This is a genomic window from Maritalea sp. (genome assembly GCF_047634455.1).
In the GTDB taxonomy this organism is placed as follows: Bacteria; Pseudomonadota; Alphaproteobacteria; order Rhizobiales; family Devosiaceae; genus Maritalea.
Genome location: NZ_JBLIAI010000024.1, coordinates 1 through 40,640, shown reverse-complemented (window position 1 = coordinate 40,640; position 40,640 = coordinate 1). Strand labels below are relative to the sequence as shown.

Sequence of the window (40,640 nt, the reverse complement as noted above, 5' to 3'; positions counted from 1 at the left end):
AACAATCCCATATTTGCATGCCTCACCGTAAACTGATAAATCGACTTGATGAGACATTTCTAACTTGCTAATGTGAGACATTACTAAATTGCGCTTACACAAAAATTTCGCATAATTTATCTTATGGAACTCTTTGATATTGCGTACCTTGTAAAAACTGTCTGACGTCAGAGCCAAGGGGTTAGTTGGCAAAACTAAATACGACATTTGTTCTCGACTACATCGATGTCGTTTTCAACTGTGAAAACTCTTGCTCGCCATTGCCGCTTTTTGATGAAGCGCCACCAAGCCCAGCGACACAGATTGCGGCTCGTTTGTTGCCAGCCAATAAACAATCTGATGAGTTGTTGCCATTAAGCCATGCAGCGATGAAACCCGCATTAAACGCATCACCGGCGCCAGTTGTGTCAACCACTTCGCCCGCAATTGCAGGCGAATGAATTTGATTGCCATTTTGGATTAAAGACGCACCATCTGCACTTTTTTTGACCACCACAAGGCAGCTTTCACCAAATGTCGCGCTGACATCTGAAGCCACAATCGCATCGGCCCGCATAATAAACTGCAGTTCGGCAAGATTTGGCAAAAACACATCCACTCGTGAAATTAGTTTTATGGCGTCACGATGATGCATAGCGCCCTCATCCCATGAGCAATCCAGGGAAATTGTGAGGTGTGCTTGGTTCGCCCAATCCAAAAGCTGCGGGCATTCGATCAGCGTTGCTAGCTCAGCGATATGCAGGTGGCGGTATTCGCCACTTGAAATTTCATTTTGGCAGGCGGCAGGGACCGCAAAACCACCCCTTCTTGTCAAAAATGCTCTATCACCATCATGCGCCATGGCAATGGTGGTTTGAAGTCCCCATTCGGGCGATGCAATGACACAAGGGCCAACATCAATGTTTGCAGCAATAATATCATCGTGAATTAGCGCATCAAAAGGGGCAGCTGGCAAAACAGCACAAAGCGCCGTGTGTTTTCCACAGCCCACAAGATGTGCCGCCGTTATGAAAGCGCCGCCACCCGCATGAACACCAAATTTATCGGCGTAAACTTCTTCACCCAGCACAGGCATGTGCGCAAAATCGGAAAACACGAAATCGCAATACACCCGCCCCACGGCTAGAACCTTGCCAGACTTAGCAGCACTCACAGAATTGAATTCTGAGTTTGAGTGTCAAAGAAATGAATTTCATCGGCTGCGGCATTCAAACGCACGAAATCGCCTCTTTGCGGGTGCTGACGGCCGGGGGCACTGGCTATGACTTCATTATCGCCGACCTGGACATAAAGTAGAGTTTCGGTTCCCAATGGTTCAACAAGCAATACCGTACCCTCCATCAAACATGGAGCCCCGTCCGCGACCGGCACCAATGCACTTGGCCGAATACCAACCGTGATGCTGTCAACTTGGGTAACCCTTGGTATTTCTATGGTTAGATTGTCAGCAATTTGCACGCCTTTATCGGTGCGCTGACCTGGCAACATGTTCATGGAAGGCGCGCCAATAAACTGGGCGACAAACATATTTTTTGGACTTTGAAAAACTTGCGAAGGCGTTCCAACCTGTTGGATATAACCATCTTTCATGATCACAATTCGATCCGCCAACGTCATGGCCTCGACTTGGTCGTGGGTCACAAAGATGATGGTTGTCCCGACACGTTGGTGCAGTTTTTTGATTTCCAAACGCATTTGCGTGCGCAGCTGAGCATCCAAATTAGAAAGAGGTTCATCGAATAGAAATACTGCAGGGTCGCGAACCATTGCCCGGCCGATCGCAACCCTTTGGCGTTGGCCGCCCGACAATTGTGAGGGCTTACGGTCAAGCAGATCCGTCATGCTCAACAAGGCGGCAACGTCTTCGATCTTCTTTGCTTTTTCGTCCTTAGGCAACTTTGCCGTGTGCAGACCAAAACCGATATTTTTGCGCACACTCATGTGCGGATAAATGGCGTAATTTTGGAACACCATCGCAATATTGCGCTCTTTGGGTTCCAGATTATTGACCACCTTATCGTTAATCAAAACTTCGCCTTCACTGACCTCTTCAAGCCCGGCCAGCATGCGCAACGTCGTTGATTTACCGCACCCAGAAGGCCCAACAAAAACAATGAACTCGCCGTCACTCACGTCGAGGTCTATGCCATGAAGGACTTCAGTTTTACCGTATCTTTTCGTCAGTTTTTTGAGTGAAACAGTTGCCACCTCAATCTCCCCTTTTAGAAGCTAGCTGGCTGAACGATTTTTCACGTTCGTCAGCTGCCACCTGTTGTTTTTTAAGGTTAGCTGCGAGGTTTTCCTTGAACAGCTTTATCTGCTTTTCATATCCGTTTAGCGAAGCGCGCAACGCATTTGGGCCCGGTCCGCCAAATCGATCTCGAACTTTTACAAAGTTTTCAGCACTGACCGCGCGTTGATAGGCCCCTAGATCTAAACTGGATTTTTGACCCACAAGTTCGCTAAAGTGCGCCAAGAAATCCTTGTGCCCTTGCGCCAAACCAACGTTCTTTGCGATCACTGACTTTGCAGTTTGCGCCGCCACTTCGTGCGCTTGGCGAAAGGACAACCCGTCGATGCGCACCAGCGTATCAGCCAGCTCGGTAATCGTGATGCAGGACGCATCTGTGTTTTGGCGCACTTTATCTGCATTGATTGAAAGGGCTGGAATGAATGCCCCAAGAAGCTGCAAAACGCGGCCCCCGCTCTCAAAAGCGGCATATCCGGCCTGTTGAACCTCCCCTTCACTATCGTTCATGTCGGTGAAGGGGGTGTTGTGCATATTGTTGACCATCGTGTCACAGCGACCAACAGTTAAAGACGATAGCAAGCGCAAGTGTTCTATTGGAACCGGATTGCGCTTTTGCGGCATGATCGAGCTGATCTGAACAAAGCTATTTGGCACATAGAGCTGGCCAACTTCAAACGCGCTCCAAAACTGGAAATCCTGCACCAAGCGACCCAGATGCAAAAATAACAACTTCATCGCAGAATAAAGCCCGGTCACGTAATCGACCGACGCGATACACCCGTAGGAGTTTTCCAGCGGCGCGCTAAACCCAAGCAGATCCGCCATGCGGTGACGATCAATCGGAAACCCACTAGTTGTAATGGCTGCGGCACCCATCGGGCACTTATCCAAGGATTTCCGCGCAAGTTCTAAGCGTTCAATGTCGCGCAACAGTACTTCAGTGGCCGCGCCCAAATAATGCCCAAACGTACTAGGTTGGGCTGGTTGCCCGTGGGTATAGGCAACAATTAGTGTCCCACTTTCCCGCTGCGCCGTTGTGATCATTTGATCGGCTAAGTTTTGGGCCAGTGCGAGCAAATCGTCAGTGCGCCGTTGCAGCACCAGCTTAAACACAGTGTGATCCATGTCGTTGCGGCTGCGGGCGGTGTGTAAAGCGCCGGCTATGTCCGGCCCAAGTCGAGACTTGAGTTCTGCCTCAACAAGAAAGAAATAGTCCTCAAATTCGCCTGTGTAGCTCAAACCGTCCACATCAACATTTTGGTCAATATCGACCAATGCATTTGCGATTTTTGCAGCGGTCTGTGCATCGACAATTTTTGTTTCGACGAGCATCACCAGATGGGCTTGATTGATCGCCCGGATTGGTTGCACAAAATGCGCCTTCGCCCCTTCAAAAAGCGGCGCCAAGACAGTGTCTTTGTAGGTCTCATTTGGAAATTTGGTGTTGTCCTTCATCCCTTTAGACCGGCCATAACGACACCACGAATGATGTATTTTTGGAAAATCAGAAAGACGATCAACGTTGGGATCGTCGCCAAAGCCGCACCTGTCATTATCAGTTCCCATTCCACAGATTGTTCGACACTGAACGTGGTTAGTCCAACCGGCAATGTGTACAGCTCTGGACTGTTGGTCACGATGAGCGGCCAGATGAACGCGGTCCAATTTCCAAGGAAAATGAAGATCGCCAGGGCGGCTAGAGCTGGTGTGACCATTGGCATTGCTACGCGCCACCAGATTTCAAATTCGTTCAAGCCATCTATTCGAGCAGCCTCGATGAAATCATCCGGCACTGTCTCAAAGAATTGCTTCATCAGGAATGTGCCAAAAGCCGTCATCACACCGGGGAACATGATGCCCCAATAACTATCCAACCAGCCAAAAGTTTTTGCCATCATGTACCAAGGAATAATCAACATTTCGGTTGGAATCATAAGTGTTGAAAGAATGGCGACAAAAACGATCAATCGGCCGCGGAATTCAAATTTGCAAAGCACATACCCGACAAGAGAGTCAAATATCACCGCTGAAATTGTCGTCGCGGTAGCGATGATTAGCGAGTTGAAGAACCAGCTATAAAAACGACCGTCTTCTAAAACATACACATAGTTATCCAGCGTTGGCTCGTCTGGAATAATCGACAGATTGTAGATTTCGTGCGGCCATTTCAGGGATGTGGACAGCATATAAACGATGGGCAGAACCATCAGAATGCCGCCGCCAAACAACAGGGTCCATCGCACGATCTGCCCCACATCGATGTCTTTTTTGCGGGGAACAGTTCTGGCGGCATCGAGCGTGGCCGAAGAGCCTTTAATGTTTGCTGATTTTGCCATCTTACTTATCCCTCATAATATAGAGTTGGGTCAGGCTCACGATCAGCAAGACAGTGAAAAGAACAACAGTTTGCGCAGCGGCATAACCCATATCGAACGAGCTGAACGCTGTTTGATAGATCATCAAGACCAAAGGCTTGGTCGAGTTGAGCGGACCGCCAGGATTGTTTGTTGTCATGTTGAAGACTTGATCGAAAATTCGCAGAAAGCCGATCGACGACAACACAACAAGAAATACAATTGTTGGCTTAAGAAGCGGCAGTGTAATACGCCAAAGTATAGTCCAAGACCCTACCCCATCAATGCGCGCTGCTTCATAATATGTTTGCGGTATGGCCCTTAATCCAGCCATAAAAATGATAATTTGGAAACCTAGACCAGCCCAAACGGCGGGCGCCAGAATTGATGGCAAAGCCCATGTGGTTGAGTTCAAAAACTCAATTTGTGGAATACCAATCGTGGCCAATGCATTGTTGAACAAACCGATCGGCACGGGTTGATAGAACCATCTCCATAACCATGCCATCGCAACAGTTGAGGTCATAAACGGTAGAAAATACAAAGCTCTGATCGTGCCATGCATAAACCGGACCTTGTCCAGATTGTAGGCAATGACAAACGAGATCAAGAGACTAATTGGGGTGCCAAGCAACAAATAGATGAAAGTGTTTTTGAACACTTTCCAAAATACAGGATCGGCAAACAGTTTTGTATAATTGTCGATGCCCGTCCATGTGCGCGTGCCCAAGAGGTTCCACTCCTGAAAAGACAGAGTGATGGCGTTAAGGGTGGGATAAAAGCGGATCAAACAATAAAAGATCGTTGGCAGGGCTAGAAAAGTCCATGCCCAAACCACTTGTTTCTGCTTGATGGTCAGCGCACCGTAGAAATTCATAATTTTCTCCAAACGAGCAAGTGCCCCCCCAAATTGGGGGGACACCAAGATCAAAGCTTAATTATAATACTCGTCTAGGATTTTTTGCTCTTCAGCAGCAGCCGCAGCGATTGCGTCCTCTATGGATTGACCCTCAAGGAAAACACGCTGTGTTGCATCCATCAGCACCTGGCGCTGACCGGATTCATCCGCAAAAACAGTTGTTTTTGCGTAGCCCAAACCACTAATAAACGGTCCAAACACTGGGTTCATCTTGTTTGCGTCGGTAAGGCCCGCTGAAGGCTTAGCTGGCAATTCACCAACTGTATCAAGCCAAATCTGCATAGCTTCATCTGTCGTAATAAACGCAATAAACTTCTTCGCAGCTTCTGCTTTTTCGCCTGTCGCTTTTGAAGTTAGTGCGTTTACCCAATAGCTTGAATAGTTAGATTTCAAACCATCCGGACCGGCTGGAAGTTCTGCAACGCCCCATTCAAGACCGCGTGTGCTTTCCAATGCACCAATGCGGAAAGACCCATCAATGTGCATTCCAGCACGACCAGCCTTAAAAGCGGCTTGTGGCTCATCCATAAATCCAAAACTTGTGACTTGATGTACAGTTTGAAGATCTGTGTACCATTTGAGCGCAGCAGCACCGCCAGCATCAGCATAAGTTACAGTGGTGTTAGTGGCATCATATGGCTCTCCACCAAACTGGCGAACAAGTACTTCACGGAACCAGTGATGATCCTGCGCGTTCATGCCTGTTGTAATTCCAACTTGGGTTAAGTTGCCTGAGGCGTCTTTTTTGGTGAGTTTTTTCGCAATTTCAACCAACTCATCAAGTGTTTTTGGCGGTCCTTCAATGCCCGCTTCTGCAAATAGGCGTTTGTTATAGAACAAGGCGAGTGAGCGAACAGCTGTCGGCAAGGCCATATATTGGCCATCCCGTTTCATGGCCTGAACCATCGGGAAATATTCAGCTTCAATTTGTTCTGGTGGGAACATGTCTGTTGGCAGCGGCGTAATAAGCTCTGCATCAACATAATCGTTCAACCAGCCATAAAACAGTTGAACAACATCCGGGCCTTCGCCAGCTGGAATGGCTGCGGCGACCTTTGTGCGATAGTCAGCGTAAGGGAATGTGGTTTGCTTGACGGTGATATCAGGGTTCGCCGCTTCAAATTTCTCGATGAGAATGTCCATCGCTTGAATTCGCGCATCAAAAATATACTGCCAATATTCAATTTCTACAGCCTTACTGGCTCCAGATGACATGGCAACAACCGCGCCCGTGGTCAACCCGAGTAGCTTTTTCTTCCATGAAGTCATTTCGATCTCCTCCTTATCGATTTCACCTCAGCACAGAAATAGTCATAATATTCAATTATATAGTTGAATTTTTTGACAGACTCTTAGGTTGGTTTCCGGCTGATTGAGACAAAGTGTTGACCATTTGGGCAAACAAATCAATACTTAACTCAAGTTGGTTGAGTAAATAATTTTTTGATCGGAAAAAATATGCCTAATGGTATCGTGGGCGGTAATGCGGCACGCAATCGAGACCACAATCAACGCGTTGTGCTTGAATATGTGCGCACAAATGAGCCGGCAGGACGTGCTGAGATTGCCCGCAGCTGTAGTTTGAGCATTCAAGCCGTTTCCAATATTACGGCTGTTTTGGAATCCCAAGGGTTGCTCAAACCGGACGGTCACAAGACCGGCGTGCGGGGAAAACCGGCGCTGCTATATCGCTTCAATCCGGACGGTGCGTTCGCTATTGGCGTTGAATTGCGTCCAGATGCAATTGTTGTTGCATTGCTCAACCTGTCGGGTGAATTGTCATATTCTAAGAGAATAACCAGCGTCGTTGGTGATCCAGAAACAGCTGTGCCGCAGATTTTGCAGTTGGTGGAAGACGCGATGTATGAAACAAAACGCGACCGCAGTAACCTTTTGGGGGTTGGTATTGTAATGCCGGGGCCATTTGGGCAAACCGCCCTTACCAATGCGGGCGAAGCGGTATTACCGGGTTGGGACAATCTTGACCCTCAGGAGATTTTCCAAAAAGCGTTAAACTGCCCAACTTTGATTGAAAACGATGCGACCGCCGCTGCAGTATCTGAACGTGTTGCCGGTGTTGCAAAGGGGTTGGACGATTTTTGCTTTGTCTATTTTGGGGCAGGCATTGGCCTTGGCGTGGTTTCTAACGGGCATATCCAACGCGGCGCATATGGCAATGCGGGTGAAATTGGGCACATCATTACCCAGTTTCAGGGCAACCAATGTGCCTGCGGCAACAAAGGTTGCTTAGAAACCTATGCCAGTAGATTTGCAGCGATCCAATATATGCACAAGTTTGGCATCGATCTTTCAACGAGTGCCGATTTTGCAAATTTGCTGCAAGAGGCAAACCCGCACATGCTGGACTGGCTGGATCGAGCTGGGGGGCATCTATCGCAAGTTATTGGTACGCTTGAAAACTTGTATGATCCGCAAACAATTATTCTGGGGGGCGCACTGCCCGACAAAGTTATTGATGCCCTTATTGAGCGAATTGAGTTGCCGGTTGGGTCGGTTTCTAACCGTGCTGATCGCCAGATTGCGCGCTTGGTGCGTGGCTTTTCGGGCCGACAAACCGCCGCCATTGGTGGTGCAGCTATGGTCATTCATCAAACAATTACACCTTCACATTTAACCTTAGCCTAGGCGAACAACAAATGAGCATTTCTGACGGCGAGCGCTTGCAACAGGCATATGCCCACCCAAAAGCCACCCAACTTTGGAAAGCCCTTCAATCCCTAAAGTCGGTCGCCTCCTTTATGAATACTGGCGCTCACCCGGATGACGAAACATCACGCATGATCGCAGCTATTGGGTTTAGAGACGGGGTGAAACTCTCTCACGCCTGTTCGACGCGCGGCGAAGGCGGTCAAAATGCTATTGGCACTGAGACAAAGGTGAAACTGGGCATCGTGCGCACGCGCGAGATGGAACGTGCAGCTGAAGTGCTCAACATGACCCAATATTGGCTTTGCCAAACACCGAGTGACCCGCTTGGCGACTTTGGGTTTTCCAAAAGCGGGGAAGAAACGCTGAGCATTTGGGGTGAGAAACGTACGCTCGAGCGATTTGTGCACATCCTAAGACAAGAACGCCCCGACATGATTGCCGTCACCTTTTTAGATGTTCCTGGGCAACATGGTCATCACCGTGCGATGACACAAAGTGCGTTTAAAGCTGTAAAACTTGCAGCCGACCCCACATATAATCCAGAAGCAGGGCTTGATGTTTGGCAGGTGAAAAAACTCTATTTACCAGCGTGGTCAGGCGCAGGCGATGCCTATGACGATGATCTACCGCCTCCACCCAAAACCGTTACAATTGATGGCAGTGGAAGCGACCCTGTTTTGGGCATGGATTATTCTCAAATAGGCGAAGTATCACGCAGTTTCCACATGACACAAGGCATGGGCAATTGGCATGAAGCGGGCGCACAAATCAAATGGCCGCTAAATCTAGCTTGGGCGGCAGAAGGGTACGCGGTCGACGAGGCCTCAATTTTAGACAATCTACCCCGCACGCTGGCAGATTTGGCGGACTTTGCTGGCGCGCCCGAACTTGCAAACATGTTAAGCTCCGCACAAAGTCACATTGATGCAGCCCTAACCCAGTGGCCCAATTATCAAGAGATTCGCGCCTCTTGCGCGTTTGCGCTAAAAGATGTTCGCACCGCATTGGCCGCTTGTTCTCAACCTGCAAAAGCCGAGATCGAACACCGTTTGCTGGCCAAAGTCGAACAACTTAGCCAAGCGCTATTCTTGGCAGGCGATAAGAACCTTCGCCTTGAATTGTCGACCTACGAAGTGCGCCCCGGCGAGAAAATTATCTGCACGGTTCACGCGCCAGCAGGCGATATTCCAGATTTTGAGTTGATTGCACCTAAAGGGTGGACAATCACCAAAACCTCAAATCAGACGTTCAATGTTGATGTTCCCAACAACGAGGAACCATCCGACCCGCTTCCAGATGAGTGGTATCCGAACCGTTCAAATTCACAATTGTTTGTACGGATGCACCTTGAGGAAAGTGGCCAAAAGTTTAGCGTCGACATAGAAGCTGAAGAACGGCTTAACATTGTTAGTTCCCACGAAGTGATGTTGGATAAAACCGCTCTCATCCTCAACCTTCAAACCGACCAAACCATCCAGGCTCGTGTGGAACGAAAATCGCCGCCGAGCGCCTCTCTGTCGATCAGCGCGGACATCCCATTTGATGTGGAATGCACGCACGACCAGATCAGTATTTCAAAGAACAGCAATAGCGGTGCTGGCCTGTTCAAAGCAGTTGTACAACTTGATGACAAACAGACATCTTTTCAACACCGCATGTTTTACCCACATACCGGGGCAATGACCTATGCACAAACCGCTGAAGTCCGCGTGTTGGCCCTCGATTTACAATTGCCTACCGGTAAAATTGGCTATGTTTCAGGCGGCAGCGATAGATCCGCCTATTGGCTTAATCAAGCTGGTTTCAACATTTCTGAGATAAGTGATGAAACTTTGCAAAGAGGCGATTTTAGCGAATTTGACACGATTTTGGTCGGCGTGTTCGCCTTGCGCACACGCCCGGCGTTTGCAAAACAGATTAGCACTATTCACAAGTGGGTGCACGCGGGGGGAAACCTTGTCACCCTTTATCACCGCCCTTGGGACAATTGGGACTCAAAAAATACCGCACTCGCACCCATAACGATTGGCAAACCATCCTTGCGTTGGCGGGTGACAGATCAAAATGCTGAAGTCCAAACTTTATTGCCAGAGCATCCCTTGCTCAATGGCCCCAACAAGATCACGGCAGAGGACTGGAAAGGTTGGGACAAAGAGCGTGGACTTTACTTTGCGTCAACATGGGACAGCCAATACGAAACGTTAGTTTCTATGGCAGATGCGGGCGAAACCCCTTTAAAAGGATCCCTTCTTTCAGGGAGATTTGGCAAGGGTCGCCATACGCATACAAGCCTAATTTTGCATCATCAATTGGATCAGCTTGTCCCCGGGGCCTATCGCCTAATGGCCAATTTGCTGAATAGACCGCACAGCCCAAGCGGACAATAAACCGGACACTTTCAGGCAAATCTTTTATTATTTTTGATTTAAGTGTATGCTGTATATGAATTAAACAGATCGATAAAGCGGACATCGAACCGGACATAATGCAGGCAAAAAATGAGAGATGATCACGAAACCATATCACTATTTGAACCATTGCTTGTAAGCGAGGGGTCAAAAGCACGTGCCGAGTTAAACGACTTGGCACTTGATCTATCAACAAAAACCGCTTCATTCCGCGCCAGTCTGCCAGATTCAATAGCTACAGCCCTGGCCGACCTCGTGCGTTCGATGAACTGCTATTACAGCAATCTAATTGAAGGGCACAACACACACCCGATAGATATTGAACGCGCACTAAAGGATGACTACAGCACCGACCCTAAAAAGCGCGACCTTCAACTGGAAGCCAAATCCCACATCACTGTGCAAAAATGGATTGATGAGGACGGGCTAACAGAATCTGTTACGTCGGCAGACGCTATCAAAGATATTCACTTTAGGTTTTGTGAACTCTTGCCACCGGACTTGCTATTCGTCGAAAACAAGACCACAGGAGAAAAAATCCCAGTAGTTCCCGGAGCGCTTCGCGAACGCGATGTCGAGGTTGGCCGTCATGTGGCCATCAGCCCCGGTGCGATACCTAGGTTTTTGGAACGATTTGATCACGTTTATTCCCGCACCGGGCGGATAGAGTCCATCCTTGCCGCAGCCTATGCTCACCATCGCTTGTTATGGGTGCACCCATTCTTGGATGGCAACGGGCGTGTTGCTCGGTTGATGTCTTATGCAATGCTCAGGAAATCACTGGATACGCGCGGACTCTGGTCGGTCGCCAGAGGTCTAGCCCGCAACGAAAGTGTCTATAAGCAACATCTAGCGGCTTGCGACCATCCTCGACATGGGGACAGAGATGGGCGCGGCAATCTGAGTGAAAGTGCATTGGCTGAATTCGCGCGCTTCTTCTTATCGACTTGCATAGATCAGGTGCAGTTCATGGAAGATTTGATGAAGCCCGAACGCCTGCGGGATCGAATATTGATCTGGACAGAAGAAGAAATCCGCGCCGGAACACTTCCAGCAAAATCTGATATTGTGATGCGCGCCGTCCTGTTTCAAGGAGAGCTATCGCGCGCGCAAGCGGTTGATCTTCTCGGAATGAGTGATCGCGCGGCGCGGCGCGTAACATCGGCTTTACTTGATATCTGCGCACTTTCCTCCAGCAGCACCCGAGCGCCCTTAAAACTGTCATTTCCGGCGCAACTTGCCGGGCGATGGATGCCGGGCTTGTTCCCAGATCAATAGGATGCGCCTACTCGTGGGTGTTTTTGCCACTATTTCTCAACACCATTAATGGCAGCCAAATGGATTCATAGCACGTTCCAGTATTTTGTTTTGCTCTCTCATCGTCCGGATCACTTGCGGCTCGATAGCATCTTGCAATTTAACTATCATATTGGCCTGTCTCATCGCTGCCTCCAACCACGGTGGATGGGGAATTCACATTTCGCCTCGTCAACGAGTTTGAACCTCATCGCTCGACCGGGCCGCTCAAACCGGTGGCGCTTCCTTCGTTACGTCAGCGTGCGCAGAGAAAAGTGACCGCCATGGCGCACATGAATGGAATGCGATGATCATCACCATCATGATGAATTCTATCGAACCGACGAGAGAGAACTATCGTATACCCTGCCGCCTGAAGCAACCGATGTTCGGTAACTTCAAAACCGGCCGCTTTTGCCATGTCCATGACAATCGCTGAGATTTCAAGGGTCGTAGCGGATGACTTAAAAACGCTAACTGTCCATCTTTTGCAAAACGGCTTGCCAATCTTGCTGACCACCCAAAAGCCGTAAGATGGCAATGTGGTCGTCCAAAATGGCATAGATTATCAGATGACGGTCGTGCGGGTGGATATGAATGGGGGGCGCAAATTCGGTCCGCTCCCTTGCAATCAAGGACGTTGACGCGATGGTTTTAAAGCTTTGGGAACCCATCGATATAAATGTCGGCTTGTGCGAGAGACCATTGTTTTGCTGTATATTCCCAAATGCCTTCAAGATCATCGACAGCCTTTGGCGTGAGCCGATAATGTGTCGGTTTATCGGTCGGCATATTTTGCATGCATTTCACGTTTAAAGGCAGCTGAGTCAAACGGCTGGGCCACACCGCTTTGTATGCCTTCAGTTACGGCCCTTTGTAATGCTTCGATTGCCATGCGCTTTTCTTGATCTTTGCGGATCAAATCCCGCACATAGTCGCTGGCATTGCTATACACTCCGTCACGGGTCTGTTCTTCCACCCACGCTTTCATCGGGTCAGGTAGCGATACATTCATTGTTGCCATGGTTTGTTCCTTTCATCTTCAGAATACAAGTTTTTGGCAAAGTTTATCAATTTCTCGTTTCTGGATCGTTGGGGGATCATTCAGTCAATGATTGTAGCTTCAAGCGCCGAGGGTGAAAAAGAAATTCAACGGGCGCTTCAACGCCTTAATCAATTGTCCCAAGAACAGCAAATTGCTTTGGCCAAAACCACAAGTTTAGACACACCTCGTATGCCCGATCTTCGGGAAAAACTTCGCTTGCACCAAGAGCAACAGCGCGAGGTTGTCGATACAGAAAAGCAGAAAAATGCCGCACAAAAAGAGCGCTAGAATCTTGTCAAATGCTGGTACCAGCGGGACAAATTGCTGGTACCAAGGCATAATTGCACCTGTTTTGCTGGTACCAGCAGTATGTAACTCGTTGAAATCACTAGTCAAAAAAAACATGCCACCACAGTCTTCAATTTGTGCTTTTAACTCTTTGATTTTGCTAATCTTTTTCGGCTCGCATAGGGGTGCGTTCCGTGTGGACCTTAATGAGCAACAAAGTTGCGATCACTTCTCTTTTTTTCATCACGAGACGGGGCAACTTTGTTTCAAGGCTCGTTCAATTGAGAAGTGGCAAAACGTTTGCCATTCCATTTCTGGTTCGGTTCTGAGGAAAAAGAAACGCTCTCATCATCAAGGGCCGTAGTGCACTTGAGAAACAAACCGAAACCAGCATGCGATTTTTAGTTGGGCTTGTTTGGGTAATTGTATGCAGGCACCTCACCTCTCTGTCCTCACATCACTCACAAACTCAGCCTTAGCGTTCTCAACACATGTTTCTTCAACGCCTCAGGAATGCCGAGCTCGTCAGCGGTGCTTGCCCAAGTGCTGAACGCGTCCTGCACCTGCTCTAAAATCTGCACCTCTTTGCGCTGCGGCAGCCCGGCATATTCGGCTAAATGTTTAAGGTCGGCGCGGGTAAAATCCGAAGTTTTGCCATTGATGCTGAGTTGATGAAAACGGGTGAAGGTGCTGCCTTCCGCGTGACACAAATCATAGGCTGGTGACAGGTCCCACTTGCCGCTTCTGTCCATCATGAACGCAAAGTTTTTAACGTGGTCGTCCTGGTTGCAGCCAACAATATTAAACACCACCCGGCGAAATTGTTCGAGCATCGCTGACTTTGGCAAGCCGAGTTGCTTCATCAGCATGAACAGCTGCTCGTATGAATAATGGCCGCTTTGGAAATAATCATAATGGGCGAGCGCCGCGAAGGTTTGCGCATATTTCTTGTCGCCGTCGTCGGTGCGGTCAAAGCGCCGGGTCATGAAATGGTTGCGGCCATTTTCTGCAAATATACGGCTTTCCATCATCTCAATGCCGCACTTTTTCGCCATTAGATAATAGCTATGTTCCAGCAAGCCATAGCCTGAGGGGTCGGCAACGCCCCAATCGCCGTTAAACTCAACCCCATCAAATTTGATCAGCCAATGTTCAAACCCTTTAGGCAAATCCAGCTGCCCAGACCGGACCTGCTTGGTCTCAGGATGAAAGGCGATCACCGCTTTGGCGCGCGCGCCGCCAGCGGAGGTGCCGACGCTTAAAATGTCAAGCAAGGCCTCCCCGGCTCTTGATTGTGTGAACTTTGCATCCAGCGTTTCTTTGTTGGCAAAGGCCATGGAGGCAAGTTTTGTCAGGTCCTCAACCTCCAAAATTTTACCATGGTCCATGTCTGGACGTTGTGAGGGTTCAAACTCCAGTGCGCCCATGCCACGCCTGCCCGTGTAGCACAAGCGATCCACAGCGTTAAAGGTTTCGGGGTTACGCCCGGTTTGCGCCAGCCACACATCAATAAGCCGTTGACCATATTTATCTGGGAGACTGTCCGCCAGCATGCCCGGCATGCCGTGAAACGCGCGCGGATGCAGATCGGCAAATTGATATATTTGTCGGTCGCGGACCGGCATCATGATCGGCGCGGGTTCTATGCCAAACCCCACAAAATCTGGATCATACTCAAATCGAGCAAACCGCTCCCCTGTCTCCATGCCCACATAGCCGATGGTTGTGCCCCACAGTTTGACACTGGCAATTGTCATGTTTGCTGATCTCCCCATTTGATGGGTGCGGGGTTTGCTTCTGTCCTTTTCCTGCCGCGTTTCGCTGCTGAAAGGGCCTGAGCCCGCGGAGAATTGAACGTTTCGGGCAGCAAAGCATCAATTGCCGACACCATGCGCAAGCATTTCATGATCTTCAACCATGATTCCATCTGGCTATCACGGCCCGCCTCAATGCGGCGCAATGTGGCCACGCCCAACCCGGCTTCTTGTGCCAATTGAGTTTGCGACGTGCCTTGCTGTTTACGTATGCGCGCCAAGCGTTGCCCCAATTCTTTGAGGATGGTCGCTTCTGGTGTCAAATAATCTATTTTCATGATATCATATGTGAGTTACTATTTGCGAAAACCGGGAGAACATATCACATAAGATAGCATATTCTCTATGGTTCGCCCAGACAATATTCACATCCATACTAAATAGGGTCATATCTGATCGTATAAGTGGAGAATTTCCCTATAAAATATCATGTTTGATCTTAATTCTGGTGTGAAATCAATATGTCACTGGACGTGCGCAACAACACACATCCGATCAGTAATATATCCCTAGAAACGCTGCAGCAGGCGGGCTTGGCGCAAGTGCTGTGCACAACAATTGCACACATTTAGGGCAAGCGCAGACCCGTCTTCACATCAAAAAAGTGCACAAGTTCTGGAACCACGTTAAAACTCAGCGACCCGTCTATGCCCTCAACTGGTGGTTTTTCCATCTTTGCGATGAATTCAGTGCCGTTGCTGGTCATCAAGTGGACAAGTGCATATTCGCCAAGCTGTTCGACCAGCTCAATGCGACCGGAAACCAAAGCTTCACCCGGCTCACATACCACCAAATGTTCTGGCCGAATGCCAATTTGGGTGTCGACAGAAACTGATTTTGGCAAAGCGGAAGCACTTGCCACATCTTTATGCGCGAAAAAGTTCATCTTTGGGCTGCCGATAAATTGGGCGACAAACCTGTTCGCCGGTCGTTCATAAAGATCAATGGGCGCGCCAACTTGCTCGACCTTTCCGTCGCGCAGCACCACAATTTTATCCGCCAAGGTCATCGCTTCAACTTGATCGTGGGTCACATAAATCATTGTAGATTTCAGGCGGCGATGCAGGCGCGCAATTTCAAGTCTGGTTTGCACGCGCAGCGATGCGTCCAAGTTCGAAAGGGGCTCATCAAACAAAAACACTTCTGGATCGCGCACAATCGCCCGGCCAATCGCCACCCGTTGACGTTGCCCACCTGACAAGTTGCGCGGCGAACGCTCAAGATAATCGGTGATTTGCAACACTTCAGCCGCCGCCCGCACCCGACGGTCAATCTCGTCTTGTGGCGTTTTGGCTTGCTTCAGGCCAAATGCCATATTTTTATAAACCGTCATATGGGGATAAAGCGCATAGGTTTGAAAAACCATCGCGACGCCGCGCTTGGAGGGCGCAACTTCATTCACCACGCGGTCACCGATGGACACCGTGCCATCGCTGATGTCTTCAAGCCCGGCGATCATGCGCAACAAGGTGGACTTGCCGCAGCCCGAAGGGCCAACAAAAACTACGAATTCGCCGTCGCCAATGTCCAAGTCGACGCCATGCATAACTTGAATATCGCCGTAAGACTTCCGCACACCGCGAATGGTTACACTGGCCATGGTTTTTCCATTTCTGTGATTGTTTCAAATAGCACTTTTGCAAATTCAGGGAACCGTTTGGGCAGGTCCGACCATAAAGCCGTTGAGGTCGAAAAACCTTGCACATTGCCCACTTCGATTAGGGGCAAAAGCGAGGCCCAATTGGGCTCAAGATAATCAATTGTCGCCCGCCCATCCTTGAAAGCGCGGGCAAAGCAATACCAACTGGCAATCGAGCGGATCGCATAGGTAGGCATATTTCCGCTCTCTAGCCGCGCCTCAATTGTCGGGCGAATAAAAATCGGGAATTTGGCAAACCCGTCCGCGCAAATGCGCTCCACCGAGTCCGCAATCGCCTTATTGCAAAACCGCAAGGTCACATTTTTGAGATAGGAAGCTGTGTCTAGCGGCAAGTTCTCAGGCAATGCGGGCAGCACCTCAAGTTTCTCAAATCCCTCAAAATGGGCTGCAAGTTCGGGGTCTGCCATCGCCTGATCAAATGTCGCATGGCCCTTAAGCGCAGCAAAATAGGTCAAGCAGGTGTGGCCACCGTTCAAAATTCGGATTTTTGCTTCTTCATAAGGGTCAACATCATCCACCACTTCCACCCCAACGGCAGCAAAAGCGGGCATTTTGTTGGCAAAATTATCTTCAATAACCCATTGCGAGAAGGCCTCAGACTGAATGACCTCGCCAATATTCGCCCCAAAAATCGCCTGCACACTTTCTTGCGCTTCGGGCGACCTTCTCGGGGTAATACGGTCGACCATCGAATTGGGGAAGATTGCATTAGTTTGCACCCAATCCGCCAGCTCGGTTTGTTGGGCCGCCACGAGATAGTTTAAAAAGTTGCGTCGCAACATGTGGCCATTGCCGCGAAGATTATCGCAACACGCAATGGTAATCGGCTCGTCAATTTCTATCGCGCGGCGCGCGAGGGCCGCCGCAAGATAGGCATATATGGTGCTCTTTTCCTCGCCCGCCATCTCGTCGCTTATGGCCGACATCTTCAGATCTAATCGACCGTCTTTGTCTAAATAATAGCCGCTTTCGGTCACTGTTATGGTCACGAGTTTTACCGATGGTTTTGCCAACAGGCCTTCAACCATTTGGGCGTCTTTATGCCAATCAGCAAAATGCACATGCGAGCGCACTCGCCGATGCGCAGTGGTGCCATTCGGCTCCACAGTTTTTAGAATATAGCCGTCATTAGCTTGGGCAGAGGCCGCAAAACCCTTTGCCTCGGCGGCACGTAAATTCACCGCCGCAATGCCCCAGTTCAGGTCACCACTTTTTTGCATATAATCGTCAATATAGACAGCCTGATGCGCGCGATGAAATGCACCAAAGCCCAAATGGACGATGCCGATCTCGCAATTAGATTGCGCATAATTTGTCTGATATAATTCAGCAGCGGTCTTGGTGCTCACAGGGCTGCCCTTTTTTGCGGCGTCAACTCATCCCGCGCTAATTCTCGATAGGCTGAAGGGGTCATTTTTTTCATTTTCAAAAAATGCCGATTAAAATTCGCCAGGTTTTGAAACCCGGATTCATAGCAAATGGACGTGATCTGATTTTCCGTCGCATAGAGCATGCTGCACGCCTGTCCGATGCGCACGCGGTTCACAAATTCGACAAATTTATTGCCCGTCACTGCCTGAAAATTGCGCGAGAAGGCTGTGGGGCTCATGCCAGCTATTGCCGCCGCACTTTCCACCGACAATTCGTCAGCAAAGTTTTTGACGATATAATCAACCACTTTGCCGATTTGCACCTGCTTGCTGTTACCTTGGGGTTGGGTGATTGAGACAACCGACAGGGCTTTCTTTTCTTGGTGTTCGTTTGCTTGCACCAAAAACCGAAGGAAGGCCACAATCCGCTCTGCCCCTTTGGCATCGCGAATAGCTTCAAAGGCAGATTTAGCAACTTCTGGGTCAAAATTTACGAACTCAATACCAGAACGCGCCAACTCAAACATCGGCTGCATTTCCTGAAATTCGGGGAATGCATCCGAAAGTTCATCAATATTTTGCTGGTTGAACTGCACCAGCATATCTCGGGTCGCAACTTCTTGGGTCCAGACTTTGTCGGTGATCCAATTATGCGGCAAATTTGGCCCGGTCAGATAAAGCGAACCGGGGTTAAAGTCACCGATATAGTCGCCAACAAATGCTTTTCCCCGCGTCGCCACCACCAAATGAAGTTCGTATTCTTCGTGGCTGTGCCACCGGCAAAGCTCTGTCGGCCATCCATGCTCCAAATAACGAATGGAGCGCGTGGTGCGGTCAACATATTCAATTTCAGGGCGAACGATGGACATTACTTGACCGCTCCAAATGTTAGACCTTGCACAAGCTGGCGTTGGCTCACCCAACCAAACACAACAATTGGTGCGCAGGCGAGCGTTGAAACAGCGGAAAGCTTTGCCCAAAACAGCCCTTCAGGACTTGAGAACGAGGCGACCAGTGCCACCAAGGTTCCAGAATTGCCCGATGTTAGGTTGATCGACCAAAAAGCTTCGTTCCAGCACAAAACAATCGACAGCAAAGCGGTGGACGCCAAACCGCCCCACGCCAGCGGCATAACCACTTGGGTGATTTCGGCAAAAGTTGATGCGCCATCCATCCGGCTCGCCTCAAGAATTTCCTTCGGGATTTCACGAAAATAGTTGAACAGGATCATCATGATAATCGGCAGATTGATCAATGCGTAAATGATCACCAACGCAGTTTTACTGTCCAGCAAACCAAGTTTTTGGCTGATCAAATAGATCGGCATCAACACGCCAACGGCGGGCAGCATTTTGGTGGATAACATCCAAAGCAAAATATCTTTGGTGTATTTGCCCGGACTGAACGCCATCGCATAGGCAGACGGTATGGCAATCAACATGGCAAGCGCGGTGCCGCCAATCGAAGTGATGACCGAATTCATGGCATATTTGAAATAGTCCGTGCGGTCTTGAATGAGGGCGTAATTGTCCAGCGTTGGCTCAAAAAACAGGCTCGGTGGCACCGCAATGGCTTCAAGTTCGGTTTTAAAGCTGGTCAATACCATCCAAAAAATCGGGAAGAAGAACAGCGCCGCCACAATCCAAGCGGCAAATATGGCGATCCGGTCTCTAAGGATAGTCTTTTCTTTATCCGTCATCGTTCTACACCGTTAAGCTTTTGCCAATAACCCGCACCAAGAAGAAGGCAACGATATTGGCAAGAATGATTGCAAAGACACCACCAGCAGAAGCGACACCAATGTCGAACCCCTGAAGCGCTTGAGAGAAAATAAGGAACGCCAGATTTGTTGATTGTGTGCCCGGGCCGCCACCTGTGGTGACAAAAATCTCGGCAAAGATCGACAGATGAAAAATCATCTGGATCATGATCACAATCGCGATTGGGCGCGCCAAATGCGGCAGCGTTAGATTGATGAACTGCGCCCAAAAACCCGCGCCATCAAGGGTGGCGGCTTCCTTTTGCTCTTGATCTTGGCTTTGCAGCGACGTCATGAAAATCAGAATGGCAAACGGCGTCCACTGCCAGCTCACAATGATGATGATCGAGAGCAACGGCGCTTTGGACAACCAGTCAAATGGCTCAAGCCCGAAGAACTGGGCAATCACGGCGAAGAGCCCATAAATCGGGTTCATCATCATGTTTTTCCAGATCAACGCATTAACGGTTGGCATGATGAAAAACGGGGATATCAACATCACCCGCACGATCCCGCGGCCCTTAAATGGGCGATCAATCAGCAGGGCAATGGCGAGGCCCAAAACAACTGAGATCGCTAAAATCGAACCCACAAGAACCAAAGTATTCAACAAAGCGGGCCAAAAGGCGGGGTCGGTATAAAAATATTCGTAGTTCGAAAGCCCGATGAACCCACCGCGCTCGGGATATAAGAGATTGTAGCGAATGGTCGAAAAATAAAGGGTCATGCTGAGCGGCACGATCATCCATAACAACAAAAGGATGACGCTTGGTGCTTGCAGCCATCTGGATAGCGTCGAATTCATCTGCTCACTCCCATTGTTGGAAACAAAAAAATGGGGCCGCCACACCGTGACCGCCCCACACTCTAGTTGGCTCAATAATAGCCGGCTTTGCGCATTTCACGATCCGCAGCGGCCTGGGAATTAGCCAATGCTTCTTCAACCGTAATGTCGCCCGCAAGTGCCGCTGTCATTTGCTGACCAACCACAGTACCAATGGCTTGGAACTCTGGGATCGCCGCAAATTGAACACCCACATAGGGGGATGGCTCCAATGTGCTATCATTTGGATTTGCCGACAGAATGGCCTTCACTTCAGCACCCGCAAAAACTGCCGCATTGCGGAAGTCTTCGTTTTCGTAAGTGCTCATCCGCGTGCCTGTTGGCACAGATGCCCAACCATTGGTGGCGGCAACAAGTTCAATATACTCTTTAGATGTTGCCCACTCGATGAAGGATTTCGCATCTTCAGATTGGTTGGTGCCAGCCGGTATTGCCAATGCCCACGCCCACAACCAGTTCGCGCCCTTATTGGTCACTTCAACAGGCGATTGAGCGAAAGCAACTTCAGCCGCAACTTTTGACTGGCTTGGATCGGTCACAAAGGATGCCGCGATTGTGGCGTCAATCCACATGCCGCATTTGCCTTCGTTAAACAGGGCCAAAATTTCGTTGAACGAATTGGCTTCTGATCCTGGAGGGCCATATTTCGTCAAAAGATCAACATATTTGGTAACAGCATTGTTCCACGCGTCACTGTCCAAATCAGGTGTCCAATCTTCATTGAACCATTTGGCCCCAAACGAGTTGGCCATGGTGGTGAGGAACGCCATATTGTCGCCCCAGCCCGGCTTGCCGCGCAAACAAATGCCGTAAACGCCATTGTCTTTGTCGGTCATCGCTGCGGCAGCTTCTGCCACATAATCCCAGCTTGGATTATCTTCCATGGTCATGCCAGCGGCATCCAACAAGTCTTTGCGATACATGATCATGGAGCTTTCACCATAGAACGGCGCTGCATAAAGCTTGCCGTCATAGCTCAACCCATCACGCATCGCGGGCAAAAGATCGTCAACGTCGTAATCTGCGTCAAATTCGAGTGGCTCAAGCCAGCCGCGCTCGCCCCAAATTGGCGCTTCATACATGCCGATGGTCATGATGTCGAACTGACCACCTTTTGTGGAAATGTCCGTGGTCACTCGAGAGCGCAAAGTGCCCTCGTCCAATGTTACCCAGTTCACGGTGATGCCCGGATGCGTTTTCTCAAACTCAGGCGTCAGCTTTTGCATCTCAATCATGTGGCCGTTGTTCACAGTGGCAATGGTCAGCTCACCAGCAACAGCGCTCAAAGCAGTGGTCGCACCCAAGGCGAGACCTAAAGCGGTATAACGAATTGATTTCATATTTTCCTCCCAGAAATCGATGGTCGATACTCAACCAGCTCATCTAAGGTGACGAGTAAACCGCACAGCAGCCAATATTAAAAAACCTAGGATATATACTTTTCTAACGCAAAATTGCGAATTCTGGTAGGTTTTATGTGTTTATTGTATAGTTTCTGAGAAGAGAGGTGCTTATTAGGCAGAAAGGTTTGCGATAAACGTTCGATTTTCAGCTGGCTTGCAACTCAAATTGGCGAATGGGAAGTTGATCAATTCCAAGCCTAGGCAAGCCCTAACCTCAAAATTCTAAAACTGCCCAACAACATTAAAGCTGATTTTTGGGCCGCGGGCTTTGGCGTCGAAGCCAACGGTGTCGCGCACGGGGATGGCGAGGGTTACGTTGCCGATCGGTGCTAAAAAAGAGACAAGTAAACCAAATACTTGACACCCCACCCTCATTTCGCAAACTATTGCTCAAAATTTGTAAATGTTGAATTTTATGTTTTTTAGAGGATAGTTTTACGTGTTTACCAGTTGTGGCGGCTCTGTATCCGCAGTTCAGAACAAGCAGTCTTCGCTTCCCCAAATATCTCAGACTCGACCAATAGACAGTTCATTGTCTTCAAGTGAAGAACATGGAAAAGACAAATCAGGCGCAACAGCAGCAAACGAGTGCACGATGGCATACAAAATTGAACTCACCAGTAACGAACAAACAATGACCTATGCCTTTGAAGGCCCATTATCTGAGATTTCGGCGCAGCGCCCCTTTTATTTGGCGGAGGGAATCACTGATGCTGATAGAGCAAATTTTCCAGCTACTGTAATTACATTAAAAGATGGCGGGCGCCCGGATAGGCGCAAAGCTGAAGACATGCAGGCGCCGCCAACAAGCGTTTTTGGCAATCGTATCGGGCCTTGGTTCATGAACAGAGAGATCAAGCAAAAAATGGAAGAGCTGGAACCTAATACTCATGAGTTCCTGCCAGTAGATGTGGTGAGCGAGGACCGACAGGTCGAATTTGGTAGATATTATTATGTCGTTATCTCCCAAAAACTTGACGCGCTTGATTACGACCAAACCCAATTTGTCGGCGGTACCGGCTATGAAGCTGGCGTGCGCAATAAGTTTATTACCCGCACGCAAACCTCAAAATGTCCGTTTCCAATTGTGCTCAAACAGTCAGCAATCGCGGGCAAACATCTGTGGCGCGGGCCGGACCGGCAAGGCATTTATTACTATTGTTCCGACGAACTCCGGCAGTTTTTTCTCGATAACAAATTGACTGGCTGGGATTTTGAGCGAACAGCTATAAATCCTGAACTTTAAATTGCGGTGACAGTTTACCAATTTACGGAAAAGCGCCACGAGCCTCACCATGAACAAACCTCAACGCGTACCGCTGCATGAGCGCGGGATCAATATTGATGATCTGACACTTTGGCCGCGTACTTTGGCGTCAAAGCCAACTGTGTCGCGCACGGGGATGGCGAGGGTTACGTTGCCGATCGGTGCTAAAAAAGACACAAGTAAACCAAATACTTGACACCCCACCCTCATTTCGCAAACTATCCCTAATAATTTATAAATGTTGAATTTTGTGTTTCTTAGAGGATAGTTTTACGTGTTTTCCAGTAATGGTGGCTCTGTATCCGCAGCAACCTGTCATCCTAACCAAATGCATCCTTTGCGCGTAGTTTGTCTCGTGCAGCAATTGCGTTGTCTTCGCCAAAATTCGGAACAAAAATATCATGATTGTTTTTGATAAACTCAGCACCGCAATCGGATGGATATTCAAAGCGCTGCTTTGGGCAATTGGTTCTTTGGTCGCGATCATAGTTTTAGTGGTCGGTGGATTTTACATTTACTGGAATTACATCGTCTACGAAATGCCAGATTATACTCAATCCGAGATCAACGAAATTGTGCTCGAGGTTTTAGAAAAACACAACATCCCTTTGACGCGAAATCTGAGAGCCATTTGGCTTCCTACGATGCGCCTTGATCCCTACGGTCCGTATTTGAGGACAGTAGGCGGGGGTAGGTCGATACTTTCCGGACGAACGATAGAAGAATGCGGCGAACCTTGCCAAAAACTGCTCGTTGAAGGTTTTGTGGATGAGATCATTCCAATGTCAAACTACTCAATACCGACAGGGGGAAATACTACCGCTTTTGATGATGAAGCATTTTCTCAAGACCAAGAACGCTTATTCGGCAATGATTTACGTTCCATCCATAATCGAGAATGGATGGAAAAACGTAAACGCCGAACGACATTAGATTTCGACCAAGATTGGTATGAGAGCGAGATCTACTATTGCTTTGTCGAGCCGCTTCCAAAAGAACAAACACTAAAAGTCTGCACAGAATTGGGCAACTTCACATTTGCCGTCGCAAATGGTCGTTGGAACGACGCCTCTTTTGGCGAAAAACTTTATGGAAATGTAGCCGAAGTCGGCCAATACACCATTGAAGGTTATACGACCTGGTACCAACTTATTGAATATTTAGAATTACGGCAATTACGGTGACCAATTACGGTGCAATTACGGCAATTACGGTGACACAATTACGGTGACAGTTTACTAAACTTTTCAATGCAATTACGGTGACAGTTTACTAAACTTTTCAATGGCAGCGCACAAACTATCACCTGTTGACTAAAGCCGGGGCGAACTTTAGTTTCCACACCAGATTATTTGAGCATAATTTTAGAAGATATTTTATGGATAATTCACCACGCTTTCCCCACGTCCTCGCCCACATTGCCGTCACGCTGATATTTGCGATCATTATTGGCGGCGTTGGCTACTGGTTTGTTGACAATAAAACACGGCAATTAAACACAACAATCGGGCGCTTTGCAGACTCCAGTGCCGCGCTTGGTTCTGCGCTAAAAACCTTGCAAACAGAACTTCAGGCAAGCAAGGTTGAACTGGCAAATGCCCTCGGCCAGCAAAGTAAATCAACCTTGGTGATCGAGCAGCGTTTAGGCGAAATGGTGAAAGTTTTAGAGGTAGCCGAAGATAATATAGCCAATCGGTTTTCAAGGATTGATGGACAATTAGTCGATTTGCAAATTGAGCTTTCAGCCTCACCTGCTCGCATTTCACAAGCTGACCCAAACGCAGTCGAACTCGCACCTAAAACAAAACTGTTTTCGCTAACAAATACCAGTCCCGAACTTGTAGACCACGGTCGTTACCGCACCAATGAAACTGGACCCTACTGCTTCACCGGCCCGTTGTTGGAGTTGAAAAATTTGGACAGCAGCAAGCGACGAATCGATTCTTCTGTTGTGCGGATGAAGGCCCCGTTCGGGTCGGGGTTCGCAACTGCGGTTGCCCCATGGTACGATGAGCGCCGCGTGAACCATAACGGATGGTTCTTCTCCGGAAAGCAAGCCCAACGCGCGCAATTCCGCTTCGTCATTGGTGCCGAGAGCGCCAAAAAACTTGTCGATCCAGAAAACCCTTCAACGCTCAAGCCAGAGTTTTTGACCCCACAAGAGTTACAGGTAGAAGTCTATTATGCTGTTAGCGGAAGCCAAACTGAAAGCATTGTCGAAACTTTAGCCTTACCTTTGGCAAAAGAAGTAATCGAATGCATCACCATGGCTGCACGCGGTGAATACGACGACACGTTTAAATATAACTACGACTGAGGCGCATTGCTGTAGATAGCCATTTGCAGAATAGCGTGGTCGCGAGGAATTTGAATTACGAAAAAAAACCTCGGCTTTCGTAGTGTTTTCCCGCTAAATCCGAAACGATCTATTTGCTGAGCAACAAATCTAAAAATGGCTCTATTGCGACATCAAAACCCGTGAAAGATCATATCCAATGCCACGGTGATGTCGTCCCGATTTGCCGACAGGTTGGAAACAACGTTAGACAACTGGCTCACAGGGATCGCGGATAAAAACTGGGGGACGCACACATATGACTTCCCCTTTATTTCAAAGATCGGGTTGAGGCGGCGGGCAGGTTTTGGGGCAGTATTTGCGGGCAAAAGCGGCACGATGATCCGTGTGTTGAGATCATTCACCAGGTCCGACTGCACATCCAGCCACAAGGCGTTGTTTTCGCCCAAATAGACATCATATTGTGCCATTAGAACTGACGGAACTTTTCAAGCGGCAAACCGTTTTTCGCCACATACTGATTTGAACTGGCCAACGCTTCAGCATTCTCGAGTTTCCACAAACGGGCTTTTTCCGCAGCAACCGCCTTGGCAATCCCCGCTTCTGCGGCCCGTGACAGATTGACGTCAAGGTCCTTGGCTTCGGCTAACAAACTCGAAGAGATTGTGACATTTGTTGGTTTGCGATTAGCGGTCACCATTGCAGTTCCTCACATAAATATGCGCATATTATAGGCGCATATTTATGTTGCTACAACCAAATCCCTCACTTGCCCTTAATCGTCTTTTCCATCTCAGCCAACGCATTGGAAGCATTTTCGCCGTTGATGGGGCGGCAGGTGGCTTCGATCAGGTCGGGATAAAAGCCGAGATATTTGATGCGTTTGCCGTAGGCTTTGAACTTGCAGGCGTTTTCTTCGGACAGAAACGCGCCTGCCAATTCGCCCGGATCATGCGGCTCTAACCGGGTCACGGTGCGCACCACATCAAGATAAAAGCTGTCGCGCATGCGAAACTCAATAGAATCTGATTGCCCTTCACAAGGGTAGCGGCGGCAGGCAAAAACGCTGAGCACACCGGGCTCACCCTCCACCCAGTCGGGCTTGCCGAACACCAAAACATCTTCATAAGCAAAAATATTGATCACCAGTGCGTCATAGGTGAAGCGCAGCGTATTGGGGATCACACTGGTCAGCAAAAAATAGGCCAGCACAAAGGAGCCGACAGTCAGGGTCGTCACCGTTCCTGCCCGGCGTGACAGGGACGATTTTCCATCTTTGTTGGTGGCAAATTTTGCATAGGCCCACGCATATTTGGGGCCCAAGAAACCAATAACAGGGCGCACAAACCGCAAAATCGGTAAGTCGAACATGCCCCGAACGCCTGCCAAAAACTCGTTAAACATCACGCTTGCGGCTTTTACGGTTCCAGGTTTCTCTTCCGATTTTGCTTTGCGCGCAGAATTCAAACTGTGCTGCGCCCGTTCGGCTCGCTTGCGCAAATCTTCCGCTGATGGGTCGGGTTTTTTGTCGACCATTAAGCCGCTTCCCGCGATTTCATCTCAATGCCAACATCGCCATCCCCGGCCCGATAGGTAATTTCCAACGTGCCGCTGGCTTCTGGTGTTTCAAGAATGGTTCTGGCCACAATCGGGTAAATCCGCGACACGAAATAGCCCGGGATGCCCCGCGCGCCGCGTGATGGCTCATATTTGTCTTTGCATAGGGCAATGACAGCTTGTTCATCCATCACCACGTTCAGATCAGCATTTTGCGTGGCAATCCGCGCGTTGATTTTTTCCAATTCGCGGGTGGCAATCATTTCAATCACCGGCAATTCAAGTCGGTTGAAACAAACGATATTTTCGCGGCCATTAAAGCGGTTCAAAAACTCAGGCCGATAAATCGTATCCAGCTCACGCATGGTTTCTGCCACCGCTTCTTCAAACTCCAAGCTCTTATCTAAAAAATGCGGCTGTCCAATATTAGTAGTCATGAGAATAATCGCTTCGCTAAACGACACTGTTAAGCCCCGGTTGTCGGTCAAACGGCCATCATCAAGCACCTGCAACAACACGTTAAACACGTCTGGATGGGCTTTTTCGATCTCATCAAACAGAATGATCACATGCGGGTTAGCGCGCATGGAATTGGTCAATATGCCGCCCGCTTCGTACCCCTCATAACCCGGGGGCGCACCGATCAATTTGGCCACCGCGTGCTTTTCCATATATTCGGACATATCAAACCGCAACAACGCCCGCTCATCATCCATCAAAGAGGCGGTGAGCGCCTTAGCCATTTCGGTTTTCCCCACACCAGATGGGCCGGGATATAAAAACGCGGCTTGCGGCTTGTTCGGCTCTTTAAGGCCAGATTTAGCGACCCGTATGGCCCCGGCCAATTTGCTCACCGCATGTTCTTGCCCAAACACCCGTCCCGACAGGCTTTTTTCCAGATTGAGCAATTTCACCCGCTCGTCCTGGTTCAGCTTTTCGGCGGCTATGCCCGAAATGGCACTAAACTCGGCGGTGACATTTGGGGTTTCGAGCAAGAGCGAGGCGTTAATTTGCGCCGCCAGCTCTTCATATTTTTTGAGATTGTCAGTCACCGCTTTTTCAGCGTTATTTATGCGTTGGCGGATTTCGGTGATCACCCGATTTTCAAAGCCGCTACCCTGCAATTGAGCGGAAAAAGACATGGGTTGCGCAGGCGCTTTATTTTGCCCTTGTGCAAGTTCTTGGTCGCGCTGCTGGGCATTCTCCAACTCCGCCTCAAGGTCTTCCTCCAAAGACCTGATCAGCTCTTCACCATCCCGCTGGTTTTTATAGAAAATCCGCAAGCGGTCTTTATTGGCCAACCATTCAGCTTCTTGGGCGTCCAACTTTGCTTGAAGGTCCGCATGCGGGGCCGCCGCCAACTGCGCTTTGAGCGCTGTAATGGCCGGTGGTTCCGCATGGGCGCGCTGCCGGTAACTGGTCAGGGATCGATCCAACAGGTTCAAGCTGCGCTCGGGTTGTGCCCGAGACAGGCTCATATCGCTGACCCGATATTTGCTGGTCAAATCAATCGCGGTCTCAACTGCATTCTGGGAAATATTGATCCGATGGTGGGCGGACAGGTTACGTGATGCGTCGCTGACGATTTCATTCAGCGCTTCTTCGTTGGGTTCATGCAAATCAATCATCGTAAAAATTTCATGCATGTCCGAATGGCATTTTAAGACGGTTGCCAAATCCTGATCGCGGGTTTCCAATATCGCCTGAAAACGCCCTGACTTAAGCTCGCGCATAAGCGCATTGATGAAGTTTGTGCAGCCATTATTGCGCGCCGCTTCAATAAAATCGCGCGTATCTTCAATAATCAAAACGCTGTCTTTCGATCGACGCAAAATCCGCAAGAGTTTTTGAAAGGATTCATTGGTCGCTGCATGGTCGCCTGATGAAAACAGTCCGTCACTATCGAGCCAAAAAATCCGTTTGTTGATAATATCAAACGGCACATCAGGGTCGGTTTTGCGCGCCTGCAGCCCCATGCACAGCGCCGAACAGCCCACGCCGCCTGCCCCTACCAACAATACATTGTGCGCGCTTTTGCGCATCAAAATGCCCGACAGGGTGCGCAGCTCTTGGGTGCGGCCAACCAGACGAAAGCCTTGATGACGGGCGATATAATCTTCGCCCCTAATGAGAAAATCTTTTGAATCAAATGGCATCACATATCCAATTATCGTTTTGACAAATCATGCCAACGGACATCGCCCGCTGGCGGCGATTAAGATCAAGCCAAATCAAATGGATTAGGTGCTGTTGATTTTGCAGCTTCCGGGGTTGGCATGTCGCTTTCACCCGCTGCAACATCTGCGGCGACGCCGGTGGATTTTTTAATGTCTTTTTGTACGCTATTGGCGGTTTCTTCCAATTCGCCGAGCAAGCGTTTTGTTTCGCTCAAACCTTCACGGGTGATGCTGGTGGCGGTGTTGATCACATCGCCATATTGCTCAAGGTCGGCCAAGGCTTTGCTAAGTTCAGAATTCACCTCTTTGGTGCCCAAAGCCACGCGAATAACTTCTTTTTGGCCCAAGCTGCGGGTGGTCTCGTTCATCCGCTCAAGCGACATGCGCGCCATTTCCGAACTTTCGCCCAGTGCCGCAGACGACACGGCTTGCAGCACGGTGCTCAATTGGTCCGCAACCCCGGCCACCCCTGACGTGTGCAATGCCCGGGTTTTGCTGACCTGCTGCTCGTTGCCATCTTTCATCGACTTGATGCGATGGCCGGCGCTTGTCAGTTCGGCAAACACCTGGGTGGTGTCCACATTGGATTGACCAAGCGCTGAAATGTGGTTTTCCAGATCGCGCAATTGGCGTTCGCGCTCCATCTTTTGGATGTCGCCTTCGCCATCTGCGTCTGTGCTCAGCTCGTCGCGCTTGGCTTGGTTGGCCGTGCCGGCTTTGTCGGTTGCGTCATTCAAAATCGCGTAGATTTCACGCATCGTGTAATTGGCGTCGCCCAACCGCTCAATTTGGTTGTTCATGCCGTTAAAGTGGGTCAAAACGCTGGCCACTCGGGTTTCTGTGGTGTCGATAAACCCAGTTGCCGCTGCGATCAGCCCCTCTTGGCGCGATTTATGCTCTTCTGAGGAAATGTCCAAAAGTTCGCGCAACCGGGCTTTTTCTTCAGCATATTCGGCAAACTCACTATCACGTGCAGTTTCGACCGATAGGGCCTCAATCTCATTATTCAAATTTTGCATCCGAACATAGTAATCATCCAAATTGGCATTATTTTCAGCGATTTGCTGCCGCGCTGCTTCTTTGATGCCGCCAAACCCAAAAAAGGATTTCTCCTCGCGCAGCATATTGTTGGAAATTCGTGCTTCCTTGATGCTGTTTTCCAAGTCAAACAGTTCCTGGCCGAGCTCGCGCAATTTTATCATGCGCTGTTCTTCGGCTTCTTTGTCTTTGGCAATTTCGTTGAAAATATCAAAAGTGACGCCGTTCATCCGCAGCGTATAAACCGCATCAACAATGTTGGTCAGCGGCGAAATCCGGTTCTCAAAATCCATCAAGGCTGTGTTGATGTCCTCGTAAACATCCTTCAGCTCAGAAAAGGCTTCGGTGTCGGTCAGCGAAATGATTTCGCGCGCCATCCGTTTGCGTTCGTGCTGAAGGTATTCCTTCATCTTGTTGAATTCTTCAAGGCTCTGCTTGGCTTGCTCTTTGTTTTTGGCGAACGACAGCTCTTTGGCCACTGCCTTTTGCTTTTCAACGGCGCTCAACTCCGAATTCAATAGGATCTTAAAGAAAGAATTCGCCGCAATATCAGCAAATTCGCCCACATCTGTTGCAGCACTTGTGGCCTGCTTTTCGCTTTTGGCTGTCTTTTGGGTCTGAGACGCAGACACAAAATCATCAATGGATTCTAGTTTTTTCTTTTTACCCGAAGTTTCAGCCATTATTCGCTCACCCATTTTGCTTTGCGGCAATTTTTCCCAACCTTCGCTGCTCAAACGGCAAAACCTTGGCTATGTGGGAGTGCGTTCTAAATTGTGGGACTAAAGCCCTTACGCAATTGCCTTAATATTATTGTTTATAAATTTCAAACGTATAGCTACAAAGCACCGAGCAGTGCGTCAACTAAGAAGGTTGTCGGGATAGTAGTTACATATGCAACTAACCCTTTCGCTTTCTTTAAATAATTTCTCTGGAAGACAGAGAGACTGACATTTCTCCGGAGCCGACACGTTCAGAATATCGTCACGCGCAGCGCAAGTCATCCCACTTGGGATCGAAGCGGAGCGGAGAAGGGCGAAGCCCTTGACGGAGCGAGCATGTCGATAGGTTTGTGGTATAGGCACGGAAGAAGCGAACCGCTCAAGTTATGGAGCGAGTTCGCGTTTCGCTTGCAATGAAGAAGCGATGTTTTTGATGCTTTGGCTGTGCAGTAGGGAAATTTTCAGCAGGTTTTGCTGGAAATTCTAATCAAAAGGGTCAGCTATTAGGCTGTCGCTATTATATCTATGTGAGATTTGCTTTTTAGAGGACACTTGTGTCTTATCTGAATAATCAACACGAAGGTCTGTTTCAGAAGCCCCTAAGCTAAAGAACTGACGCACAAGATCGCTCGTGCGCTTTAAATCCTCATAGAACGGCTTTGTGAGCTCTGAAACCCGCATAACCAGCCCAACATACAGCCCACGCGCATTGCGCTTCGTGTGGGCGAACAAATAGCCAAACTGCACTAGGTCCGCGATATAGCGTTGAATGGTGCGCGTTGAACGGTTCATAATGTTGGCGAGGGTCCCTTTGGTGGTTTCTGTGATCCCCTCTTTGCCACAGCGTGCATGAATGATCTGCAACAAGGCTTTGGCGTTTGGGGTCAACCGCTCGTCTCTGGCGGCCGTTGTGGCCATATTGGGTGCATATTGATCTGAAGGGATCGGCGACTGCCGGCCCCACCGCACAGGCACCCGCTTTGACATCTCAAAGGCTCTAGGAGCCGCCACAGAGCTCAAAAGCCCCCTGCCCGCACCCTGTGTGCCATTTTTTGCGCCACGCCCTGCCCGCTCGGCTCTAATCTCACGCATAATAGCGTCAGCTTCGGCCTCTTCGGGGGTAATGTAGCCTTTGCGCACATATTCACGATAAGCATTGGTGCCAAAGCGGGGTTTGTTAAACCCCTGCTTGGCCAGAATAGATTGATTGAATCGGGCTTTGATACGCCGCTGCGCCTGCTCGTGCTCTGTCTCGAGCGCGCGCAACATATCATCGCCAATTAATCCCATATCCCATTTATCAACACTCAGCCCCTTATAGTTGGGGGCCAGCGTGCTGCGATTTCTCATTTGGGCGCTCATATCTACCTCTATAAAAACAGAGGTGATCCGCCAACGCACCTAAAATTTGGACAAAGAATTGCTCTGACACAAATTCAAAGCATGATTTAGCTGTTCAAAAATTGAATACAACTATCCGCACACAAAAATTCGTGTTTTCTACTTGCCAAAAATGTCGGGGAACTGATAAGACTATACCTAGTTCAACAGGGCCTAAGGAATTGGACTTCCTTTGTCTTGATCAATCCCCCCGCTGGTTATCACCTCGGGGGGTTTTATTTATCCGCTCTTGCTCTCCTCAGATAACAAAACCATTTTTAATTTTCGCACCCAACGGGTACGAGGTTTAAACCTTGTCAGCTGACAAGGTTATTCACTTTGCTGGTCAGCCAGCTTTGCCATAAAGCGCGCTTCCAACTCGGGCAGCTCCTCTGCCATAAACTTTTTAAAGGCATGCGCATGGGTTCGGGCCACGCGGATACGCATGTCCGATTTGCCAAATGAGATTTCGCCAATGCCACCAAAACCCGCAATAGTGGGTTTAGCAGGCGCAGGCTTTGCCACATCCTTGTTTGCACCCTGCCCCATTAAAGCGCTCAAACAGGCCACAAAACGATCATCAGAGGCCAGACCCCGCACCTTGTCAGCTGACAAGGTTTTGCTCAAAAGCGCCAGCTGAGCTTCATCGTCAACAAGCGCCGCCAGCTCTAACCATCTGGGCCGACCCACATTCGGCGCGCGGCCAATCAATTCAATAATCTGTTTGGGCAATATCCGGGCCACACTGCGGAACTTTGACATTTGCGCGTCATCGACACCCAAGGCGGACTTGATGTCTTTTGGTTTAATGCCCGCCATTTCCATCTCTGCACAAAATAGCGCCCGCTCAATCCAAGACAGGTCCTGGCGCTCGGCGTTTTCCATGCCTTGGGCCACCACCAAATCCCGGTCAGAAAAATCGCCAATCCGCGCTTCAACTTTTTGCCCCAACTCCGCCAAGGCCCGCCAACGCCGATGGCCAAACACGATCTGATATTTGTGCTCATTGTGCGCATCGCGGCGCACAGAGATCGGGGTGCGTTGGCCTTCTTTTTCAATCGCGCGTTTGAACCGCTCAAACTCAGCTGAATTATCGTCGGGCAAGCGATCGCGAAACGGCGACGGTTCAATGTCAGAGGGGTCCAACGTTATAATTTGCCCGCCGCGTTCCGCCTCGGCCAACAGCCGATCCCGTTCCTCGCGGATTTCGGTGAGCGAGCGTTGTGTCGCCCCGATCACCCCAGCCGCAACGCGCGTCGGCGCGTTCACCGGGGAGGCGGGTTTGTCGTCCCCACTTACCGGTTCATCACTTAGGGTAAAGCCGCCAAAGCTTGAGGCGATTGATTTTTTGCGGCTCATGTTCGACCCCAGCTTTTATGCACCTGGTCCAATATCGCTTTGTTGACATCATCCATAGATTCACGGGCCCGTTTGAGCGTGTTGCGCGGAATTTCGCCGGCTTCAACTTCATAGATTGAGCGCTTGCCCAACCCGGCCAATTCAACAGCTGTGCTTTGCAAGGCGGTGGGCATAATCACATCATCGGCAAACAAGTGTCGCAACAGCGCGACAATTTGGGTTTGCGCCTGATCGTTCGGGTCGTGCCGTGTGATCAAATAATGCATGAAATCATTGCGCATCGATGCACCCGCATTGCGGATCACTTTGGCCAGATCACCAAGCATCAACAGGAATTGGCTCATCGAGGCCACGTCCAACATCGCCGGGTGAATGGTGATCACCATCGATGTCGCCGAATAAAGCGCGCCAAGCGTCAAATAGCCAAGGGAAGGGGGGGTGTCGAGCAGTACAATATCATAATCACCTTCAACCGATTCAATCGCCAATTTCAACCGTTCAAAGAAAATCCCGCCTTCAACCTTTTGGTTGGTGCTTAAAACCCGCGGGGTTTCATATTCAAATTCCATCACCTCAATATTGCCGGGCACCAAATCCAAGCCGTTAAAATAGGTTTTGCGGATCACCTCGCTGATCGGCTTGCGCTGATCATCATAACGCAAGGCCGCAAAAATGGTTTCGTTCTCGCCCACATCCATTTCCGGCTGAAAACCAAACATCGCTGAAAGCGAAGCCTGTGGGTCCAAATCAATCGCCAACACCCGATAGCCTTGCAACGCCAAATAATGGGCCAGATGAACCGTTGTGGTGGTTTTGGCGCTACCGCCCTTAAAGTTGGTGGCCGCCAACACTTGCAAATGTTCTTTGCCGCGCCGTTGGGGCAAAAACGATAAGTCGCCATCCGGTTTCTGATCGGCAAAATAACGGCGTAATTCGTTAATTTGTTTCAGCGTATAGGCCCGGTGATTATTCTCGAGCCGGGCAGGGGAGGGACCCTTGCCATCAATCGATAATGTGCGCAGGGTCGATTCTGGAATTGAGGTCAATTTGGACACTTCATTGGTCATGAAGTAGCGCAAACTTTTCTCCGCTTCAGGCGGATACATGCGCTTGCGCAAGGTCTGCAACTGACCCGACAACAGGCCCGCATGCTCAACAATTTTATCGACCGCATCAATGCCGCCAAACTGAATTGGTGCTTCTGCAGCTTTTGCGTCTTCGGCTTGTGTCGTCATTTTCCCTCTCTGACGGCATATGTGCTATATGATGCACCTTGCCCGTCAAGTTTTGGCACAGTCAGCGCGAGTCGTAAAGGAAAACAAGGTTACCAACCTCTTAACGCCCATCCTCGCCCAAAAACAACTTACCTGCCAGGGGGGTGCCGGGGATAGATTTAAGCCCGATTGCCGCAATGGCTGGCATATTTGCCTGCCAGACGAGGATAAGTTGCGAATCTGTTTGTTCAAGAAACAAAGAATCGCGGCGCGCCATATTAGCGGGCAGGGCAGGGCAAACCTAGCGCACAAATGTCCGATTGTGCACCGCCAGGCACCCGTTTGAAACATAATGGGCATGGTTCAGCGCAATCGAACAAATCCGGGACGCCGATTTGGCACATTCTGCGGACTATCGCGGCACACTTGCAGACAGGTTGGCACCATTCTGCATGTTTAGGGCAGGGGTGTTTACTCTTTTAACGCGCGTGGGGTGCCGCGCGGCTGTAATTTCACCACCCGACTATCCTCGGGCTTGTGGGTTGCTGCCAACCACACCAGGTCAGAAACATCATCAACCGGCTCAAATTCAATCGGCGCATTTTGCAATAATTCGCGGATTTGTTTGGCGTCATAGGCGATGCAAGCCGCCAAAATATTGCTAAGCAACTCTTCAAGCGCCTGTTTTTCCATGAGTTTTTCATTTGCCGTCATGATTCGCGGATGCCGTGTCCCTTCCGGGCTATTGCCGATCAGCAATTCCTCATAAAGTTTTTCCCCTTTGCGCAGCCCGGTAAAAGTTATCGGGATATCCCCGGTAATCGAGCCCAAATGCGGGTCATTTGGAAAAAATGGCTGCAAACCGTGCAATTTTATCATCCGTTGCGCTAAATCCACAATTTTAACCGGCTCGCCCATATCCAAAACAAAGACATCACCGCCCCGCGCCATCGCCCCAGCTTGAATAACCAGCTGCGCGGCTTCGGGTATCGTCATGAAATATCTATTGATTTCTGGGTGAGTCACCGTAACAGGGCCACCCTTTTCAATCTGCTCGCGGAACCGAGGTATCACCGACCCCGACGATCCAAGCACATTGCCAAACCGCACCATCGAAAATTTCGTCCGGTTCTGAGATTTCCCCGCCCCCTGACATATCAACTCCGCCACCCGCTTCGACGCACCCATAAAGTTTGTCGGCCGCACCGCCTTATCCGTTGATATTAATATGAAATTTTCAACGCCTGCTGCCATTGCAGCATCCGAAATTGTCTTGGTTCCGAAGATATTATTGCGCATACCTTCAATTACATTCTGCTCAACCAAAGGCACATGTTTATAGGCAGCGGCATGATAAACTGTCTGAACTTTCAATCGCTTAAGCACAGTTTCCACCCGACGTGGGTTTTGCACCGAGCCAATAATGGGGACAATTTCAATCTCAAGCTTCTGTGCCTTCAAGAAACCGAGCAATTCACTCTCAATTTGATAAAGTGCGTACTCAGACACGTCAAAAAGCACAAGTTTTTCAGGCCGTTGCCGCAGAATTTGACGACAAAGCTCACTGCCAATCGACCCACCAGCCCCAGAAACCAGCACTCTCTTGCCCGCAATATCCAGGTTCAGCAAATCCTCCTGCGGCGGCACCGGATCGCGCCCCAACAAGTCCTCAACCGACACCACTTGCAAGTCATTTACACTGGCTCTCCCAGACACAAGATCGGCCATGCCCGGAATTGTGCGGACCTCAACGTTCAGGTTTTCCAGACGGTCAACGATCAGCCGCTTGGCCGCACGGTTGGCACTTGGTAGTGCCAAAAGAATTGTCTTGACGCCATGCTGCTTGACAAGCGTTGCGAGCTGGCTAGGTTTGTGAACTGGAACACCGCTAACCTCTTGGCCCTGAACATCAATTCCATCGTCCACAAAGCCAATAACGGCATAATCAGGCCCATTTGAAAGTGCAGTGAGCAGTTGGCGACCAGATTCCCCAGCACCATAAATGATCACATTCTCTTTGGACCGAAATTTCTGCCGCTCAACCAAAGCGCGTAGCGCAAACCGTACACCGCCCACGCTGACAAAGGCCAAAAGCGCATAAATCGCCGGCACCGAGCGTGGAATGGGTAACTCAAAAACTTGGCTAACAGCTGATAGTGTCAGCGCAGAGAATGCTACCCCGATAGCTATTGTTTCAACGGCTTTGGTTGAAATATAACGAATGACTGCTCTATAAAAACCAAGTCTAATGAACACTAACAACGTCGCTGGCAAAATCACGAGCAGAGCCACCCAAACTTTCGTGCTTGACGCGAATGCGAACCCGTCGAGTCTCAAAAACATTGCTAAGGCAAAGCTTGAAGACAAGAGGATAATGTCTGTTGTTAACTGTACAATGCGTTTGCTTGCTCTCTCAAGGCGCAATAGGTAATTGAAGTATTCTTTGATCATTTTCTGCCTCCGAAAAACAAGTATACGATTGGCTCCATACAATTTGGTAAGTTAGCCGTTCTTTGTCTTCATATTACTAGCACACGCCTCCTCAAAAACAATCTCGGAGAATTAGTACCAACTAAGCCACTAGCCAATTGTACGCGCAAAAATGGTAGGATCACTTTTTCAAGCTGAATTAGAGCGAAACTCCAACAAAGGAAGCTGCCATCGGCGTAGGCGGTTGCCAGTCGGCGTATTTCACGCCATCTAAAAACTACTTGTCGAAGAACCAGAACCTCAAAACTTACGACCAAGTCACTATGATTGACCGCAATAAACATCCGACTTCACATGGCAATAACTATCACACGAGAAAGCTCGAACAGAGATAACCAAGGTTTGCAATGAGGCACTTATGATCCATATAGACACAAGTCACATTTTTCCATGTTTGGCAGCAGTCCAAACAACCGCTAAAAACGCTCCTCCAAACATTTGCATGTTTGATGATTGGATGTTGATTTTCAAGATCCTAAATTAAAATTGTTCTGCAGATCGATCATTTATCTCAATCAGTATTCTACTATTCATGTTTTTTAAAGAGCTCCGCACAAATGGCGGCCGCGATCGGAAATGCCGATGTTGCTGCCGGTGAAGGTGCATTGCAAACATGCACTGAGCGCCGCGAGCGCTTGATCAAGAAATCATCAATTAGCTTCCCATTCGCTCCGACAGCTTGAGCCCGTATGCCGGTCCTCATAGGGTGTAGATCACTCAGCGTTAAGCTCGGGCAATACTTCTTACATCGAGACAAATAAACCATTTTCGATGCTGATCCTGCAAACTCATGCAACCCAGCACGCAAGTTTCCTAACGCCATCTTCCAAAATCCTGGAAAACTCAACATACTCCACGAATCTGCGTTTACAGGAAAGTTATTCAAATAGCTCTCTCTACCGAGAGACAATACAGCGTTGGGGCCAACTGTAGTGTGTCCGTGTATTGTCTTGGTCAGATGAACTCCCAAAAATGGATACGCTGGATCTGGAACAGGATAAATCAGATGGTTTACTACATTGTCTAAGTTATCACCAAGTCTAAAATACTCCCCCCTAAACGGAATAATCCGAAAGTCGTCGGCTAGTCCGAGCATCCCAGCAACTCGGTCGGACTGTAGTCCCGCACATGAAACCAAGGCGACCGCCTCAATTTCTGCATTATCTGTGACTGCAACAATCTCCGATGGGCCCTCGAACAACCCTTTTAGCTCTACACCAAACTTAATCGTTACGCCTAACGCAACAAGGGAACCAACTAACTCCTTGCAGATCTGGCCATAATCTACAATGCCAGTTTCCTCCACCAAGATTGCAGAACTGCCTTGGATATTTGGTTCGAGCTCTTTGAGCTCTGATCCGCAAACCGACCGCAGTTTCACGCCATTTTTGGCAGCACGCTTCGAAATAGCGGCTAAGCGGTCATCTTCAAGTTCGCTCGTAGAAACAACTAGTTTGCCGCATTGGGCAAAAGAAATATCGTGTTCGCGACAGAACCTTATAGTTTGCGAAATACCTTCACGGCAAAGTTTCGCTTTGAGACTTCCGGGTTTGTAATAGACACCGGCGTGGATCACGCCGCTGTTTCGGCCGGTCTGGTGTTCCGCTTGTGCTTTTTCTTTTTCCAAGATGATAATGTTTGCGTCAGGACGTTTTCGTTTTAGCGCATGTGCAGTAGATAAACCCAATATGCCTGCGCCAACTACAATAAAGTCGTATTTCATTCTTAACCCTAACCAAATGTCACATTCTTGGACACAAATTAACTTGCAAACAAAGCAATAAGTAAGTTTTAAGTCTAACGCACCCAGTCGCGGTTGCCGCGCCCAATCGCTGTAAAAATCAAAATCTTAATATCGACCAAAAGGCTGCGTTGCTTTAAATACTTCTCATCTAGCTTCGCTAACGCGTGGGGGTTTGACATATCAACGCCCATTACCTGTGCAATTCCGGTAATGCCAGGTAAGATATCGAACACACCTCTTACTTTCCGCGCATCAACCAACTCGGTTTGAGTTGGAAGGCACGGCCTTGGGCCCACCAAGCTTAGCTCGCCACGAACAATATTCCAGATCTGCGGTAACTCATCAATTTTAATTTTTCTAATGAAGTGCCCGATTGGAATAACTGATGACAAAGAAACTTCATGAGTTGCCAAATTTTTGGTTCCGAGATGCATAGTCCTGAATTTGACCAGAATAAACTCTTTTCCGTCTTTGCCTACCCTAGCCTGCTTAAACAAGATCGGTCCTGGAGAAGTGGATTTAATCAACAGCGCCACAATCAACAGCAGCCAGAACATAAATATGCTTACGAATAAAACAAATGCTATGTCTATGATTCTCTTCGAGAACCAATAAAAACCATTGTTCTGCTGTTCGTCAGTAACGTATAAATTTGTACACTTTTTTGCGGATACGCTTGAATCGACAAACTGTTCGATAGCCTGAGTTATACTTACAACGTTCGTGGTTACTCTAAAGCATCTATATAGATCCCAGAATGCTCGCCGCACCCACTCAACTGGCCCATTTGGTTTCACAGATGGTACAGGGCTCGAGTAGACACGGGCCACTTCCAAGTTCATCATAGAAACATCACTTGACTGGGAACTCTCACGCAATGGGTACAACGATGCGTTTGGGGAGATTCGAACATACCTACTAACGCTGAAATGATTGCAGATTTTCATGTAAGCGTCATTATATTTGTCGCTAGGGAAACTATGCCCATTTAACCCAGAAAATTCGATAAACCCATCGAAACTTCCGACAAGACTTCCACTTTCCGCAAGTTCTACAAACTCACCGTCTCTGGACAAGGAAGTCATGCCGTCATTGTTCGTTCGTGCGCACCAAACTTGGTGACCACTTGCCATCATGTGGTTAACTATGATTCGGCTAAACTTATCGTCGAAAGCTGCTATCAATAAGCGCATCAAATTGATCACTCCAGTACCAAAATAGAACGAATTATCTTATAAGCTGAACTCATAAGCGGACGCAACGAATTGCGAATAATCGTTGCCTCTTAGAGAATTTAAGCTATAGGAAAACTCAG

The 40,640-nt window shown here is 49.1% G+C and carries 36 protein-coding genes; 8 read left to right on the top strand and 28 right to left on the bottom strand.

Going from position 1 to position 40,640, the window contains the following annotated elements; genetic code table 11:
* Positions 1-217 precede the first annotated feature (217 nt).
* The 6 genes from ACJAZW_RS08240 to ACJAZW_RS08215 are packed head-to-tail and all read right to left on the bottom strand — an operon-like array spanning position 218 to position 6,793.
* A complete protein-coding gene (locus ACJAZW_RS08240; protein WP_415156936.1) occupies positions 218-1,153 on the bottom strand; it encodes a carbohydrate kinase family protein in 936 nt (311 codons plus the stop codon).
* A complete protein-coding gene (locus ACJAZW_RS08235) occupies positions 1,150-2,208 on the bottom strand; it encodes an ABC transporter ATP-binding protein (protein WP_415156934.1) in 1,059 nt (352 codons plus the stop codon). Before ACJAZW_RS08235 ends, ACJAZW_RS08240 begins: the two co-directional genes overlap by 4 nt.
* A 1-nt stretch (position 2,209) precedes the next feature.
* Positions 2,210-3,706, bottom strand: a complete 1,497-nt coding sequence (argH, locus tag ACJAZW_RS08230) for an argininosuccinate lyase (protein ID WP_415156932.1) — start codon at positions 3,704-3,706, stop codon at positions 2,210-2,212.
* Complete coding sequence (locus ACJAZW_RS08225) at positions 3,703-4,587, bottom strand: carbohydrate ABC transporter permease (RefSeq protein WP_415156930.1); 885 nt, start codon at positions 4,585-4,587, stop codon at positions 3,703-3,705. The genes argH and ACJAZW_RS08225 overlap by 4 nt, the downstream gene beginning before the upstream one ends.
* Before the next feature lies 1 nt (position 4,588).
* A complete protein-coding gene (locus tag ACJAZW_RS08220) occupies positions 4,589-5,482 on the bottom strand; it encodes a carbohydrate ABC transporter permease (RefSeq protein WP_415156928.1) in 894 nt (297 codons plus the stop codon).
* Between the two features lie 57 nt (positions 5,483-5,539).
* Positions 5,540-6,793, bottom strand: coding sequence for an extracellular solute-binding protein (locus ACJAZW_RS08215; RefSeq protein ID WP_415156926.1), 1,254 nt, complete (start codon positions 6,791-6,793; stop codon positions 5,540-5,542).
* A 189-nt stretch (positions 6,794-6,982) separates the two neighbouring features.
* Between ACJAZW_RS08215 and ACJAZW_RS08210 the strand changes: the two genes are divergently transcribed.
* The 3 genes from ACJAZW_RS08210 to ACJAZW_RS08200 all read left to right on the top strand — a co-directional run bounded on the left by ACJAZW_RS08210 (position 6,983) and on the right by ACJAZW_RS08200 (position 11,880).
* Positions 6,983-8,170, top strand: a complete 1,188-nt coding sequence (locus ACJAZW_RS08210; protein WP_415156924.1) for an ROK family protein — start codon at positions 6,983-6,985, stop codon at positions 8,168-8,170.
* Between the two features lie 11 nt (positions 8,171-8,181).
* On the top strand, positions 8,182-10,581 hold the full coding sequence (locus ACJAZW_RS08205) for a PIG-L family deacetylase (RefSeq protein ID WP_415156922.1): 2,400 nt from the start codon (positions 8,182-8,184) through the stop codon (positions 10,579-10,581).
* Positions 10,582-10,692: 111 nt separating this feature from the next.
* Complete coding sequence (locus tag ACJAZW_RS08200; RefSeq protein ID WP_415156920.1) at positions 10,693-11,880, top strand: Fic family protein; 1,188 nt, start codon at positions 10,693-10,695, stop codon at positions 11,878-11,880.
* A gap of 274 nt (positions 11,881-12,154) precedes the next feature.
* On the opposite strand, the gene ACJAZW_RS08195 is transcribed toward ACJAZW_RS08200, so the two are convergent.
* The 3 genes from ACJAZW_RS08195 to ACJAZW_RS08185 all read right to left on the bottom strand — a co-directional run bounded on the left by ACJAZW_RS08195 (position 12,155) and on the right by ACJAZW_RS08185 (position 12,922).
* Positions 12,155-12,460, bottom strand: a complete 306-nt coding sequence (locus tag ACJAZW_RS08195) for a hypothetical protein (protein WP_415156918.1) — start codon at positions 12,458-12,460, stop codon at positions 12,155-12,157.
* A gap of 92 nt (positions 12,461-12,552) precedes the next feature.
* Positions 12,553-12,690: a type II toxin-antitoxin system RelE/ParE family toxin gene (locus ACJAZW_RS08190; RefSeq protein WP_415156916.1), complete on the bottom strand. Its 138-nt coding sequence runs from the start codon at positions 12,688-12,690 to the stop codon at positions 12,553-12,555.
* Positions 12,677-12,922 carry a type II toxin-antitoxin system ParD family antitoxin gene (locus tag ACJAZW_RS08185; protein WP_415156914.1) on the bottom strand — a complete coding sequence of 82 codons (246 nt, stop codon included), beginning with the start codon at positions 12,920-12,922 and terminating at the stop codon, positions 12,677-12,679. The genes ACJAZW_RS08190 and ACJAZW_RS08185 overlap by 14 nt, the downstream gene beginning before the upstream one ends.
* Before the next feature lie 87 nt (positions 12,923-13,009).
* Between ACJAZW_RS08185 and ACJAZW_RS08180 the strand changes: the two genes are divergently transcribed.
* A complete protein-coding gene (locus ACJAZW_RS08180) occupies positions 13,010-13,231 on the top strand; it encodes a hypothetical protein (protein WP_415156912.1) in 222 nt (73 codons plus the stop codon).
* Positions 13,232-13,692: 461 nt separating this feature from the next.
* Here the strand turns inward: ACJAZW_RS08180 and ACJAZW_RS08175 are convergent, their stop codons facing one another.
* The 8 genes from ACJAZW_RS08175 to ACJAZW_RS08140 form a co-directional block, all read right to left on the bottom strand.
* Entirely contained in the window at positions 13,693-14,988 is a 1,296-nt protein-coding gene (locus ACJAZW_RS08175; protein ID WP_415156910.1) for a type II toxin-antitoxin system HipA family toxin, read from the bottom strand.
* The gene (locus ACJAZW_RS08170) at positions 14,985-15,323 is read right to left on the bottom strand and encodes a helix-turn-helix domain-containing protein (RefSeq protein WP_415156908.1); all 339 of its coding nucleotides are present in this window, start codon (positions 15,321-15,323) and stop codon (positions 14,985-14,987) included. The genes ACJAZW_RS08175 and ACJAZW_RS08170 overlap by 4 nt, the downstream gene beginning before the upstream one ends.
* A gap of 290 nt (positions 15,324-15,613) precedes the next feature.
* The gene (locus ACJAZW_RS08165) at positions 15,614-16,645 is read right to left on the bottom strand and encodes an ABC transporter ATP-binding protein (RefSeq protein WP_415156906.1); all 1,032 of its coding nucleotides are present in this window, start codon (positions 16,643-16,645) and stop codon (positions 15,614-15,616) included.
* Positions 16,633-18,054, bottom strand: a complete 1,422-nt coding sequence (locus ACJAZW_RS08160; RefSeq protein ID WP_415156904.1) for a hypothetical protein — start codon at positions 18,052-18,054, stop codon at positions 16,633-16,635. Before ACJAZW_RS08160 ends, ACJAZW_RS08165 begins: the two co-directional genes overlap by 13 nt.
* Positions 18,051-18,944: a helix-turn-helix domain-containing protein gene (locus ACJAZW_RS08155; protein ID WP_415156902.1), complete on the bottom strand. Its 894-nt coding sequence runs from the start codon at positions 18,942-18,944 to the stop codon at positions 18,051-18,053. Before ACJAZW_RS08155 ends, ACJAZW_RS08160 begins: the two co-directional genes overlap by 4 nt.
* Positions 18,944-19,774, bottom strand: coding sequence for a carbohydrate ABC transporter permease (locus tag ACJAZW_RS08150; protein ID WP_415156900.1), 831 nt, complete (start codon positions 19,772-19,774; stop codon positions 18,944-18,946). The genes ACJAZW_RS08155 and ACJAZW_RS08150 overlap by 1 nt, the downstream gene beginning before the upstream one ends.
* A 4-nt stretch (positions 19,775-19,778) precedes the next feature.
* Positions 19,779-20,639: a carbohydrate ABC transporter permease gene (locus ACJAZW_RS08145; protein WP_415156898.1), complete on the bottom strand. Its 861-nt coding sequence runs from the start codon at positions 20,637-20,639 to the stop codon at positions 19,779-19,781.
* 71 nt (positions 20,640-20,710) lie between these two features.
* Entirely contained in the window at positions 20,711-22,018 is a 1,308-nt protein-coding gene (locus tag ACJAZW_RS08140; protein WP_415156896.1) for an ABC transporter substrate-binding protein, read from the bottom strand.
* Between the two features lie 658 nt (positions 22,019-22,676).
* On the opposite strand from ACJAZW_RS08140, the gene ACJAZW_RS08135 reads away from it, so the two are divergent.
* The 4 genes from ACJAZW_RS08135 (at position 22,677) to ACJAZW_RS08120 (ending at position 25,665) form a co-directional block, all read left to right on the top strand.
* Positions 22,677-23,327: an imm11 family protein gene (locus tag ACJAZW_RS08135; protein ID WP_415156894.1), complete on the top strand. Its 651-nt coding sequence runs from the start codon at positions 22,677-22,679 to the stop codon at positions 23,325-23,327.
* A gap of 49 nt (positions 23,328-23,376) precedes the next feature.
* Entirely contained in the window at positions 23,377-23,544 is a 168-nt protein-coding gene (locus ACJAZW_RS08130; protein WP_415156892.1) for a hypothetical protein, read from the top strand.
* Between the two features lie 205 nt (positions 23,545-23,749).
* A complete protein-coding gene (locus tag ACJAZW_RS08125; RefSeq protein WP_415156890.1) occupies positions 23,750-24,532 on the top strand; it encodes a hypothetical protein in 783 nt (260 codons plus the stop codon).
* 194 nt (positions 24,533-24,726) lie between these two features.
* On the top strand, positions 24,727-25,665 hold the full coding sequence (locus ACJAZW_RS08120; protein ID WP_415156889.1) for a hypothetical protein: 939 nt from the start codon (positions 24,727-24,729) through the stop codon (positions 25,663-25,665).
* 152 nt (positions 25,666-25,817) lie between these two features.
* Here the strand turns inward: ACJAZW_RS08120 and ACJAZW_RS08115 are convergent, their stop codons facing one another.
* The 11 genes from ACJAZW_RS08115 to ACJAZW_RS08065 all read right to left on the bottom strand — a co-directional run bounded on the left by ACJAZW_RS08115 (position 25,818) and on the right by ACJAZW_RS08065 (position 40,518).
* The gene (locus tag ACJAZW_RS08115; RefSeq protein WP_415156887.1) at positions 25,818-26,114 is read right to left on the bottom strand and encodes a CcdB family protein; all 297 of its coding nucleotides are present in this window, start codon (positions 26,112-26,114) and stop codon (positions 25,818-25,820) included.
* Positions 26,114-26,344, bottom strand: a complete 231-nt coding sequence (locus ACJAZW_RS08110; RefSeq protein WP_415156885.1) for a type II toxin-antitoxin system CcdA family antitoxin — start codon at positions 26,342-26,344, stop codon at positions 26,114-26,116. Before ACJAZW_RS08110 ends, ACJAZW_RS08115 begins: the two co-directional genes overlap by 1 nt.
* A gap of 65 nt (positions 26,345-26,409) precedes the next feature.
* Positions 26,410-27,180, bottom strand: coding sequence for a hypothetical protein (locus ACJAZW_RS08105; RefSeq protein WP_415156883.1), 771 nt, complete (start codon positions 27,178-27,180; stop codon positions 26,410-26,412).
* Entirely contained in the window at positions 27,180-29,357 is a 2,178-nt protein-coding gene (locus ACJAZW_RS08100) for an AAA family ATPase (protein ID WP_415156881.1), read from the bottom strand. Before ACJAZW_RS08100 ends, ACJAZW_RS08105 begins: the two co-directional genes overlap by 1 nt.
* A gap of 65 nt (positions 29,358-29,422) precedes the next feature.
* Positions 29,423-31,099, bottom strand: a complete 1,677-nt coding sequence (locus tag ACJAZW_RS08095; RefSeq protein ID WP_415156879.1) for a hypothetical protein — start codon at positions 31,097-31,099, stop codon at positions 29,423-29,425.
* Between the two features lie 522 nt (positions 31,100-31,621).
* Entirely contained in the window at positions 31,622-32,488 is an 867-nt protein-coding gene (locus ACJAZW_RS08090) for a helix-turn-helix domain-containing protein (protein WP_415156877.1), read from the bottom strand.
* A gap of 360 nt (positions 32,489-32,848) precedes the next feature.
* Complete coding sequence (gene repB, locus ACJAZW_RS08085) at positions 32,849-33,877, bottom strand: plasmid partitioning protein RepB (RefSeq protein ID WP_415156875.1); 1,029 nt, start codon at positions 33,875-33,877, stop codon at positions 32,849-32,851.
* A complete protein-coding gene (repA, locus tag ACJAZW_RS08080) occupies positions 33,874-35,112 on the bottom strand; it encodes a plasmid partitioning protein RepA (RefSeq protein WP_415156873.1) in 1,239 nt (412 codons plus the stop codon). Before repA ends, repB begins: the two co-directional genes overlap by 4 nt.
* 450 nt (positions 35,113-35,562) lie before the next feature.
* Positions 35,563-37,347 (bottom strand): polysaccharide biosynthesis protein, encoded by a 1,785-nt coding sequence (locus ACJAZW_RS08075; RefSeq protein WP_415156871.1) that lies wholly within the window; start codon positions 37,345-37,347, stop codon positions 35,563-35,565.
* A gap of 760 nt (positions 37,348-38,107) precedes the next feature.
* Entirely contained in the window at positions 38,108-39,304 is a 1,197-nt protein-coding gene (gene lhgO, locus ACJAZW_RS08070) for an L-2-hydroxyglutarate oxidase (protein WP_415156869.1), read from the bottom strand.
* Positions 39,305-39,378: 74 nt separating this feature from the next.
* Complete coding sequence (locus ACJAZW_RS08065) at positions 39,379-40,518, bottom strand: sugar transferase (RefSeq protein ID WP_415156938.1); 1,140 nt, start codon at positions 40,516-40,518, stop codon at positions 39,379-39,381.
* Positions 40,519-40,640: the final 122 nt, after the last annotated feature.

Bases quoted from the DNA above. Each gene is read 5' to 3' on its own strand.
- ACJAZW_RS08220 (WP_415156928.1), bottom strand. From the start codon at position 5,482: ATGAATTTCTACGGTGCGCTGACCATCAAGCAGAAACAAGTGGTTTGG.
- ACJAZW_RS08090 (WP_415156877.1), bottom strand. From the start codon at position 32,488: ATGAGAAATCGCAGCACGCTGGCCCCCAACTATAAGGGGCTGAGTGTT.
- ACJAZW_RS08170 (WP_415156908.1), bottom strand. From the start codon at position 15,323: ATGAAAATAGATTATTTGACACCAGAAGCGACCATCCTCAAAGAATTG.
- ACJAZW_RS08165 (WP_415156906.1), bottom strand. From the start codon at position 16,645: ATGGCCAGTGTAACCATTCGCGGTGTGCGGAAGTCTTACGGCGATATT.
- ACJAZW_RS08205 (WP_415156922.1), top strand. From the start codon at position 8,182: ATGAGCATTTCTGACGGCGAGCGCTTGCAACAGGCATATGCCCACCCA.
- ACJAZW_RS08175 (WP_415156910.1), bottom strand. From the start codon at position 14,988: ATGACAATTGCCAGTGTCAAACTGTGGGGCACAACCATCGGCTATGTG.
- ACJAZW_RS08190 (WP_415156916.1), bottom strand. From the start codon at position 12,690: ATGCCGACCGATAAACCGACACATTATCGGCTCACGCCAAAGGCTGTC.
- ACJAZW_RS08130 (WP_415156892.1), top strand. From the start codon at position 23,377: ATGAACAAACCTCAACGCGTACCGCTGCATGAGCGCGGGATCAATATT.
- ACJAZW_RS08105 (WP_415156883.1), bottom strand. From the start codon at position 27,180: ATGGTCGACAAAAAACCCGACCCATCAGCGGAAGATTTGCGCAAGCGA.
- ACJAZW_RS08180 (WP_415156912.1), top strand. From the start codon at position 13,010: ATGATTGTAGCTTCAAGCGCCGAGGGTGAAAAAGAAATTCAACGGGCG.
- ACJAZW_RS08120 (WP_415156889.1), top strand. From the start codon at position 24,727: ATGGATAATTCACCACGCTTTCCCCACGTCCTCGCCCACATTGCCGTC.
- ACJAZW_RS08095 (WP_415156879.1), bottom strand. From the start codon at position 31,099: ATGGCTGAAACTTCGGGTAAAAAGAAAAAACTAGAATCCATTGATGAT.
- argH (WP_415156932.1), bottom strand. From the start codon at position 3,706: ATGAAGGACAACACCAAATTTCCAAATGAGACCTACAAAGACACTGTC.
- ACJAZW_RS08145 (WP_415156898.1), bottom strand. From the start codon at position 20,639: ATGAATTCGACGCTATCCAGATGGCTGCAAGCACCAAGCGTCATCCTT.
- repB (WP_415156875.1), bottom strand. From the start codon at position 33,877: ATGAGCCGCAAAAAATCAATCGCCTCAAGCTTTGGCGGCTTTACCCTA.
- ACJAZW_RS08200 (WP_415156920.1), top strand. From the start codon at position 10,693: ATGAGAGATGATCACGAAACCATATCACTATTTGAACCATTGCTTGTA.
- ACJAZW_RS08210 (WP_415156924.1), top strand. From the start codon at position 6,983: ATGCCTAATGGTATCGTGGGCGGTAATGCGGCACGCAATCGAGACCAC.
- ACJAZW_RS08115 (WP_415156887.1), bottom strand. From the start codon at position 26,114: ATGGCACAATATGATGTCTATTTGGGCGAAAACAACGCCTTGTGGCTG.
- ACJAZW_RS08110 (WP_415156885.1), bottom strand. From the start codon at position 26,344: ATGGTGACCGCTAATCGCAAACCAACAAATGTCACAATCTCTTCGAGT.
- ACJAZW_RS08155 (WP_415156902.1), bottom strand. From the start codon at position 18,944: ATGTCCATCGTTCGCCCTGAAATTGAATATGTTGACCGCACCACGCGC.
- ACJAZW_RS08150 (WP_415156900.1), bottom strand. From the start codon at position 19,774: ATGACGGATAAAGAAAAGACTATCCTTAGAGACCGGATCGCCATATTT.
- ACJAZW_RS08125 (WP_415156890.1), top strand. From the start codon at position 23,750: ATGATTGTTTTTGATAAACTCAGCACCGCAATCGGATGGATATTCAAA.
- ACJAZW_RS08215 (WP_415156926.1), bottom strand. From the start codon at position 6,793: ATGACTTCATGGAAGAAAAAGCTACTCGGGTTGACCACGGGCGCGGTT.
- ACJAZW_RS08135 (WP_415156894.1), top strand. From the start codon at position 22,677: ATGGCATACAAAATTGAACTCACCAGTAACGAACAAACAATGACCTAT.
- lhgO (WP_415156869.1), bottom strand. From the start codon at position 39,304: ATGAAATACGACTTTATTGTAGTTGGCGCAGGCATATTGGGTTTATCT.
- repA (WP_415156873.1), bottom strand. From the start codon at position 35,112: ATGACGACACAAGCCGAAGACGCAAAAGCTGCAGAAGCACCAATTCAG.
- ACJAZW_RS08185 (WP_415156914.1), bottom strand. From the start codon at position 12,922: ATGGCAACAATGAATGTATCGCTACCTGACCCGATGAAAGCGTGGGTG.
- ACJAZW_RS08140 (WP_415156896.1), bottom strand. From the start codon at position 22,018: ATGAAATCAATTCGTTATACCGCTTTAGGTCTCGCCTTGGGTGCGACC.
- ACJAZW_RS08195 (WP_415156918.1), bottom strand. From the start codon at position 12,460: ATGCCATTTTGGACGACCACATTGCCATCTTACGGCTTTTGGGTGGTC.
- ACJAZW_RS08065 (WP_415156938.1), bottom strand. From the start codon at position 40,518: ATGCGCTTATTGATAGCAGCTTTCGACGATAAGTTTAGCCGAATCATA.
- ACJAZW_RS08100 (WP_415156881.1), bottom strand. From the start codon at position 29,357: ATGCCATTTGATTCAAAAGATTTTCTCATTAGGGGCGAAGATTATATC.
- ACJAZW_RS08225 (WP_415156930.1), bottom strand. From the start codon at position 4,587: ATGGCAAAATCAGCAAACATTAAAGGCTCTTCGGCCACGCTCGATGCC.